The organism is Pseudomonas sp. GLN_2 (genome assembly GCF_043106005.1).
Lineage (GTDB): Bacteria > Pseudomonadota > Gammaproteobacteria > Pseudomonadales > Pseudomonadaceae > Aquipseudomonas > Aquipseudomonas alloputida.
Genome location: NZ_JBICMC010000025.1, coordinates 1 through 55,583, shown reverse-complemented (window position 1 = coordinate 55,583; position 55,583 = coordinate 1). Strand labels below are relative to the sequence as shown.

At 61.3% G+C, this 55,583-nt stretch carries 53 protein-coding genes (1 of these 53 running past the window's edge); 22 read left to right on the top strand and 31 right to left on the bottom strand.

All coding sequences use genetic code 11. The features are described from left to right. Nucleotides 1-697 carry the 3' portion of a heme o synthase gene (cyoE, locus tag ACF8Q6_RS06950; protein ID WP_014861529.1) on the top strand. The gene continues 197 nt to the left of window position 1, outside the view, so 697 of the gene's 894 nt are visible here — the last part of the coding sequence; its start codon lies beyond the left edge, outside the window; it ends in the stop codon at nt 695-697. After that, the gene (locus ACF8Q6_RS06945) at nt 694-1,326 is read left to right on the top strand and encodes an SCO family protein (RefSeq protein WP_011953145.1); all 633 of its coding nucleotides are present in this window, start codon (nt 694-696) and stop codon (nt 1,324-1,326) included. The genes cyoE and ACF8Q6_RS06945 overlap by 4 nt, the downstream gene beginning before the upstream one ends. Before the next feature lie 176 nt (nt 1,327-1,502). Here ACF8Q6_RS06945 and ACF8Q6_RS06940 read toward each other — a convergent pair whose 3' ends face one another. The 3 genes from ACF8Q6_RS06940 to ACF8Q6_RS06930 all read right to left on the bottom strand — a co-directional run bounded on the left by ACF8Q6_RS06940 (nt 1,503) and on the right by ACF8Q6_RS06930 (nt 4,016). Further along, nucleotides 1,503-2,273: a MetQ/NlpA family ABC transporter substrate-binding protein gene (locus tag ACF8Q6_RS06940; RefSeq protein WP_003253017.1), complete on the bottom strand. Its 771-nt coding sequence runs from the start codon at nt 2,271-2,273 to the stop codon at nt 1,503-1,505. A gap of 64 nt (nt 2,274-2,337) precedes the next feature. After that, nucleotides 2,338-3,009 carry a methionine ABC transporter permease gene (locus ACF8Q6_RS06935; protein ID WP_010951513.1) on the bottom strand — a complete coding sequence of 224 codons (672 nt, stop codon included), beginning with the start codon at nt 3,007-3,009 and terminating at the stop codon, nt 2,338-2,340. Continuing rightward, a complete protein-coding gene (locus tag ACF8Q6_RS06930) occupies nt 3,009-4,016 on the bottom strand; it encodes a methionine ABC transporter ATP-binding protein (protein WP_011953146.1) in 1,008 nt (335 codons plus the stop codon). Before ACF8Q6_RS06930 ends, ACF8Q6_RS06935 begins: the two co-directional genes overlap by 1 nt. Nucleotides 4,017-4,243: 227 nt before the next feature. On the opposite strand from ACF8Q6_RS06930, the gene katE reads away from it, so the two are divergent. Next, entirely contained in the window at nt 4,244-6,379 is a 2,136-nt protein-coding gene (katE, locus tag ACF8Q6_RS06925; protein WP_014861527.1) for a catalase HPII, read from the top strand. Nucleotides 6,380-6,439: 60 nt separating this feature from the next. Here the strand turns inward: katE and ACF8Q6_RS06920 are convergent, their stop codons facing one another. The 4 genes from ACF8Q6_RS06920 to zur all read right to left on the bottom strand — a co-directional run bounded on the left by ACF8Q6_RS06920 (nt 6,440) and on the right by zur (nt 9,304). Further along, complete coding sequence (locus ACF8Q6_RS06920; protein WP_003253010.1) at nt 6,440-7,147, bottom strand: PA5502 family lipoprotein; 708 nt, start codon at nt 7,145-7,147, stop codon at nt 6,440-6,442. Between the two features lie 126 nt (nt 7,148-7,273). Next, nucleotides 7,274-8,056, bottom strand: coding sequence for a zinc ABC transporter permease subunit ZnuB (gene znuB / locus ACF8Q6_RS06915; RefSeq protein ID WP_012269922.1), 783 nt, complete (start codon nt 8,054-8,056; stop codon nt 7,274-7,276). After that, nucleotides 8,049-8,822 carry a zinc ABC transporter ATP-binding protein ZnuC gene (gene znuC, locus ACF8Q6_RS06910; protein ID WP_392489455.1) on the bottom strand — a complete coding sequence of 258 codons (774 nt, stop codon included), beginning with the start codon at nt 8,820-8,822 and terminating at the stop codon, nt 8,049-8,051. The genes znuB and znuC overlap by 8 nt, the downstream gene beginning before the upstream one ends. Further along, nucleotides 8,819-9,304: a zinc uptake transcriptional repressor Zur gene (gene zur / locus ACF8Q6_RS06905; RefSeq protein WP_003253002.1), complete on the bottom strand. Its 486-nt coding sequence runs from the start codon at nt 9,302-9,304 to the stop codon at nt 8,819-8,821. The genes znuC and zur overlap by 4 nt, the downstream gene beginning before the upstream one ends. 66 nt (nt 9,305-9,370) lie before the next feature. On the opposite strand from zur, the gene ACF8Q6_RS06900 reads away from it, so the two are divergent. Beyond that, complete coding sequence (locus ACF8Q6_RS06900) at nt 9,371-10,279, top strand: zinc ABC transporter substrate-binding protein (RefSeq protein ID WP_274143727.1); 909 nt, start codon at nt 9,371-9,373, stop codon at nt 10,277-10,279. 111 nt (nt 10,280-10,390) lie between these two features. Here ACF8Q6_RS06900 and ACF8Q6_RS06895 read toward each other — a convergent pair whose 3' ends face one another. Next, nucleotides 10,391-11,341 carry a homoserine kinase gene (locus ACF8Q6_RS06895; protein ID WP_003252998.1) on the bottom strand — a complete coding sequence of 317 codons (951 nt, stop codon included), beginning with the start codon at nt 11,339-11,341 and terminating at the stop codon, nt 10,391-10,393. Between the two features lie 69 nt (nt 11,342-11,410). Continuing rightward, nucleotides 11,411-11,698 (bottom strand): DUF2782 domain-containing protein, encoded by a 288-nt coding sequence (locus tag ACF8Q6_RS06890; RefSeq protein WP_003252997.1) that lies wholly within the window; start codon nt 11,696-11,698, stop codon nt 11,411-11,413. 75 nt (nt 11,699-11,773) lie between these two features. Here ACF8Q6_RS06890 and polA point away from each other — a divergent pair, with 75 nt between their 5' ends. Then, a complete protein-coding gene (gene polA / locus ACF8Q6_RS06885) occupies nt 11,774-14,521 on the top strand; it encodes a DNA polymerase I (RefSeq protein WP_392489454.1) in 2,748 nt (915 codons plus the stop codon). A gap of 545 nt (nt 14,522-15,066) precedes the next feature. Here the strand turns inward: polA and yihA are convergent. Further along, nucleotides 15,067-15,699, bottom strand: coding sequence for a ribosome biogenesis GTP-binding protein YihA/YsxC (yihA, locus tag ACF8Q6_RS06880; RefSeq protein ID WP_003252993.1), 633 nt, complete (start codon nt 15,697-15,699; stop codon nt 15,067-15,069). Between the two features lie 201 nt (nt 15,700-15,900). Here yihA and ACF8Q6_RS06875 point away from each other — a divergent pair, with 201 nt between their 5' ends. The 7 genes from ACF8Q6_RS06875 (at nt 15,901) to ACF8Q6_RS06845 (ending at nt 23,133) form a co-directional block, all read left to right on the top strand. Beyond that, entirely contained in the window at nt 15,901-16,203 is a 303-nt protein-coding gene (locus tag ACF8Q6_RS06875; RefSeq protein ID WP_003252992.1) for a cytochrome c5 family protein, read from the top strand. A 31-nt stretch (nt 16,204-16,234) separates the two neighbouring features. Further along, nucleotides 16,235-16,852 carry a cytochrome c gene (locus ACF8Q6_RS06870; RefSeq protein WP_003252989.1) on the top strand — a complete coding sequence of 206 codons (618 nt, stop codon included), beginning with the start codon at nt 16,235-16,237 and terminating at the stop codon, nt 16,850-16,852. Between the two features lie 151 nt (nt 16,853-17,003). Next, nucleotides 17,004-17,636 carry a thiol:disulfide interchange protein DsbA gene (gene dsbA / locus ACF8Q6_RS06865; protein ID WP_003252987.1) on the top strand — a complete coding sequence of 211 codons (633 nt, stop codon included), beginning with the start codon at nt 17,004-17,006 and terminating at the stop codon, nt 17,634-17,636. 12 nt (nt 17,637-17,648) lie between these two features. Continuing rightward, a complete protein-coding gene (locus ACF8Q6_RS06860; protein ID WP_003252985.1) occupies nt 17,649-18,503 on the top strand; it encodes an endonuclease/exonuclease/phosphatase family protein in 855 nt (284 codons plus the stop codon). Nucleotides 18,504-18,530: 27 nt separating this feature from the next. Then, nucleotides 18,531-20,468: a diguanylate cyclase gene (locus ACF8Q6_RS06855; protein ID WP_392490490.1), complete on the top strand. Its 1,938-nt coding sequence runs from the start codon at nt 18,531-18,533 to the stop codon at nt 20,466-20,468. Nucleotides 20,469-20,541: 73 nt separating this feature from the next. Beyond that, nucleotides 20,542-21,330, top strand: a complete 789-nt coding sequence (locus ACF8Q6_RS06850) for an N-acetylmuramoyl-L-alanine amidase (RefSeq protein ID WP_011953154.1) — start codon at nt 20,542-20,544, stop codon at nt 21,328-21,330. Between the two features lie 204 nt (nt 21,331-21,534). Then, nucleotides 21,535-23,133 (top strand): EAL domain-containing protein, encoded by a 1,599-nt coding sequence (locus ACF8Q6_RS06845; protein WP_161774701.1) that lies wholly within the window; start codon nt 21,535-21,537, stop codon nt 23,131-23,133. Between the two features lie 14 nt (nt 23,134-23,147). Here ACF8Q6_RS06845 and ACF8Q6_RS06840 read toward each other — a convergent pair whose 3' ends face one another. Then, nucleotides 23,148-24,929, bottom strand: coding sequence for a KinB sensor domain-containing domain (locus ACF8Q6_RS06840; protein WP_011953156.1), 1,782 nt, complete (start codon nt 24,927-24,929; stop codon nt 23,148-23,150). Beyond that, nucleotides 24,926-26,272 carry a sigma-54-dependent response regulator transcription factor AlgB gene (gene algB / locus ACF8Q6_RS06835; RefSeq protein WP_003252973.1) on the bottom strand — a complete coding sequence of 449 codons (1,347 nt, stop codon included), beginning with the start codon at nt 26,270-26,272 and terminating at the stop codon, nt 24,926-24,928. The genes ACF8Q6_RS06840 and algB overlap by 4 nt, the downstream gene beginning before the upstream one ends. Nucleotides 26,273-26,482: 210 nt before the next feature. On the opposite strand from algB, the gene ACF8Q6_RS06830 reads away from it, so the two are divergent. The 6 genes from ACF8Q6_RS06830 (at nt 26,483) to ACF8Q6_RS06805 (ending at nt 31,894) form a co-directional block, all read left to right on the top strand. After that, nucleotides 26,483-27,304: a BON domain-containing protein gene (locus tag ACF8Q6_RS06830; protein ID WP_011953157.1), complete on the top strand. Its 822-nt coding sequence runs from the start codon at nt 26,483-26,485 to the stop codon at nt 27,302-27,304. Nucleotides 27,305-27,476: 172 nt separating this feature from the next. After that, the gene (locus ACF8Q6_RS06825; protein ID WP_392490491.1) at nt 27,477-27,767 is read left to right on the top strand and encodes a hypothetical protein; all 291 of its coding nucleotides are present in this window, start codon (nt 27,477-27,479) and stop codon (nt 27,765-27,767) included. A 43-nt stretch (nt 27,768-27,810) separates the two neighbouring features. Beyond that, entirely contained in the window at nt 27,811-27,972 is a 162-nt protein-coding gene (locus tag ACF8Q6_RS06820; protein WP_003252966.1) for a DUF1328 domain-containing protein, read from the top strand. A gap of 2 nt (nt 27,973-27,974) precedes the next feature. Further along, the gene (locus tag ACF8Q6_RS06815; protein WP_004575249.1) at nt 27,975-28,445 is read left to right on the top strand and encodes an inhibitor of vertebrate lysozyme family protein; all 471 of its coding nucleotides are present in this window, start codon (nt 27,975-27,977) and stop codon (nt 28,443-28,445) included. A gap of 743 nt (nt 28,446-29,188) precedes the next feature. Next, nucleotides 29,189-30,517, top strand: a complete 1,329-nt coding sequence (gene gltP / locus ACF8Q6_RS06810) for a glutamate/aspartate:proton symporter GltP (protein ID WP_011953158.1) — start codon at nt 29,189-29,191, stop codon at nt 30,515-30,517. Between the two features lie 147 nt (nt 30,518-30,664). Then, nucleotides 30,665-31,894: a nucleoside recognition domain-containing protein gene (locus ACF8Q6_RS06805; protein ID WP_392490492.1), complete on the top strand. Its 1,230-nt coding sequence runs from the start codon at nt 30,665-30,667 to the stop codon at nt 31,892-31,894. Here ACF8Q6_RS06805 and ACF8Q6_RS06800 read toward each other — a convergent pair. The 9 genes from ACF8Q6_RS06800 to ACF8Q6_RS06760 all read right to left on the bottom strand — a co-directional run bounded on the left by ACF8Q6_RS06800 (nt 31,876) and on the right by ACF8Q6_RS06760 (nt 42,216). Next, a complete protein-coding gene (locus ACF8Q6_RS06800; RefSeq protein WP_392490493.1) occupies nt 31,876-32,511 on the bottom strand; it encodes an ABC-type transport auxiliary lipoprotein family protein in 636 nt (211 codons plus the stop codon). The genes ACF8Q6_RS06805 and ACF8Q6_RS06800 overlap by 19 nt on opposite strands. Further along, nucleotides 32,508-33,446, bottom strand: coding sequence for an MlaD family protein (locus ACF8Q6_RS06795; protein WP_392490494.1), 939 nt, complete (start codon nt 33,444-33,446; stop codon nt 32,508-32,510). The genes ACF8Q6_RS06800 and ACF8Q6_RS06795 overlap by 4 nt, the downstream gene beginning before the upstream one ends. Nucleotides 33,447-33,449: 3 nt before the next feature. Then, complete coding sequence (locus ACF8Q6_RS06790) at nt 33,450-34,241, bottom strand: ABC transporter ATP-binding protein (RefSeq protein WP_011953162.1); 792 nt, start codon at nt 34,239-34,241, stop codon at nt 33,450-33,452. Further along, a complete protein-coding gene (locus ACF8Q6_RS06785) occupies nt 34,238-35,371 on the bottom strand; it encodes an ABC transporter permease (protein ID WP_392490495.1) in 1,134 nt (377 codons plus the stop codon). Before ACF8Q6_RS06785 ends, ACF8Q6_RS06790 begins: the two co-directional genes overlap by 4 nt. 201 nt (nt 35,372-35,572) lie before the next feature. Beyond that, nucleotides 35,573-36,598, bottom strand: coding sequence for a DUF5924 family protein (locus tag ACF8Q6_RS06780; protein ID WP_003252945.1), 1,026 nt, complete (start codon nt 36,596-36,598; stop codon nt 35,573-35,575). Nucleotides 36,599-36,691: 93 nt separating this feature from the next. Then, entirely contained in the window at nt 36,692-38,098 is a 1,407-nt protein-coding gene (locus ACF8Q6_RS06775; protein WP_392490497.1) for a M16 family metallopeptidase, read from the bottom strand. A 30-nt stretch (nt 38,099-38,128) separates the two neighbouring features. Beyond that, the gene (locus ACF8Q6_RS06770) at nt 38,129-39,787 is read right to left on the bottom strand and encodes a Na/Pi cotransporter family protein (RefSeq protein WP_392490503.1); all 1,659 of its coding nucleotides are present in this window, start codon (nt 39,785-39,787) and stop codon (nt 38,129-38,131) included. Between the two features lie 281 nt (nt 39,788-40,068). Further along, complete coding sequence (locus ACF8Q6_RS06765; RefSeq protein WP_392490498.1) at nt 40,069-40,839, bottom strand: TerC family protein; 771 nt, start codon at nt 40,837-40,839, stop codon at nt 40,069-40,071. Between the two features lie 69 nt (nt 40,840-40,908). Next, nucleotides 40,909-42,216, bottom strand: a complete 1,308-nt coding sequence (locus ACF8Q6_RS06760; RefSeq protein ID WP_010951541.1) for a CitMHS family transporter — start codon at nt 42,214-42,216, stop codon at nt 40,909-40,911. 267 nt (nt 42,217-42,483) lie between these two features. On the opposite strand from ACF8Q6_RS06760, the gene ACF8Q6_RS06755 reads away from it, so the two are divergent. Beyond that, nucleotides 42,484-42,885 (top strand): GFA family protein, encoded by a 402-nt coding sequence (locus ACF8Q6_RS06755; protein WP_011953166.1) that lies wholly within the window; start codon nt 42,484-42,486, stop codon nt 42,883-42,885. Between the two features lie 38 nt (nt 42,886-42,923). Here ACF8Q6_RS06755 and ACF8Q6_RS06750 read toward each other — a convergent pair whose 3' ends face one another. The 10 genes from ACF8Q6_RS06750 to ACF8Q6_RS06705 all read right to left on the bottom strand — a co-directional run bounded on the left by ACF8Q6_RS06750 (nt 42,924) and on the right by ACF8Q6_RS06705 (nt 52,798). After that, on the bottom strand, nt 42,924-44,879 hold the full coding sequence (locus tag ACF8Q6_RS06750) for a DUF4105 domain-containing protein (protein WP_392490499.1): 1,956 nt from the start codon (nt 44,877-44,879) through the stop codon (nt 42,924-42,926). After that, on the bottom strand, nt 44,876-45,196 hold the full coding sequence (locus ACF8Q6_RS06745) for a DUF2388 domain-containing protein (protein ID WP_003252932.1): 321 nt from the start codon (nt 45,194-45,196) through the stop codon (nt 44,876-44,878). The genes ACF8Q6_RS06750 and ACF8Q6_RS06745 overlap by 4 nt, the downstream gene beginning before the upstream one ends. Before the next feature lie 36 nt (nt 45,197-45,232). Beyond that, nucleotides 45,233-45,526 (bottom strand): DUF2388 domain-containing protein, encoded by a 294-nt coding sequence (locus ACF8Q6_RS06740; RefSeq protein WP_011953168.1) that lies wholly within the window; start codon nt 45,524-45,526, stop codon nt 45,233-45,235. An 89-nt stretch (nt 45,527-45,615) separates the two neighbouring features. Continuing rightward, nucleotides 45,616-45,933: a DUF2388 domain-containing protein gene (locus ACF8Q6_RS06735; protein ID WP_392490500.1), complete on the bottom strand. Its 318-nt coding sequence runs from the start codon at nt 45,931-45,933 to the stop codon at nt 45,616-45,618. A gap of 311 nt (nt 45,934-46,244) precedes the next feature. Next, complete coding sequence (locus ACF8Q6_RS06730) at nt 46,245-46,460, bottom strand: DUF1127 domain-containing protein (RefSeq protein ID WP_003252924.1); 216 nt, start codon at nt 46,458-46,460, stop codon at nt 46,245-46,247. 435 nt (nt 46,461-46,895) lie between these two features. Then, nucleotides 46,896-48,389: an acetyl-CoA hydrolase/transferase family protein gene (locus ACF8Q6_RS06725; protein ID WP_392490501.1), complete on the bottom strand. Its 1,494-nt coding sequence runs from the start codon at nt 48,387-48,389 to the stop codon at nt 46,896-46,898. 186 nt (nt 48,390-48,575) lie between these two features. After that, on the bottom strand, nt 48,576-50,012 hold the full coding sequence (locus ACF8Q6_RS06720; RefSeq protein ID WP_003252919.1) for an NAD(P)(+) transhydrogenase (Re/Si-specific) subunit beta: 1,437 nt from the start codon (nt 50,010-50,012) through the stop codon (nt 48,576-48,578). A gap of 2 nt (nt 50,013-50,014) precedes the next feature. Then, the gene (locus tag ACF8Q6_RS06715; protein ID WP_003252914.1) at nt 50,015-50,329 is read right to left on the bottom strand and encodes an NAD(P) transhydrogenase subunit alpha; all 315 of its coding nucleotides are present in this window, start codon (nt 50,327-50,329) and stop codon (nt 50,015-50,017) included. A gap of 11 nt (nt 50,330-50,340) precedes the next feature. Beyond that, nucleotides 50,341-51,462 carry a Re/Si-specific NAD(P)(+) transhydrogenase subunit alpha gene (locus ACF8Q6_RS06710; protein ID WP_003252911.1) on the bottom strand — a complete coding sequence of 374 codons (1,122 nt, stop codon included), beginning with the start codon at nt 51,460-51,462 and terminating at the stop codon, nt 50,341-50,343. 418 nt (nt 51,463-51,880) lie between these two features. Next, a complete protein-coding gene (locus ACF8Q6_RS06705; RefSeq protein ID WP_104960561.1) occupies nt 51,881-52,798 on the bottom strand; it encodes a LysR family transcriptional regulator in 918 nt (305 codons plus the stop codon). Nucleotides 52,799-52,958: 160 nt separating this feature from the next. On the opposite strand from ACF8Q6_RS06705, the gene ACF8Q6_RS06700 reads away from it, so the two are divergent. From ACF8Q6_RS06700 to ACF8Q6_RS06690, 3 genes are all read left to right on the top strand, one after another. Further along, a complete protein-coding gene (locus ACF8Q6_RS06700) occupies nt 52,959-54,140 on the top strand; it encodes an acyl-CoA dehydrogenase (RefSeq protein ID WP_003252907.1) in 1,182 nt (393 codons plus the stop codon). A 13-nt stretch (nt 54,141-54,153) separates the two neighbouring features. Next, complete coding sequence (locus ACF8Q6_RS06695; RefSeq protein ID WP_392490502.1) at nt 54,154-55,374, top strand: CaiB/BaiF CoA transferase family protein; 1,221 nt, start codon at nt 54,154-54,156, stop codon at nt 55,372-55,374. Further along, a partial coding sequence (locus ACF8Q6_RS06690) for a hypothetical protein (protein WP_392498532.1) occupies nt 55,375-55,583 on the top strand: 209 nt, incomplete at its 3' end. It lies immediately after the preceding gene.

Sequence of the window (55,583 nt, the reverse complement as noted above, 5' to 3'; positions counted from 1 at the left end):
TCATGTGGTGGATCGGCGCATCGATGCGCTGATGGCACGCACCCACAAACGGCCTTTGGCCCAAGGCCGAGTCGAGCCCCTGGCGGCGCTGTTGTTCGCCTTGGCCCTGGCGCTGCTGGGCATGGTCCTGCTGCTGGTATTCACCAACGCCCTCACCGCCTGGCTGACCCTGGCCTCATTACTCGGTTATGCGGTGCTCTACACCGGCTTTCTCAAGCGCGCCACGCCACAGAACATCGTCATCGGTGGCCTGGCCGGTGCCGCTCCGCCGTTGCTCGGCTGGGTGGCGGTAAGCGGCCATGTCAGTGCCGAACCCTTGCTGCTTGTGCTGATCATTTTCGCCTGGACCCCGCCGCATTTCTGGGCGCTGGCCATCCACCGCAAGGAGGAATACGCCAAGGCCGATATCCCGATGTTGCCGGTGACCCACGGCGAGCGCTACACCAAACTGCATATCCTGCTGTACACCCTGATCCTGCTGGCGGTGAGCCTGCTCCCGTATGCCATCCACATGAGTGGCCCGCTGTACCTGGCCTGTGCCCTGGGCTTGGGCCTGCGCTTCCTGCATTGGGCCTGGGTGTTGTACCGTAGCAGCCGGCCGCACGCGGCGATCGGCACCTTCAAGTACTCTATCGGCTACCTGTTCGCGCTGTTCATCGCATTGCTCCTTGACCACTACCTGTTGCTGAGCCTATGACCCGAACCCAGAAAACCGTCTTCATCCTCGTTGCCCTGGTCGCGTTGATCCTGGGCCTGACCGTCAACAAGGTGCTAAATGGTCGTGACCAGCCCAACCCTGCCGAGCTGATTGATGCGGGCATCATCCTGCTGCCGCAGAGCCGCGCCGTGGCTGATGTCACCATGACCAATCAGGACGGCCAGCCGGTGCAGATGGATGACCTCAAGGGCAAATGGTCGCTGCTGTTCTTTGGCTACACCTACTGCCCGGACATCTGCCCGACCACCCTGGCCCAGCTGCGCCAGGTGAAGAGCGAGCTGCCCAAGGATACCGTCGACCGGCTGCAGGTGGTGTTGGTGAGCGTGGACCCTAACCGCGACACGCCGAACCAGCTGAAGCAGTATCTGGGCTATTTCGACAAAGACTTTGTCGGTGTGGCGGGCTCGATCGAGGATACCCAGAAGCTGGCCAATGCCTTGAGCATTCCGTTCATTCCGGCGGATACCAGCAAGCCGGGGTATACCGTGGATCACAGCGGTAACCTGGCGATTGTCGGGCCGGATGGGCGACAGCGTGGGTTCATTCGGGCGCCGTTCAACAACCAGAAGCTGGGGGCGCAGTTGCCGGGGCTGGTCAAGCGGGATTGAAAGTGCTGGGCCTGCTGCGCAGGCCTTTCGCGACACAAGGCCGCTCCCACACGGATCGCGCCAGCTTTCAGAAATTGAGCAAGACAGTTGCTCCCACATGGATCGGCGTACGCCTTACTTTGTGGGAGCGGCCTTGCGTCGCGAAAGGGCCGCAAAGCGGCCCCGGGGATGTTGGCTCAGAACGCTGGAACCACAGCGCCTTTGTACTTCTCGATGATGAACTGCTTCACCTCAGGCGAGTGCAGTGCAGCCGCCAGTTTCTTCATGTCGTCCGAGTCCTTGTTGTCCGGGCGGGCAACCAGGATGTTCACGTAAGGCGAGTCGCTGCCCTCGATGGCCAGCGCGTCTTTTTCCGGGTTCAGCTTGGCTTCCAGCGCGTAGTTGGTGTTGATCAGGGCGGCATCTACCTGGGTCAGCACACGCGGGATGGTGGCGGCTTCCAGCTCGCGGAACTTCACGTTTTTCGGGTTCTCGGCAACATCCTTCACGGTCGACAGGATGTTCTTGTTGTCCTTGAGCTTGATCACGCCAGCCTTGTCCAGCAGCAGCAAGGCGCGGCCGCCGTTGGTGGCGTCGTTGGGGATGACCACGGTGGCGCCGGAGGACAGCTCGTCCAGTTTCTTGATCTTGGACGAATACACGCCCAGTGGCTCGATGTGCACGCCTGCCACGCTCACCAGCTGGGTACCCTTGGCCTTGTTGAACTCATCCAGGTAAGGCTGGTGCTGGAAGAAGTTGGCGTCCAGGCGCTTTTCGGCCACCTGCACGTTCGGCTGGATGTAGTCGGTGAATTCCTTGACCTTCAGCTCTACGCCTTCTTTGGCCAGTTGTGGTTTGACGAAGTTGAGGATCTCGGCGTGCGGCACCGGGGTGGCGGCGACGGTAAGGGTATCGGCCTGGGCCGAGAAGGCCGCGACAGCGGCAGCGACAGCAAGCAGCTTCTTCATTGATCACTCCTTGTGAGGGCCGCGACGGCCCCCGAACGGGTCGGCCAGGCCGACCCCATTGGGGTTACTTACGGGAAAAATGCACGACCAGTTTGTCGCCCACGCTCTGCAGGACTTGAACCAGTACCAGCAGCAGTACCACGGTCACTACCATCACATCGGTCTGGAAACGCTGGTAACCGAAGCGGATAGCCAGGTCACCAAGGCCACCGGCACCCACCACACCGGCCATGGCAGTGTAAGAAACCAGGGTGATGGCGGTTACCGTTATGGCCGCGAAGATGCCCGGACGGGCTTCCGGCAGCAGCGCACTGGTGATGATCTGGCGAGTGGTGGCGCCCATCGACTGGGTGGCTTCGATGATGCCGCGGTCCACTTCACGCAAGGCGGTTTCAACCAGGCGCGCAAAGAACGGCGTGGCACCCACCACCAGCGGCGGGATGGCGCCTGCAACGCCCAGCGAGGTACCGGTGATCAGCACGGTGAACGGGATCATCACGATCAGCAAGATGATGAATGGCAGCGAGCGCAGGATGTTGACCACCAGCGACAGCAGCGCATAGACGCCCTTCTGTTCGAACATCTGCTTTGGCCCGCAGAGGAACAGCAGCACGCCCAGTGGCAGGCCCAGCAGCACGGTGAAGAACAGCGAGCCGAACAGCATGATCATGGTATCGACGGTGGCCAGCCAGATTTCGGCCCAATCGACGTTGGCAAAGAAATTCAGGGCGTCCATCAACGCAGTACCTCCATATGTACGTCAGCTGCCTTGAAGCGGGCGAACGCCGCTTCCATGTCTCCGCCGATCAGGGCGAGAGTGAGCTGGCCATAGGGGACATCCTTGATGCGGTCGATACGCCCGGCGAGGATGCTGTAGTCCACACCGGTTTCGCGGGCCACGGTGCCCAGCAGCGGTGCGTAGGTGGCGTCGCCCTGGAAGGTCAGGCGTACGATGCGGCCTGGCACGTGGGCAAAGTCGTCGCGCTGCTCGCCTTCGTCGACCTGCTCGTCTTCCTGGACGAAGCGCTTGGTGGTGGGGTGCTGTGGGTGCAGAAACACCTCGGCCACCGAGCCTTGCTCGACGATCTGACCGGCGTCCATCACGGCCACGCGGTCGCAGACACGGCGGATCACGTCCATCTCGTGGGTAATCAGCACGATGGTCAGCTTCAGTTCACGGTTGATCTCGGCCAGCAGTTGCAGGACCGAGGCCGTGGTTTGCGGGTCGAGGGCACTGGTGGCCTCGTCGCATAGCAGAATCTTCGGGTTGGTGGACAGGGCGCGGGCGATGCCGACGCGCTGCTTCTGGCCGCCGGACAGCTGCGCCGGGTACTTTTTGGCGTGGTCCGACAGGCCAACGCGAGCCAGTAGCTCGGTGACGCGCTTGTCGATTTCGCTGCGCGACAGCTCACCGGCCAGGGTCAGTGGCAGGGCGACGTTGTCGGCGACGGTCTTGGAAGCCAGCAGGTTGAAGTGCTGGAAAATCATCCCGACCTGCTGGCGGAAGCCGCGCAACTGGCTGGCGTTGAACGCGGTGACGTCTTCGCCGTCGACGATGATTGTGCCGCCGGAGGGCTCCTCCAGGCGGTTGATCAGGCGCAGCATGGTGCTTTTGCCAGCGCCGGAATGGCCGATCAGGCCGAACACCTGGCCATCTTCGATGGTCAGGCTGGTCGGATTCAGTGCGGGGATTTCCCTACCGGCAACGCGGTAGGTTTTATGTACCTGTTGGAACTCGATCACGTAGCGAACCTTGTGGGGCGCATTGAAATTTGGGTCAGCGGTTAGCTGGGGTCGCGCATTTTAGCCTTTTCCTATAGCTGTTCTTAGCATTTATTTCGTCATGCACCAATCCATCGGGCATATCGCGACAACCGGTAATCCTGATTGAACGCTCGGCAACGCCCTCCAGTCACTACTTGGACAAGCCCTGAACGGGCACGCCTTAAGACTGATGAGGAGAGCCGATCATGCCCAGCAAGAAAACGGATGCGCCCAAGCACAGCGAGGCCGCCGGTACCCAGACCCCTGACAGGGCCAACACCAATGCCAAGCTGCAGAGCCTGGAGGCCGACCGTAGCGATGCGACCGGGCATGCGCTGCGAACCAACCAAGGCGTGCGCATTGCTGACAACCAGAACTCCCTCAAGGCGGGTGATCGCGGGCCTTCGCTGCTTGAAGACTTCATCATGCGCGAGAAAATCACCCACTTCGACCATGAGCGTATCCCCGAACGCATCGTGCACGCACGCGGTACCGGGGCACACGGGTTTTTCCAGAGCTATGGCAACCACGCCGAGCTGACCAAGGCCGGCTTCCTGCAAGATCCGGAAAAGATCACCCCGGTTTTTGTCCGCTTTTCGACGGTTCAGGGCCCACGCGGTTCTGGCGACACGGTTCGAGATGTACGGGGCTTTGCCGTCAAGTTCTATACAGATGAAGGCAATTTCGACTTGGTCGGCAACAATATGCCGGTCTTTTTCATCCAAGATGCCATCAAGTTCCCCGATTTTGTCCACGCGGTGAAGCCAGAGCCACACAACGAGATACCGACCGGCGGTTCGGCTCATGACACCTTCTGGGATTTCGTCTCGCTGGTGCCGGAGTCGGCTCATATGGTCATGTGGGCCATGTCTGACCGCGCCATCCCGCGCAGCCTTCGAATGATGGAAGGCTTTGGCGTTCATACCTTCCGCCTGATCAATGCCGAGGGCGTGGCGAGCTTCGTCAAGTTTCATTGGAAACCACGCCAGGGCGTGCATTCCCTGCTGTGGGACGAAGCCCAGAAACTGGCGGGCAAGGACACCGACTTCCAGCGCCGTGATCTATGGGAAGCCATCGAAACCGGTGACTACCCGGAGTGGGAGCTGGGCGTGCAGATTGTGCCTGAGGCTGACGAACACAAATTCGACTTCGACCTGTTGGACCCGACCAAGATCATCCCGGAGGAACTGGTACCCGTCACGCCGCTGGGCAAGATGGTGCTCAACCGCAACCCGGACAATTTCTTTGCCGAGGTCGAACAGGTGGCGTTCTGCCCAGGCCATATCGTGCCAGGTATCGACTTTACCAACGACCCGCTGCTGCAGGGCCGGCTGTTCTCGTACACCGATACCCAGATCAGCCGCCTGGGTGGGCCGAACTTCCATCAGATCCCGATCAACCGGCCGGTAGCGCCGAACCACAACAACCAGCGTGATGCGCTGCACCAGCACGTCGTGCACAAGGGCCGGGCGTCCTACGAGCCCAACTCGATTGATGGCGGCTGGCCGAAGGAAACCCCGCCTGCGGCGCAAGACGGCGGCTTCGAGAGCTATCAGGAGCGTATCGATGCGCACAAGATTCGCCAGCGCAGTGAGTCGTTCGGCGATCACTTCTCGCAGGCTCGGCTGTTCTTCCAGAGCATGAGCCCGACCGAGCAACAGCACATCATCAAGGCTTACAGCTTCGAGTTGGGCAAAGTGGAGCGTGAACATATCCGCGCCCGGGAAGTGAATGAAATTCTGGCCAACATCGACCTGAAGCTGGCGGCGGCGGTTGCGGCCAACCTGGGCCTCCCTGCGCCGAAAGCGGGTACGGTGCAGGTGAAGGGTAGCCAGCTGGCGCAATCGCCTGCGCTGAGCCAGATGAACCACCCAGGTTCGGTGGGTATCAAGGGGCGCAAAATTGCCGTGCTGGTTGCCGATGGCGTGGACGCTGCCAGCGTGGACAAACTGGTCAAGGCCCTGGAAGCGCACAGTGCCCGGCCGATGCTGCTGGGGCCGACCTCGGCGCCGGTGAAGGCGGCGGATGGCAAGCAACTGCCAGTAGCGGCGTCGATGGAGGGGATGCCTTCGATCATGTTCGACGGGATTGTCGTGCCTGCGGGCAAGGCCTCTACGGATGCGCTGGCGGCTAGCGGATTGGCCAAGCACTTCGTGCTGGAGGGCTACAAGCACCTGAAGGCGCTGGTGCTGACCAAGGAATTGGCGAAAGCGTTGGGGCTCAAGGAGGACAAGGGGCTGTTGCTCGGGGATGAGCAGAAGGCAGTGGATGCCTTTGTCAAAGCGGTTGAAGGCCACCGGGTGTGGGAGCGGGAGGCGGCAGCTGAAGCTGTTCCTGCCTGATAAGGCCTTTTTGCGGGTAAACCCGCTCCTGATGTAGGAGCGTGTTTACCCGCGAAGCGTTTACTGCTGATGGGGGACCAGCACCACCTGTGCCGGCAGCGAGCGCTGAATCTCATGCTTCTGCTTCAGCTCGAACCCACTGTCAATCTTGCGCACACGCTTTTCCAGCAAGGTCTTCAGCCAAGGTGCATCCTCGGTGCGTGGTACCTGGAATACCACTTCACACTGGTAACTCACCACATCGGCGGCAATGTCGTCCAGTTGGCGGCGCAGCGCGCGGCTGTCAGTGGTCTTCAAGGCCACCACGGTACTTGGCGCTGTCGGGTCGATGATGCGTGCCTTGGGCTTGGCTTCGGCGGCTTTCAGCGCAGCCTCAGCCTTTTCCAGCTCGGCCTTGCGGGCCTGTGTCACGGCATCCCCGCCGGTCACCGCTGGTGCCTGCGGCATCAGTGCCCGGGCACGGGCGAGCGCGGTAGCTGCCGCGTTCACATCGCCCTTCTGCAGGACGATCTGGCTACGTTGCAGGTAAGCTTCGGCCAGTTGGCGCTGGTATTGCTCCAGGCGTGCATCATCCGGCGACTGAGCCTGCAGTGCTGCCAGCTGGTCTTCGGCGGTAGCCAGCTCGTTGCTGGCGATGTTCTGTTGCAACTGCTGCCAGGCATCTGCTTGAGCAGGTGCGGTGGCCTGTTCGACCGGCGCATTGGAACAGGCAGCCAGGATCAGGGAAAACGCGGCAACAAGCAGATAACGGGAGGCGAACGGCTTCATTCCTGCGACTCTCTATTTGCGCAAAAAGCGAGCAAGTCTACACCCAGGTGCGCACGCTCGAAAATAGGCCTTACAGACCCTTTACCGGGCAAAGGTTGCAAGGCGTGCCTGCACACGCCCTGCGTTTCAGCGTTTTGGCAGGGCCAGGCTCAGCAAGAATAGCACCGCGGCGCAGACCACGATCGAGGGCCCGGCGGGGGTGTCCTTGAACCAGGACATGGCCAGGCCGCCGCAGACTGCGGTGACACCCAGCAGGCTGGCACCCAGGGCCATCTGCTCTGGTGAGCGGGCGTGACGCTGTGCCGCAGCCGCGGGAATGATCAGTAGCGAGGTGATCAGCAACACGCCAACAATTTTCATGGCAACCGCAATAACCACTGCGATCAGCAGCATCAGCGCCAAGCGCAGGCCGGCCACGGGCAGGCCTTCTACCATGGCCAGTTCTTCGTGCACGGTAACCGCCAGCAGCGGCCGCCACAGCACAGCGAGCAGCAGCAGGACCAGTGCACTGCCGCCGAGGATCCAGGCCAGGTCGGTGGTGCTGATGGCCAGCAGATCGCCGAACAGGTAAGCCATCAGGTCAATGCGCACATCGTGCATGAAGCTCAGCACCACCAGGCCCAGCGACAAGGTGCTGGGGGCCAGGATACCCAGGAGGGTGTCGGAGGCCAGCGGCTGGCGTTGCTGCAATGTCACCAGCAGAATCGCCAGCAATAGGCAGCCCACGGTTACTGCCAGTGCCGGGCTGACATCCAGGGCAAAGCCCAGGGCCACACCGAGCAGCGCGGCGTGAGACAGGGTGTCGCCAAAATAGGCCATGCGCCGCCATACCACGAAGGAGCCCAGTGGGCCGGCAACCAGTGCCAGGGACAAGCCGGCAAGCAAGGCGTAGAGAAGAAAATCAGCCATGCTTGCAGTGCTCTCCGTGAACATGGGTGCCAGGGGCGACCACCGAGCCATGCAGGTCGTGGCTGTGGTCGTGATGGTGGTGGTAGATGGCCAGGCTCGATGCGGTCTTGCCGAACAGCTCGACGAACGCCGGATCACCGCTGACTTGCTCAGGGTGACCCGAGCAACACACGTGGCGGTTCAGGCACACCACCTGGTCGGTAGCGCTCATGACCAGGTGCAGGTCGTGGGACACCATCAGTACGCCGCAGCCGTGGCGGTCGCGCAGGCGGGTGATGAGGTTGTAAAGCTCGGTCTGGCCGACCACGTCCACACCTTGTACCGGTTCGTCTAGCACCAGCAACTGGGGTTCGCGCAGCAAGGCGCGGGCCAGCAGCACGCGTTGCATTTCGCCGCCGGAAATAGTCTGGATCGGGCTGTCGATGACCTGCTCGGCGCCCACTTCCTGCAGCGCCGACAAGGCTGCCGCGCGGTCTACGCCGGGCACCAGGCGCAAGAAGCGCAGCACCGACAGCGGCAGCGTGGCATCAACCTGAATCTTCTGCGGCATGTAGCCAATGCGCAGCTTGGGTTTGCGCCATACCTTGCCGCGATGTGGCTTGAGCAGGCCAAGTACGGCGCGCACCAGGGTCGTCTTGCCCGCCCCGTTGGGGCCAATCAGGGTGACGATCTGGCCTGGGGCGACCGACAGGTCGATGCTGTCGAGCACCGCCTCACCGCCAAAGGTGACGCCGACCTGCTCCAGGCGAATCAGGGCGTCGCTCATGCCGCGCTCCGGCAGTTACCGCACAGGCCGACCACTTCCACGGTCTGGGTCTCGACCGTGAAACCCACGCCTTTGGCGCTGTTGATGATGGCCTCGCTGATGCTGCTTTGCTCGAGCTCGATGGCCACATGGCAGGCCCGACAGATCAGGAACTGGCCTTGGTGCACGTGCTCGGGGTGGCTGCAGCCGATGAAGGCGTTGAGCGATGCGATGCGATGTACCAGGCCGTTTTCCAGCAGGAAGTCCAGCGCACGGTACACCGTGGGCGGCGCGGCGCGGCGGCCGTCCTGCTCACTGAGCACAGCGAGGATGTCGTAGGCGCCCAGTGGCTTGTGGCTCTGCCACACCAGCTCCAGCACACGGCGGCGCAGGGCTGTCAGGCGCAGGCCCTGGCGGGTGCACAAGGCGTCGGCTTCAGCCAGTGCGCTGTGTACGCAATGGGAGTGGTCGTGAGGACGGTTGGCCAGCGGTGTGATGGACATGGGCAGCGACGGTTCTGGACAGAGACGTTATTATGTTACCTGTTTCTGAAGATTCGAGTATCCACCGTGTCCCGATTCCTGGCTCTGTTTGTCGCTTTCATCGCATTATCCGCGCAGGCCGACGTGCGTGTGCTCACCAGTATCAAGCCCCTGCAGCAGATTGCCGCTGCCGTGCAGGAGGGTGTTGGCAGCCCTGACGTGCTGCTGCCGCCCGGCGCTTCACCCCACCACTATGCGCTGCGCCCCTCCGACGTGCGGCGGGTAGGCGATGCCGACCTGCTGTACTGGATCGGCCCTGACATGGAGAACTTCCTTGCGCGTGTACTGGGAAGCCGCAGCAAGGCCACAGTGGCTGTGCAGTCGTTGCCGGGCATGAAGCTGCGCCACTTTGGCGAGGACAGCCATTCCCATGAGGAAGCAGACCACGACGATCATGACCACGATCACCGCCCAGGTAGCCTGGATGCGCATTTGTGGCTATCGTCGGTGAATGCGCGAGTGATCGCGGCAAAAATGGCAGCTGACCTGGCCCAGGTCGACCCGGCCAATGCGGCTCGCTATCAGAGCAACCTGAAGGCCTTCGATGAACGCCTGGATGCGTTGGATGGGCGTATCAAGGCGCGCGTGGCCGGTATTGCCGGCAAGCCGTACTTCGTCTTCCACGAAGCCTTCGACTATTTTGAAGCTGAATATGGCTTGAAGCACGCGGGCGTGTTCAGCGTGGCATCCGAGGTACAGCCTGGGGCGCAACATGTGGCGGCCATGCGCAAGCGTCTTCAGGAAGTGGGCAAGACCTGCGTGTTCAGCGAGCCGCCACTGCGGCCGCGATTGGCCGAGACCCTGACTGCCGGGTTGCCGGTACGCCTTGCCGAGCTGGATGCCTTGGGTGGCACCGATCCGGTGGATGGTAAAGGGTATGAGCGCTTGCTGGAGAAGTTGGGCGGTGACCTGGCAGGCTGCCTGGAACAGCTGTAAGCCTGTACCGGCCCCTTCGCGGGTGAATCCGTGCCCACAGGTACTGCGCAGGCCTCAAGGCCGTCGCTATCCCTGTGGGAGCGGGTTCACCCGCGAAGAAGCAGACGCGGTCTACAGCGCGAACGGCAGGTGCAAAGCCACCTGCTGGCGCTGCGCCAGACGTACTTCAAACTCGCTCGGATCGTGGATCATCACATCCATCCCGGCAAACGATTCGGCGGCAATCAGGCGCGACAGCCAGAAACGTACGCAGCCTACCCTCAACATTTCCGGCCACAGCTCGGCTTCGGCTGCAGTGAACGGCCGCAGCGCCGCATAGGCTGCCAGCAGTGCCTGGGCGCGTGGTACATCCACCGCTCCCTGCTCATCCAGGCACCAGTCGTTCACGGTGATGGCAATGTCATACAGCATCGGCCCGGAGCAGGCATTGTAGAAGTCGATCACACCGGTCAAATGGGTGCCTTCGAACATCACGTTGTCGCGGAACAGGTCGGCATGCAGGTTGGCCCGCGGCAAGGCCAGGATCTGCGCCTTATGTGCGCTGATTTCGTCCAGCGCCGGCTGCAGCAATGCGGCTTGCTCCGCAGTCAGGCGTGGCAGTAGCTCGGCACCCGAGGCCAGCATCCAGTCCAGGCCGCGGTCGGTGCGGCGCTCGATGATGTGCTCTCGGGTGGCCAGGTGAATGTGTGCCAGTAGCTCGCCGACCTGGGCGCAGTGCTGGTTGTTGGGTGCCTTGATGTGTTTGCCCGACAGCCTGGGCTGCAGCAATGCCGGCTTGCCGCACAGCTCGCGCAGGCCGTTGCCGTCGCGATCACGAATGGCATAGGGCACCGGCATGTCGGCACCGTGCAGGGTATCGAGCAGCTCGATGAAGAACGGCATGTCCTCGCTGGGCCCACGCTCGATCAGCGTCAGGACGAACTCCCCCTGTTCGAGGCTGACGAAGAAATTGCTGTTCTCGGTACCGGCGGCAATGCCCTGGAAGTCGAGCAGACGGCCCAGCTCGTACGGCGCCAGAAAGGTTTCCAGCTCAGGCCGGGTCACGGGGGTGAAGACTGACATGATGAAAAATTGCCCATACGGGCACTTCCGCCGGGAAGTGCCGGGTTGATGTGAACGGTGCGCGTCAGCTTACCACTCGAAGATCTTCCAGGACGGAATCAGCATGTCCGGCTGGTCGGATCGAATGAAATTGGCATCAGTGCCATCAGCGCGTACCAGAAAGTAAGGCTTGCCGTTTTTCGGCGTGATCTTGATCGCATACAGGAAGCCGTTTTGCCGGTATTCCTGGATGGTTTTATCGCCTTCCGTGCGAATGGTCACCTCGGGATCGGCCGAGGGGGCGTCGTCCGCCGCCAGGGTGACGACAGGCGTGGTTGCCAACAGGCCGAGCAGTAACAGGCGATTGAGTGTGCGCATGATAACCTAGTCCCTTTGTCGTCAATGATTCTGGCTATTCTAGCGCCGGACCCGTCGAAAAGGTTGATTCTGCTCATGAGCCAAGCGCCCCTCGTCCTGGTGGACGGTTCCTCCTACCTTTATCGCGCCTTCCACGCGCTGCCACCGCTGACCACGTCCAAGGGCATGCCGACCGGTGCGGTGAAGGGTGTGCTGAACATGCTCAAGAGCCTGCGCAAGCAATATCCCGACAGCCTGTTCGCCGTGGTGTTCGACGCCAAGGGCGGCACTTTCCGCGATGCCATGTTCGCTGAGTACAAGGCCAACCGCCCCAGCATGCCGGATGACCTGCGGGTACAGATCGAGCCGCTGCACGCCAGCGTCAAGGCGCTGGGCTACCCGCTGCTGTGCGTGGAGGGTGTCGAGGCTGACGACGTGATCGGCACCCTGGCGCGCAGCAGTGCCGCCCTGGGTCGCCCGGTGATCATCTCGACCGGTGACAAGGACATGGCGCAGCTGGTGGACGGGCACATTACCTTGGTCAACACCATGACCGGAAGCGTGCTGGACGTGGCTGGCGTGCACGAGAAGTTCGGCGTCGGCCCGGAACACATCATCGACTTCCTGGCCCTGATGGGTGACAAGGTCGACAACATCCCGGGCGTGCCGGGCGTGGGCGAAAAAACGGCGGTGGGGCTGCTGACCGGCATCGGCGGCGGTCTCAGCGACCTTTACGCCAACCTGGACAAGGTGCCAACGCTGGCCATTCGCGGCGCCAAGACCTTGCCGGCCAAGCTGGAGGAGCACCGCGACGCGGCATTCTTGTCTTACGAGCTGGCCACCATCAAGGTTGACGTGCCGCTGGATGTGGAGGTCGAGGCGCTGGTGTGCGGTGAACCTGACCGCGAGGCGTTGCTGGCGTTGTACACCGAGATGGAGTTCAAGAGCTGGGTCGCCGAAGTGCAGCGCGATGCGGCCAAGGCTGGTGATGATGTCGCCCCGGCTGTGGAGCCTGCGGCCAAGGTCGAGCCCAAATACGAAACCATCCTCGACCAGGCCCGTTTCGACGCCTGGCTGGAAAAGTTGCGCCAGGCACCGCTGTTCGCCCTCGACACCGAGACCACCGGCCTGGACGCCCAGCAGGCGCAGTTGGTCGGCCTGTCCTTCGCTGTCGAGCCGCATGAAGCGGCCTATGTGCCGCTGGCCCACGATTATGAAGGCGCGCCGGCCCAGCTGGACCGCGAGGCCGTGCTGTTGGCGCTGAAGCCCTTGCTGGAGGACCCGGCCAAGGCCAAGGTCGGGCAGAACGCCAAGTACGACATCAACATCCTCGCCAATGGCTCCCCCGCCATCGAGATGCGCGGCGTGGCCTATGACACCATGCTCGAGTCGTACGTGCTGAACTCCACGGCCACCCGTCATGACATGGACAGCCTGGCGCAGAAGTACCTCGACCACACCACGATCGCCTTCGAGGACATCGCCGGCAAGGGTGCCAAGCAGCTTACCTTCAACCAGATCACCCTGGACAAGGCCGGCCCCTACGCCGCCGAAGACGCCGACATCACGCTGCGCCTGCACCATGCATTGCAGGCCCGCCTGGCACAGACGCCGAGCGTGCAACCGGTGCTGACGGATATCGAGATGCCGCTGGTGCCGGTGCTGGCCAGAATCGAGCGCCAGGGTGCGCTGGTCGATGCCGAGCTGTTGAAAGTACAGAGCGGTGAGCTGGGCGTGAAGATGGCTGAGCTTGAGCTGCGTGCCTACGAGCTCGCCGGTGAGACGTTCAACCTCGGCTCGCCCAAGCAGCTGGGCACGATTCTTTACGACAAGCTGGGCATGCCGGTGCTGAGCAAGACCGCCAAGGGCCAGCCATCCACCGCCGAAGCAGTGCTCGACGAACTGGCCGAACAGGGCTACCCGCTGCCAGAGGTGCTGATGCAGTACCGCAGCCTGAGTAAGCTCAAGAGCACCTACACCGACAAGTTACCGGGGCAGATCAACCCGCGCACCGGGCGCATCCACACGTCCTACCAGCAGGCGGTGGCGGCCACCGGCCGGTTGTCGTCGAGCGACCCGAACCTGCAGAACATTCCGATCCGCACCGCTGAAGGGCGGCGTATTCGCCAGGCGTTCGTCGCCAGTGCGGGTTACAAGCTTCTGGCGGCGGACTATTCACAGATCGAGCTGCGCATCATGGCCCACCTGGCCAAGGACGAAGGCTTGCTGCATGCCTTCCGCAATGACCTGGACGTGCACCGCGCCACGGCAGCCGAAGTGTTTGGTGTGGCTCTGGAAGACGTGACCACCGACCAGCGCCGCAGCGCCAAGGCCATCAACTTCGGCCTGATTTACGGCATGAGCGCCTTTGGCCTGGCCAAGCAGATCGGCGTCGACCGCAAGCAGTCACAGGACTACATCGACCGTTATTTTGCCCGCTACCCGGGCGTGCTGGCCTATATGGAGCGCACCCGCGCCCAGGCGGCCGAGCAAGGCTTTGTCGAAACCCTGTTTGGCCGCCGGCTGTACTTGCCAGACATCAATGCCAAGAACCCTGCCCTGCGCAAGGGCGCCGAGCGCACGGCGATCAACGCCCCGATGCAGGGTACTGCTGCCGACATCATCAAGCGGGCCATGGTCAAAGTAGATAACTGGTTGAGCGAGAGCGGGCTGGATGCCCGGGTGATCCTTCAGGTGCACGACGAACTGGTGCTTGAGGTACGCGAGGACCTGGTGGAGCAGGTGAAAGATGAAATTCGCCAGCACATGAGCCAGGCCGCGCAGCTGGATGTGCCGCTGCTTGTCGAAGCAGGCGTTGGTGCGAATTGGGACGAAGCTCACTGATTGAGCAGGTAAAACTGTGTAGGATCTGCGGCGTAGTGACGCGGATCCGAGCACCGCTCAGTGCTGTGGGTGCTTAAGTTTCATGAAACTATCGCAAATAGTTTTGTGGGCTTCGGAACTAAACCGGTGAAGCGGAACTCAGAGTAACTGAATGGCTGGTGAAGCCCTTCGATGCTCCTATGTTGTGTTAAGTGTTGGCAGATATCTGGACCCCGCCCTAGCGGTCCGGACTTGGACCCCGAACTTCCCCCTCCCCATACGAAGTCCGGGGTTTTTTTTGCCCGGAATTTGCCGGATGGCTTGTACTGAGCCCCCGTAGGAGCGGGTTTACCCGCGAATGCGATGTCGAATTCACCGCTGCATTCGCGGGTAAACCCGCGCCTACAATCGCCTGCGCCCAATCACCAAAGCGTGTCCAACCCCGATCAGGTGTAGGAGCGGGTTTACCCGCGAATACGGTAGTGGCGGCAACGGTGAACGGCGGGTGGAGAGCAGGCCCGGCCCCTTTGCGGGCAAACCCGATCCTACGGGTCAGGCGCAAAGCATTAAATGACCGGCTTGTCTTCCAGTTCCATCCAGTCTGCCAGCACTCGGTAGGCGTCTTCCACGCCCAGGCGCTTGGGTGCCGAGAACAGCTGGATGGTCACGCCATCCCCCCAGCCCTTGCGGATTTCCGACTGTACTTTCAGCAGTGTGTTCTTGCCCGCGCCGTGGGTCAGCTTGTCGGCCTTGGTCAGCAGGATGTGCATCGGCATGCTGCTGGCCTTGGCCCAGTCGAGCATCATCTTGTCGAAGTCGGTCATCGGGTGACGCACGTCCATCATCAGGATCACGCCACGCAGGCACTCACGGCTGCCCAGGTAGGCTTCCAGGTGTTTCTGCCAGTGCTGCTTGAGCGGAATCGGGACTTTTGCATAACCATAGCCCGGCAGGTCGACCAAACGCCGTTCATCGTCCAGACTGAAGAAATTCAACAGCTGGGTGCGTCCGGGCGTTTTCGAGGTACGCGCCAGGCTGGCATGAGTCAGGGTATTGAGGGCGCTGGATTTGCCGGCGTTGGAACGGCCGGCAAAAGCCACCTCGTAGCCCTGGTCGTCCGGGCATTGTTCGACCTTGGCTGCGCTGAGGGCGAATTTGGCTTTCTGGCAGAGGCCGAGGATGGGGTTCTTGACTTGCATGGGATATCCGATGTGGGTGTTGCCTGACTTTGTAGAGCCAAGCCTGGCAAGCGGTGTCGTTTCCGTTTGGATGGCGGAAGTATATAATGCCCCAGTTTTTGTGTGCTCATTCTCCCAGCGAAGGAGAACGGGCATGGGGTGTCGAACAATAGCTCGCGCAACAGAACGCAGCGCGGCCCCCAACCCTGAAGGTCGTTCCGCATGGCGAAATGGCTGCTTGCTGTCGGTATGTTCCTGCCGTTTTTCAGCGCACAGGCTACACAGGATCCCGAGGTGTTGTACAACCGCACGTGTGCGGCCTGCCACACCGGGCAGTTGCCACAGGCACCCAGACGGGGTGACCGGGCAGCATGGGAGCCAAGGCTGGCGCAAGGCATGGATGTACTGGTGAAGCACGTGACCCAGGGTTTCAAGGCTATGCCGCCGCGTGGATTGTGCATGGACTGCAGTGCCGAGGACTACCGTTTGGTCATCCTTTGGATGAGCGGCAGTCCCGATACATAACATTTCACCCTTAGCCGTGTTGGATTAGCTGATGAACAAACTAGTCGTGAGTCTGCTGTTGACCCTGGGTGTCGCTGGTGCGGCCACTGCTGCGCAACCTATCAAAGGCGATGCCGCCGCTGGCCAGGCCAAGACCGCCGTCTGTGGCGCCTGCCACAATCCTGACGGCAACAGCCTGGCACCGAACTTCCCGAAACTGGCCGGCCAAGGCCAGCGCTATCTCGAAAAACAACTGCACGATATCAAGTCGGGCAAGCGTACCGTGCTGGAAATGACCGGCATGCTGGCCGCATTCAGCGACCAGGATCTGGCCGATATCGCCGCCTACTTCTCCAGCCAGAAAGGCAGCGTGGGTGCCGCCGATCCCAAGCTGGTCGAGCGCGGCCGTGCGCTGTTCAATGGTGGCGACCTGGAAAAGGGCATGCCGGCCTGCACGGGCTGCCACTCGCCTAACGGCGCGGGCATCGCCCTGGCCGGCTTCCCGCACCTGGGCGGGCAGCACTCGCAGTACGTGGCCAAGCAGCTCACTGATTTCCGCGAAGGCAACCGCACCAACGATGGCGATGCCATGACCATGCGCACCATCGCTGGCAAGCTGAGCAACCATGACATCGAAGCGTTGGCCAGCTACATCCAGGGCCTGCATTAACTTTCGGTTAATGTTGTAGGTCAATGATGAAAGGGTGGCCGGGCTGCCCTTTTTTCTGTCCGCAGCCGTTACACTACAGAACTCGAGCCCTTCCCGGCCTGTCTCAGTGCAGGTCGCGTCGTGGCGACCCATGACTGCTCAGGAGTAAAGCATGCGTAAACTGATTCTCAGCGCTGCGCTGGTCGCCGCCAGCGTATTCGGTATGACTGCCGTTCAGGCCGCCGAGCCTGTCGCCGGCAAGGAATACATCGAGCTGAGCAACCCTGTTCCGGTTTCCGTGCCTGGCAAGATCGAAGTCGTCGAGCTGTTCTGGTACGGCTGCCCACATTGCTACCACTTCGAGCCGACCATCAACCCTTGGGCTGAAAAGCTGCCCAAGGACGTCAACTTCAAGCGCGTACCGGCCATGTTCGGTGGCCCGTGGGATGCACACGGCCAGATGTTCCTGACCCTCGAAGCCATGGGCGTCGAGCACAAGGTGCACGCGGCGGTGTTCGATGCCATTCAGAACCAGCACAAGCGCCTGACCGACAAGAACGACATGGCCGACTTCCTCGCCACTCAAGGTGTGGACAAGGACAAGTTCCTCGCCACCTTCGACTCGTTCGCCATCAAGGGCCAGGTCAAACAGGCCAAGGAATTGGCGAAGAAGTATGAAATCACCGGCGTACCGAGCATGGTCGTCAACGGCAAGTACCGCTTCGACCTGGGGACTGCCGGCGGACCGGAAGGCGTGCTGAATGTCGCCGACCAGCTGATCGACAAGGAGCGCGCTGCCAAGTAGGCGGCGTCACCCATGCCCCGCTTCAGAGCTACGCGTGGCATTGGCCTGCACGAGCCGCAGGTCAACGAGCATCACCTGCAGGCCCCGGGCCTGCCCGAGGATGGTCGTCTGCGGCTGCTCAGTTTCAACATCCAGGTGGGCATCAGCACCGAGCGCTACCGCCATTACCTGACGCGTAGCTGGCAGCACCTGCTGCCGCATAACGGCCGTGCCGGTAACCTGCAGAAGATCGGCAGGTTGCTGGGCGACTTCGACCTGGTGGCCCTGCAGGAAGCCGATGGTGGCAGCCTGCGCTCGGGCTACGTCAACCAGGTTGAACACCTGGCCCACTTGGGGGCCTTCCCCTATTGGTACCAGCAGCTCAACCGCAACCTTGGGCGTTTTGCCCAGCACAGCAACGGTGTGCTCAGCCGCCTAAAGCCGCAACTGCTCGAAGACCATCCGTTGCCTGGCCCGGCCGGGCGAGGTGCGATTCTGGTGCGGTTTGGCGAAGGCGAAGATGCGCTGATAGTGGTGATGATGCACCTGGCATTGGGGGCCAAGACCCGCGCCCTGCAGCTGGGTTATATCCGCGAGCTGATAGGCGGCTACCGTCACCAGGTGCTGATGGGTGACATGAACACCCATGCCACCGACCTGCTGGAGCATTCGCCACTGCGCGACCTGGGCCTGGTCGCCCCGCAAGTCGAGGCCACCTTCCCCAGTTGGCGACCGCAGCGTTGCCTTGATCATATTTTGCTCAGTTCAAGCCTCACGCTGGAGCGTGTCGAGGTGCTGGCGCAGCCAATTTCGGACCACCTTCCCGTTGCTGTCGAGATTCGATTGCCTGATGCATTGACTGTGGATACGCTGCCGGTTTTGAGCTAATTGCCATCACCGTTTGCGGACCCGGGCATGACTGAAGACGCTGAGCGCTGGAAAGAAAAATACCTTAAAAGCATCGAGCAGCAAGAAAAGCTCGAACGCCGTTGGGATGCCCGTCTTGACCTGCTGCGTCGAGGCCTGGTGCGCAGCACCCTGGCTGCTGAAGGCAGTGACAAGGTGGTAGACGAGTGCATGAAGGAAATGCGCGATGTCATTCGCAGCGACAACATGGACGCCGGCCTCGCCGGCTTGATTCCGCGCCTTGAGAAAGCGGTACTGGATTCCGAACAGCGTCGCGAAACCCGCATGAACCAAGTCAGCGATGCGCTGACCGCACTGGTTGGCCAACTGCAAGGCCTGCCCCTGCCCAGTGATATCTCGCGGCCATTGAAAAAACTGGCGAAGAAGCTCGACGGCGGGGTTGCCCAGTCACGCGAGCTGCCGCCGCTGTTGGGCGAGTTGAGCGGCTTGCAGGGGCGCGCGCTGTCGGCCCTTGGCAAGCCGGGTGAAGAAGCCCGACCCGGTTTTCTGCAGCGGTTGTTCGGAAGCCGCGAGGAAGATGCACAGGCAGGAGCAGAGCTTGCGCCGGTGGCGTTGCCTGCTGCCGAGCTTGTGCCCCAGGCAGCCGGCAGTGCCGAGCCCTCGCGGCCCGATGACGTCGATGCGCTACAACCGTTGCCGGCCCCTGCTGCTCCGACTGCCGAGGTGGCCGAAGCGCCCGAGCTTGAGCTGGAGGCATTTGGCCCGGCGCTGATCGAAACGGCCGAAATGGCGCCAGCCCCGTTGCCAAAGGACAAGGCGCCTTTGCCGGAAGCTGCAGTTTCCGCCAGCGAGCCGTTGGCTGAGGCAGAACCCTTACACGCTCTTGAAGAAACCTTTGGTGAAGACGGCCCCTATGCCCTGCCCTACGCAGTGGAGCCGCCTTACAGCCAGGTTGCCGCGCACATCGAGCAGACCCTGATCGGTCTGCTCGATGACCTTAGCCTGCCCGAGCGCCACAAGGCTCAGGCGTTGGAAATGCGCGAGCGGGTTGCGCGCGGCTTGAACTGGTATGAGCTGATCCCGGTGCTGGATGACTTGGCAGTCCTCATGCTGGCGATCACCGACAGCGGCCAGCACGAATTCGAAACCTACCTGCAGCAGCTCAATGAACGCCTGGAAGGTTTCCAAAGCCACCTGCACGAGGCCAGCGCCGGTCACGCGGACAACAGCACCGCTGCCCGCGAGCTGGATAGCCAACTGCGTGAGCACGTCGACGGCCTGCAAAGCAGCGTGCAAGGTGCCGCCGATGTAGACAGCCTCAAGCACATTCTGGAAAACCGCCTGGAAGGCTTGCTGCTGACCATGGACGAGCACAAGCACGAGCGTGATCGCCGCGAGCAGGAACTGGCCGGTCGCCTGCAAGGCTTGTCGGAGCGGGTGGCGAGCATGGAGCATGAGGCGCTTGGCTATCGCGAGCACCTGGAAGAACAGCGCCAGAAAGCGCTGCTGGACCCGCTCACCGGCCTGCCCAACCGTGCGGCCTGGAGCGAGCAAGTCGAACGCGAAATGCTTGACTGGCAGGAAAACGGCGGTCATCTGGCGATGGCGATTCTTGACCTGGACCATTTCAAACGCATCAACGACAACTATGGTCATCTGGCTGGGGACAAGGTCCTCAAGATCGTGGCCGACCAGTTGCGCAAGCGCCTGCGGGGCCGGGATTTCATCGCCCGTTTTGGCGGCGAGGAATTCGTCTTGCTGTTGCCGCAGACTACGCCCGCAGTCGCTGCGCAAATGGCCGAGGTGTTGCGCGCCACAGTCGAAGCCTGCCCATTCCACTTCAAGGGTGAACGGGTAGTGATCACCACCTCCATCGGCCTGGGTGCATTCCGGTCTGGCGAACGCAGCGACCAGGTGCTCAAACGAGCCGATGCAGCGCTGTACCGGGCAAAGGAGCAGGGGCGTAATCGCGTCGAGCATGGTTAGCCAGCCGCTGTCCGGCAGGCACAGCGCAGGTGAGCACGTTATACTGTAGCGCTCATACGCTGAGGCCACTGACGTGCTTTCCACGCTTAAAAAAACCCTGATTTCCTTTTTGCTGTTGTCTGTCGCCGGTTGCTCGACGGGCCTGCGCATCGACCGCAGTCACCCTTCGGCCAATCAGGACAACCGCATCCAGTTCGTTGTCCTGCATTACACCAATGCTTCGCTGGAGCGCTCCCTGGCGCTGCTTACCCAGGGTGAAGTCAGCAGCCATTACCTGATTGGCGATGGCCCGGCAACGGTGTATCAGCTGGTGGATGAAAACCGTCGTGCCTGGCATGCCGGTGATAGCCAGTGGCAGGGGCGCACCTGGCTGAACTCCTCGTCCATTGGTATCGAGATCGTCAACCCGGGCTTTACCGACACCCCGAACGGCCGGGTCTGGCACCCTTACAGCGAGGCGCAGATCCAGTCGCTGATCGCGCTGCTCAAGGACATTGTCAAACGCAACAACATCGAACCACGCCATATCATCGGCCACAGTGACATCGCCCCGCTGCGCAAGCTGGACCCGGGGCCATTGTTCCCGTGGAAGCGCCTGGCCGATGCCGGGCTGGGTATCTGGCCGGATGCTAACGCCGTGGCACGCCAGCAAGCCTACTTCAGCGTCAACCCGCCAAGCGTTGGCTGGTACCAGCAGGAGCTGGCACGGTTTGGCTATCAGATCGAGCAGACCGGCGTGCTGGATGTCGCCACACGTCATGTGATCGCCGCCTTCCAGATGCGCTTCCGCCCGCAGCGCTTCGACGGCATGCCGGATGCGCAGACAGCAGCGATGCTGCAGGTACTTAACCGCATGCGTTGAGTCACGGCGGGCGGGATCCTTGTTGCAAGCCTTGCGCTGCGAAGAGGCGAGTAGGGTCGGCGCAGTTGTATCGACTTTAACGGTCTCATCGCATCCACAAGGCTGCTTCTACAAAGCGCGTGGGTGGATTGCAGCGAAGCGCCAAACGGTGAGGGTGATTATTGATTCCGTTGCTATACCTTGGTTATCAACCGGATGCCTTCGATGTCAGCCCTCATTGCCTTGCTGCGCCAAATTTTTTACCGTCCCTGGATGCTGGCCACTTTGGCAGCGCTGGCCAGCGCCGCGGTGTTGCTCTCTGCCAGCATTGGCATTGCCCTGCAACAAATGAAGCAAAGCGAAAGCGAACAGATGAATGCCCAGGGCGAGCGTTTTCTGGACCGGCTCGAACAGGTGTTCGGCCAGTTGCGCGAAGGGGTCGACCTGCTGCAGGCCCAACCTTTGCGCGGCTGCAGCCCGGCGATGCTGGCAGCCCTGCAACAGGTTGGCCTGAACTCGCGGTTCATCTATGAAGCGGCTTATGTAGATGGCAATGTTGCCTGCTCCAACCGCGGTGATGAGCGAGCGTTCGTTCCCTTGCGGGCGCCAGATATCCAGGGGCCGACGTACAGCTACTGGCTTAACACAACCACCGAGCCGAACGAGAACCTGGCAGCACTGATGCTGGGCCGGGGCAAGTTTCTGGTGTCCACCTCCCGTGGGCATTTGACCGATGTGGTGGACCTGCCCCCGGGCGGCAGCCTGGTCGTGGTGCTGGACAACGGCGCCCGGGCCATTCCGGTGCTCGGCCCGCCACAGGTATGGCCTCCGCCCTCGGCCTGGTCGACCAGCCACAAGTCGCTGCTGGAACTCAGTGATCGGCTGATCTACCGAATGCCGACCAAGTCGCCGGATTACCAGCTGGTACTGATTGCCCCGAGGGCCAGTCTGCCGCTGAGGATGAACGGCATGCTCTGGTTGCTGTTCCCCGGCAGCGTGCTGGCGGCCTGCTGTATCGGTTGGTTGGTACTGCAGTTGATTCTGCAACGGCGGTCGATGAGCTCAGAGTTGCAAAATGCCTTGCGTCGAGGAGAGCTGCAGGTGCTCTACCAACCCATCATCGAGCTCGACAGCCGGCGCTGTGTGGGCGCCGAGGCCTTGGTGCGCTGGCGCCGCCCGGACGGCACTCTGACCAGCCCGGACCTGTTCATTCCGCTGGCGGAGAATACCGGGCAGATTCGCCAGATCACCGACTTTGTCCTGCAGCGTGTGCTTGAACAGCTTGGCCAGCTATTGCGCTCGCACCCCAAGCTATACATATCGATAAACCTGGCGGCCTGCGATGTGATGGTGCCACGTATTGGCCGGGTGGCGGCGCGTTTGTTGGCCTTGCATCGAGTGGCGCCCAGCCAGATTGCCTTCGAGGTGACCGAGCGCGGCCTGATCGACGTGGTGGTCGCCCGTGACAATTTGCAGGCGCTACGCGCCGTGGGGCACCAGGTGCTGATCGACGACTTTGGTACCGGTTATTGCAGCCTGGCCTACCTGCAAACCCTGCCCGTGGACTGCCTGAAGATCGACAAGGCATTCATCGACGCTCTGGGCCACGATGCCGCCAGTAGCGGCGTGGCCCCGCATATCATCCGCATGGCCCATGACTTGCACTTGCGGGTAATTGCCGAAGGTATCGAGTTCGAGGACCAGGCAGTGCTGCTGAACAGCGAGGGGGTCAATTATGGCCAGGGCTGGTTGTTCGCCCGCCCGCTGAACGCCCGGCAGTTTGCCGAGTTGGTGACTCGCGGGCACCTGCCGCGGCGGGTGTAGGCGCGTTTAAGCAATCAGACCGGCAACGCCATGTAGAACTGGGTCCCCTGCCCCGGCCGAGAAAACACGCCCATACGCCCTCCGTGCAGCTGCACAATCTCCTTGCACAGCGCGAGCCCCAGCCCAGCACCGCCTTTCTTGCGACCTACCTGCACGAAAGGCTCGAAGATGCGCGCTTGCTGCCCATAGGAAATGCCCTCTCCATTGTCCTCGACGCTGATGATCACCCGTTCCGCATGCCGTCGGGCATGCAGGCGAATGCGCCCGCCGTTGGCGGTATGGCGGATGGCGTTGTGCAGCAGGTTGTCCAGCACTCGATCCAACTGGGCGACGTCGGCCTGGATGCGCGGTAGCGGCGGGTCCAGTTCCTTGATCAACTCGATCTGCTTGTGCGCAGCGTGTTCGGCAAAGCGCAATTGCGCATGCTCCAGCAGGTCGTCGATGGCACAGGGGGCCAGCTCGAGCTTTTGCAAACCGCTCTGATAACGGGAGAAGTTGAGCAGGTCGTTGATCAGTTGGGTCAGACGCTGCATTTCTTCGCCGATGGTTTCCAGCAGGTCGTTCTCGCGGGCTTCGGGCGGGAACTTGACCCGCTCGCGCAGCAGGCCGAAGGCCATGTGCATGCCGGTCACCGGGGTGCGCAGTTCGTGGGAGGCGCGCAGCACGAATTCGCTGCGCACTCGCTCGAAGGCTCTTTGCTCGGTCACATCGTGCAGCACCATGACTGCGCCGAGGATTGGCCCCTGCGGGTGGCTGACCGGGGTCAGGCTGTAGGTGAGCAGGCGTGATTCGTCATCGACCTCCATGTTCAGGTCGTCCGGTGGGCGGTCGAGGCTGCCCCCGCGCAGAACCTGGCGCAGTTGTTGCTCAAGCTCGGGTCGCTGCAGGGCTTCGACCAAGCTGCTGCCCACGCGGCTATCGTTCCAGCCCAGCTGGCGCTGCGCTACCGGGTTGAGGTGCTCGAGGCGGCCCTGGCGGTCGATGATCAGCAGGCCGTCGTCAATGCTGTCGAGTACGGCCTGTAAACGCTGCTGGCCGGCCAGCAGCTCGTCAACGTTGGTGGCCTGGTGCTTGCGCAAGGCATCGGCCATCAGACCAAAACGGCGGGTCAGCTGGTTAAGCTCGGCGGCCTGGGTAACCGGCAACGTAACGTCGAAATTGCCCTTGCCTAGCTGGTCGGCCGCCTTGGCCAAGGCTTCGATCGGCTGGCCGAAACGCCGGGCGATATTGTGAGCGGTGATAAACCCCAGTACCAACACCACCAACCCCATCAGGCCGAGTACACCACTGACCAGCAAGGCGCGGTCACGGGTGCGCTCCTCGCTACGGGTAATCAGGTCCAATGCCTGCTTGTGGGAATCGATCAGGTCGGTGCGCACCTGATTGAACGCGGCCCCAAGCGGCTGATCGGCACCCATGCTGCGAGCGGGTGTGGCGCTGTCGCGATAGGTCTGGAGGAAGGCCTGGTAGTTGCTGCTGGCCTTGCTGAAACCGGTGCGCTCACCGCCTTGCTCCAGCCCTTGGTTGAGCAGGTCCTGGAAGTTTTCCTGCAGCAGCCGCAGGCTTTCCGGGGCGGTATCTTCATCGAGAATCAGCATCAGCTGTTCGCCCAGGTTCTGGCGCAACTTCAGCCCCACTTCCAAAACATGGGTGGTATCGCGCACCAGTTGCTGTTGCACTGTAGCCATCTGCAGCATGCTGACCAGACCCAGCAGCAGCCCCAGCAACGCCACCGTGACGAGCGTCGATATGCTGAGGAAAAGCCGCGTCCGCAGCTTCATGGGCGGCCATTTCATAGGTTGTACTGCTTGCGCTTGCGGTACAGGGTAGAAGCATCGATGCCCAAGGTCTTGGCGGCTTGATCGAGGGTATCGCTGGCGGCCAGTACGGCACCGATATGGGCACGTTCCAACTCATCTAGGCTAAGCGCGGCACCTACGCGTGGTGCATTGCCGGCGGGTTGTTCACCCATGCCCAGGTGGCTGATTTCCACGCGTTCCTGCGGACAGATGATGCTGGCCCGTTCCACTACGTTGCGCAGTTCGCGAATGTTGCCAGGCCAGCGGTAATTGAGCAGGGCGGTGCGCGCCTCGTCACTGAAACCGCGGGCGGGCCGGGAGTATTCCTTGACGAAACGGGCGAGGAAGCGGTCGGCCAGGATGAGGATGTCTTCACTGCGCTCGCGCAGCGGGGGCAGGTGCAGGGTAATCACGTTCAAGCGGTACAGCAGGTCTTCGCGAAAGCGGCTTTCGCGCACCATCTCTTCGAGATTTAGGTTGGTGGCAGCCAGGATGCGTACATCGGCACGCCGGGTAACCGGGTCGCCGACGCGTTCATATTCCTTGTCCTGGATGAAACGCAGCAGTTTGGGCTGCAAGGTCAGCGGGAAATCGCCGATCTCGTCGAGGAACAATGTGCCCCCGTCAGCCTGGCTGACCCGCCCCAGGGTGCTTTCGCTGGCGCCGGTGAAGGCGCCGCGGGTGTGGCCGAATAGCTCGCTTTCCATCAGCTCGGCGTTAAGCGACGGGCAGTTGATGGTCACGCAGGCTTTGCGTGCACGCTTGCTCCAGCCATGGATGGCCCGTGCCAGTTCGCCCTTGCCGGTACCAGATTCGCCAAGGATGAGGATGTTGGCGTCCGTGATGGCGACTTGGCGGGCGGTTTCCAGCACCGCCATCATGGCCGGGCTATGGGAATCGAGGCCGTCCTTGGGTTTGCGTACTTCACCTTCCAGGGCTTCCAGGCGCGCAGAAAGCTGGCGCACCTCCAGTTGCTTGGCAGTGGCCAGGCGCAACTGGTCGGGGCTGCACGGCTTGACCAGGTAGTCGGCAGCGCCGGCCTGGATGGCATCCACTGCGGTGTCGATCGCTGAGTGCGCGGTGACGATCACCACCCGCATCCACGGGGCCTGGATACGCATCTGTGCCAGCACGTCGAGGCCGTTGTCTTCACCCAGGCGCAAATCGAGGAAGCATAGGTCGAACACCTGGCGCTGCAGTAGGGTTTCTGCCTGAGCGGCGCTGTTGGCCGTGGCCACGCTGTAGCCCTCGTCTTCCAGGCAGTAGCGGAACGTGCGCAGGATCGCGGACTCGTCATCCACCAGTAGAATGCGGCCTTGGTTGTCCTGGGCTGATTCCATTTCCTGTGCTCCTTAGGGAAAGATCTTTATTTAGTGTGGGAAAAATCGGGCAAGTTGCATGGTCAATTCTGAAGGATTCTGTCCTTTGCATGCTAGCCAGTGGCCGAACGATGTCTACAAGCCGTGATTCTTCAATGATTTGCTTAGAGACACGCGCTGGCACATTGGTTGCGATGTTTTTCAGATTTTGCCCACGAAGGAGGCACTGCCATGCCCTTTTCCCTGCGTACCGCCGTTTTGGCCGCCACCCTGCTACCCATGTTTACCCCGGCATTCGCCGACCCTGTGCAGGACGCGCGCCTGGAAGGTGCCCTGCAAACCGCTTTATCACTGAACCGCATGCTTGATTCATTTCGTATCAAGGTTGAAGTGGACGGCAAGCAGGCGCGGCTTTCCGGTGAGGTGGAGAACGAGGTCGAGCGGCAGCTGGCCGAGGACGTGGCCCGCGCTACCCGGGGCATCGAACAGGTGGAGAACCTGCTGCAGGTCAATACCCAACTGGTGGAGCGTCCACTGGAGTTGCGTGCCTACGCCCAGCGCCTGGAGGATGTGACCCTGGCGGCGGTGATCCGTGCTCGGCTGTTGTGGAGCCGTACCACCGAAAAGGCCCCTATAGAAGTACAAAGCAGTGAAGGTGTGGTGACGTTGCGTGGCAAGGTCGACAGTGCCGAAGCCAAGGAGTTGGCGGGCGTGGTAGCGCGTACCACCGACGGCGTGTACTTGGTCAACAACCTGGTCAGCCTCGATACCGCTGCCATGGCCAAAGCGCGGGAAACACCAGCGGGTGCGCCAACCGGGCCGCAGCCAAGCGACAGCTGGATCGTCGACAAGATCCAGAGCAGCTATCGCTTCAGTCGCAACCTCGATGGCCTGAACCTGAAGGTGGCCAGCGAGGCAGGCATGGTGCGGCTCTCGGGCGAAGTGGTTAGCGCGGAGCAGAAAACCATCGCCGTGGAGATCGCCCGGCAGATCATCGGCGTACGGGGCGTGGACGCTGACCTGCTGAAGGTGGCGACCAAGGTTGAAGGCTGATCGTGCAATTCGCACGACCGTACAGGCGCCATCGTGCAGGATACGTCCTCACGATGCATTCGTGTATTAGTTAAGTCATTGATTTATAAGGATTTTATTTAAATCAAAAGGCTGGCATGCAGGCTGCAATTACCTGTTCAGGTTGAACAAAAATTACAGCAGGAGAGCCAGCATGAACCGCCAATCCGTCAACCGCTCGCAGAGCGCCGCACTGCCTTTGCGCCAGATGCTGACACTCGGCATGGCGATGCTGCTGACCTTGGCCGCTGGCCTCTTCTATTACAGCGTGCAGACGGCGCGTCTGGCTGAGCAAGTGGCAGCTCAGACTGCCCTGTTGACGCAGATTCAGGCAACCCGTGCCAACACCATGGTCAAGGCTGCTGACTGGCAGCCAGCTGGCCAGGCCATTGCCTCACCGGCCACTGTGGAAAAAGTTGTTCCCCAGGAACGCTGGGTTTTCTGACCAGGCGGCCGGATCGATTCCGCAAAAAGAAAGGAGAACTACCATGCTGAGTTGGGCTATCACTTTCCTCATCATCGCCATTGTCGCCGCCGTATTGGGCTTCGGTGGTATCGCGGGCGCTGCTACAGGTATCGCCAAGATCCTGTTCATTGTCTTCCTGGTATTGTTTGTAGCCTCCTTCTTCTTTGGACGCGGACGAGGTTGAAGATGAGCAGGAAGCTTCGTTCAGCCGTGGTCGCCGCCCTGTTGCTGGGCGGCAGCGCGGCGGCCATGGCGGCCAATGACGGTCAAGTTCGGGTCGACCAGCTGCTCGGGTCGGACCCGGAGTACCGGGAAACCTGGCAGGACACCCTCGAAGGCGAGGAACGCCTGCCCGATTGGGTGGTCAATCTGACCGGCAGTGCCCAGGAGCAGATGTCTGCCGTTACGGAAGACGGCGACAAATACTTGGTCGGCCCGCTGTGCGAAAAACAGGACAACTGTACCTACAAGCGGCTGATCGTGGCGTTCAGTTGGGACAAGGATGATGCCTACGGAATGCTCGTGGAGGTGCCCGAAGGTTTGCCGAGCGACAAGTCGCCCACCCGTCATGCGCAGTACCGCTGGCTGGGCAAACCTGACGACGGCATGAAGGCAATGCTGCAGGAGCAGCTCAAACGTGACCCGAACTGGTACTGAGCATTATTGCCGGCACGGATGAAAGGTCACTCACTGTCACGTAATAGAAGCTGAAGCTTTCTATAGTTCAGCCTTCTATGATGCGCCACCCCGAGGAGGGGTAGCACATGACCAAGGGGTCGGGCTGTTCTGATTGTTTCAGGATCGGAGTGGCCTAGGGGTACAGGGAGTGCCTCCAGTAATGGGCCGGGTCAGGAAAGGCGGAATCGGAAGCCTCAGGTCGGCGGTGTCACAGGGACGCCTTGCCAGACCTGACTTCCGAGGAGCCATGTAGGAAACGTCGCTTCCCTTGCGCGTTTTTTCCCCTGGGACACATTTTGTCTCGACCGTACATCAAATTTTTTTCGACCTTCTTGGTGCTGCTACAAGTGGCATTTACGCCATTCGGATTGTCGAACAGGCCATCTTTCATGTCCTACCTGTCCCGCCAAATCTGCCGAAATATGGCGGTTTGGTCTTGTTCGGGATTCCGAATGTTATAAATCAAGCACTTGCGAAGCTGCCGGCTAGGTCGAAAACAGTATGCATAAACGGCATGGGCTATGCGTTTCAGGCATTAGCTTTCGCCCCTTGCCGTCGCAATAGTTGCCGCCTTTTTCGCTGGCCAGAGCGCCCGGTCGCTCGCCTGCGGTGTCCTTACATGACGTCGCCTGACGGAACCGTTACTGCCCGTGACCTTGCCTATGGCGCTGTTACGCGTGTTTCCGCCAGGTGCCATGACCACTAAAACAAAGGGTAAAGACATGAAGAAGGCAAAACTGAGCCTCGCCTGGCAGATCGTCATCGGTCTGGTCCTGGGTGTTGCAATCGGCGCGCTACTGAATCATTTCAGTGCAGAAAAGGCATGGTGGATCAGCAACGTCCTTCAGCCCGCTGGTGACATCTTCATCCGCCTGATCAAGATGATCGTCGTCCCGATCGTGATTTCGTCGCTGATCGTGGGTATCGCCGGTGTTGGCGACGCGAAGAAACTGGGCAGCATCGGCCTGAAGACCATCATCTACTTCGAAGTGGTGACCACGATCGCCATCGTCGTAGGCCTGGTGCTGGCCAACCTGTTCCATCCAGGTGCCGGCATCGACATGAGCACCCTGGGCACGGTGGACATCTCCAAGTACCAGGCGACAGCGGCCGAAGTGCAGCATGAGCACGCATTTATCGAAACCCTGCTCAACCTGATTCCGTCGAACATCTTCGCAGCGCTGATGCGTGGCGAAATGCTGCCGATCATCTTCTTCTCGGTGATGTTCGGCCTGGGTCTGTCGAGCCTGCAGGCAGAGCTGCGTGACCCGCTGGTGCGTACCTTCCAGGCTGTTTCGGAAACCATGTTCAAGGTCACTCACATGATCATGAACTATGCCCCGATCGGCGTGTTCGCCCTGATTGCCGTGACCGTGGCCAACTTCGGTTTCAGCTCGCTGCTGCCGCTGGCCAAGCTGGTGCTGCTGGTGTACTTCGCCATCGCCTTCTTCGCCTTCATGGTACTGGGCCTGGTTGCCCGCCTGTTCGGCTTCTCGGTGATCAAGATCATGCGCATCATGAAAGATGAGCTGATCCTGGCCTACTCCACCTCCAGCTCGGAAACCGTGCTGCCGCGGGTGATCGAGAAGATGGAGAAGTACGGTGCGCCAAAGTCGATCTGCTCGTTCGTGGTACCGACCGGCTACTCGTTCAACCTCGACGGTTCGACCCTGTATCAGAGCATCGCGGCGATCTTCATTGCCCAGTTGTACGGTATCGACCTGTCGTGGAGCCAGCAGCTGCTGCTGGTACTGACCCTGATGGTCACTTCCAAAGGTATCGCGGGTGTGCCGGGCGTATCGTTCGTGGTACTGCTGGCCACCTTGGGCAGCGTGGGCATTCCGCTGGAAGGCCTGGCCTTCATCGCTGGCGTGGACCGCATCATGGACATGGCCCGAACTGCGCTGAACGTTGTGGGCAACGCCTTGGCTGCATTGGTCATTGCTCGCTGGGAAGGCATGTACGACGCGGTCAAGGGCGAGCAGTACTACGCCTCGCTGCTGGCCGAGAAGCAGGAAGCTGCAGTGGTTGGCGAAACCGCCAAGCGCTGAGCCTGATGGCTGTTTGACCAAGAGCCCCGACTTGTCGGGGCTTTTTGTTATCTGCGAGATCTTGAGCCGCGCCTACAAAGGCTCGCGATCGCCAGTCACAGGCTGCGATACGCTATTATTCGGGCACTTTTCAGGGGGAACATACGGATGCTCAACGGCCTTTGGCTCGGCTTTTTCCTGGTGGCGGCGGTGTCCGCCATGGCCCAATGGCTGGTGGGTGGCAACGCAGGCATCTTCGCGGCAATGGTCGAAAGCATCTTCGCCATGGCCAAGCTGTCGGTCGAGGTGATGGTGCTGCTGTTCGGCACACTGACCCTGTGGCTGGGCTTTCTGAAGATCGCCGAGAAGGCCGGTATCGTCGAGTGGCTGGCCAAGGTGCTAGGCCCGCTGTTCGCCCGCCTGATGCCGGAGGTGCCGCCCGGCCACCCGGCCCTGGGCCTGATTACCATGAACTTCGCCGCCAACGGCCTGGGACTTGACAACGCCGCTACGCCGATTGGCCTGAAGGCCATGCGCGCGCTGCAGGAGCTGAACCCTGGCAGCACAACCGCGAGCAACGCGCAGATTCTGTTCCTGGTGCTCAACGCCTCGTCGCTGACCCTGCTGCCGGTAACCGTCTTCATGTACCGGGCGCAGCAAGGCGCACCAGACCCGACCATGGTGTTTCTGCCAATCCTGCTAGCGACCAGCGTCTCGACCCTGGTAGGTCTGCTGTCGGTGGCAGTGATGCAGCGTTTGCGTCTGTGGGATCCGGTGGTGCTTGCCTACTTCATCCCCGGCGCTTTGCTGCTGGGAGGCTTCATGGCTTTTCTTGGCACCCTGTCGGCCGCCGCGCTGGCCAGCCTGTCGTCGCTCATGGGCAACCTCACGCTGTTTGGCGTGATCATGCTGTTCCTGGTGGTGGGCGCCCTGAAACGGGTGAAGGTGTATGAAGCCTTTGTCGAAGGCGCCACGGAAGGCTTCGATGTGGCCAAGAGCCTGCTGCCCTACCTGGTCGCGATGCTGGTGGCGGTGGGTGTGCTGCGCGCCTCTGGTGCCCTGGAGCTGGCCCTGGACGGTATTCGCCATGCGGTGAACTGGATGGGCCTGGACACGCGCTTTGTCGAGGGCTTGCCCACCGCGCTGGTCAAGCCGTTCTCTGGCAGCGCAGCGCGGGCAATGCTGATCGAGACCATGCAGACCCAAGGCGTGGACAGTTTCCCTGCCTTGGTGGCGGCGACGATTCAGGGCAGCACCGAAACCACCTTCTACGTACTGGCCGTGTACTTTGGTGCCGTGGGCATCCAGCGCGTGCGCCATGCGGTCGGTTGCGCACTGCTGGCCGAGTTTTCAGGGGTGGTCGCGGCGATCTTCGTCTGCTACTGGTTCTTCACCTGAACCTTCAGCTGTGCCTGGTTGGCCTGGGCAATGGTCCAGCTCACCACCTGCCCCACCAGCTGGTCGCTGGCCTGACCAAAGCCGGCGACTACCGCTGACACTTGCTTGTCGGCAAGCGGCTGGCGAATCTCGAAGCGCTTGCTGGCCTGGATGCGCTGGTCGCGCGCATTGACCAGACGCGCATCGTAGCGGATCACCACCTCCACCGCCCCGCCCGGGCGGTACTCACTCTGAAACGCCTGCAGCTCGCCAGCCAGCTCGTAGTCGGCTTGCAGGTTGCTGTCGTCAGCGCTCAGGCGCTGCACCTGGCCGTCACGCTGGAATCCATCAAGCAGGCGGTTGCGCAGCAGCACCGGAGCCGCATCGCTCCAGCGTGCGCCCTTGTAACTGCTTATCACATCGCCTTGTGGAATGACGGCAATGCGCGGCCCGGCCAACACTTCACTGGCCAGCGGCTTGTTCAGGCGCAATGACCACTCCAGCGGCGGGGCTGTGCGGCTGGGCTGGTTCACCGGCAGGCGATAAAGGTCCACAGGTTCGCTCTTCGGCAGGATCGAGCAGGCACTGACCAGGCTCAGCGAGGCCGCCAGGGTCAGCAGGCGCAGCGACAGATTCATGGCTGGAACTCCTTGTTGTTGTCGCGGCCAAGCAGGTAGCCGCTCGGGTCGGCCTCCAGTTGCCGGGAAATGCCTTTGAGCGCGTTAAGGGTTTCGCGCAGTTCACGAATGGCCGGGGCGAGCTGGTTCAGGCTCTGGGCGCCGTCACCGATAGCCTCGCTGTTGTTCTGGAGCAGGTTATTGATGGTTGCCGTGCTTTGGGCCAGTGACTGCATGGCCTGTTCGGCGCTACCGATCGCCTGTTTGCCTTCGCTACCCAGCAGGCCGTTGGCATTGCGCATCAGCGCCTGGGTTTCGGCCAGGGTGGCGCTGGCCTGATTACCCACCTTTACCAGCTGTTCGATGGCCTCGGCGATGCTGCCGTGCTGGCCGGCAAAGGCGCCGGTGGTCTTGTCGAGGTTGGCCAGCGTGTTGCTGAGGTGGCCTATGTTGTCCTCAGAGAACATCTGGTTGGCGTTATGGAGCAGCATGTTGATGTTGGTCACCAGGTCGCTGCTGTCGTTGAGCAGGCGCGAGATTGGCGATGGCGAAGCGATGATCACCGGCAGCTTGCCATCCTTGCCTTTAAGCTCGGGGCTTTGCGGGGTGCCGCCACTGAGCTGGATGAATGAGTTGCCGGTGACGCCGGCCAGGGTCAGCTTGGCCTGGGTGTCTTCCTTCACCGGGGTATCGGCGCTCAGGCGCACCCGTGCCAATACCCGGCGCGGGTCTTTCGGGTCCAGACGCAGGGTCGAGACGTCGCCCACCTTGATGCCGTTGTACTGCACCGTGCTGCCTCGGGAAAGGCCAGACACGGCTTCGTTGAACACTACTTCGTAATCCTTGAAGGCGTTGTCGACACTGGACTTGGCCAGCCACAGGCCGAACAGCATGGCCCCGGCCACCACCAGAACGGTGACCAGGCCGATGAGGACGTGATGGGCTCGGGTTTCCATTGCTCAGCGCTCCTGCCCGGCACGGGTGGCAGCCTGTTCGGCGGCGCGCCCGCGTGGGCCGTGAAAGTATTCTTGGATCCAGGTGTCGTTGGTCTTCTCGACCTCGGCCAGCGGGCCGGCCACCAGGACTTTCTTTTGCGACAGCACCGCGATGCGGTCGGTGATGGTGTACAGGGTGTCGAGGTCGTGGGTGATCAGGAACACCGACAGCCCCAGAGCATCGCGCAGGGTAAGGATCAACTGGTCAAATGCCGCGGCACCGATCGGGTCCAGGCCAGCCGTGGGTTCGTCGAGGAACAGGATGTCCGGGTCCAGGGCCAGGGCGCGGGCCAGTGCTGCGCGCTTGATCATGCCCCCCGACAACGAGGCCGGGTACTTGTCGGCAGCCGAGATCGGCAACCCGGCAAGGGCCAGTTTCACCCCGGCCAGGTGCTCGGCATCGCTACGGGACAGCCCGGCGTGCTCGATCAGCGGCAAGGCCACGTTTTCGGTCACCGTCAGCGAAGAGAACAGCGCACCCTTCTGGAACAGCACGCCAAAGCGCCGCTCGACCAGTGAACGCTGTTCTTCGCGCAGGCCGGTCAGGTCCTGGCCGAGCACCTTGATCTGCCCTTCATTGGGCCGGCGCAGGCCAATGATGCTGCGCAGAAGCACCGACTTGCCGCTGCCTGAGCCGCCTACCACGGCGAGGATTTCGCCGCGGTACAGGTCAAGGTCTAGGTTTTCATGTACCACCTGGCGGCCGAAGCGGTTGCAGATGCCGCGGGCTTCGATTACGCAATCCTGGCCACTCACCAGCCCATCTCCATGAAGAACAGCGCTGCCACCGCATCCAGCACGATGACCACAAAAATCGACTGCACCACTGCCGAGGTGGTGTGTGCCCCCACCGACTCGGCGCTGCCGCTGACCTTGAAGCCTTCCAGGCAGCCGATGGCGGCGATCAGGAAGGCGAAGAACGGTGCCTTGGCCAGGCCTACCAGGAAGTGCTGCACGCCAATGTCGCTTTGCAGCAGCGACAGGAACATGGCCGGCGAAATATCCAGCGTCAGGGCGCATACCACCGCACCGCCAACGATGCCGCAGATCATCGCGACAAAGGTGAGCAACGGTAGCGAAATCAGCAGGGCCAGTACCCGCGGCACCACCAGCAGTTCCATGGGGTTGAGGCCCAGCGTGCGGATGGCGTCAATTTCTTCGTTGGCCTTCATCGAGCCGATCTGCGCGGTGAACGCGCTGGCAGTGCGGCCGGCCATGAGAATGGCGGTCAGCAGCACGGCGAATTCGCGCAGGAATGAGAACGCAACCAGGTCGACGGTGAAAATGGTCGCGCCGAAGTCGGCCAGCACCGTGGCGCCGAGAAAAGCGACTACAGCGCCCACCAGAAAGGTCAGCAACGCAACGATGGGTGCGGCATCCAGCCCGGTCTGTTCAATGTGTGCCACCACAGGAGTGAAGCGCCAGCGATGTGGCTGGAAGGCGCGGCGCAGTAGGGTTTCTAGAATCACACCAACGAAACCAAGCAGTTGCATGCTGTCCTGCCACAGCGTGCCGACGGCGCAGCCGATGCGCTCCAGCAGCAACAACAGCACATTGCGCTCGGGCTCCTTGACCGGGATGCAGTAATCCTGGACCGAACAGTAGACATTCTTCAGCAGCGCCTGGCTGGCTTCAGGCAGCGCGTGGGTACAGCGCGACAGGCGCTCGGAGCCTAGCAGTTCGGCCAGTAGCGAAGCGCCGGCGGTGTCCAGGCGGCCCAGCTGGCTGAGGTCGGCGACGGTGTTGGCAGCGCACTGCGTGCGCAGGCGCTCGCTCTCGCGCTTGAGGTTGGCGTAGTGTGCCAGGGTCCAGTCACCGGTAATACGCAGGCAGGCGGGTTGGCAGCTGGTGTCCAGGGTGGCGCTGGGGGTGGTCATAGGCTCCATGCAATTGACTCGGCGCTAAGGCTTAGGGGCTGATCATAGCGCAGGGGGCATGGGCTGTTTGGTGATTATGTGCTGTGTGTGCGCTTGGCAGCAGTGCCTTGGCGCAGGCTTGTGCTGCGAAGAGCTCGTAAGCGCCCACGGAAGTGGTGTGCTGTACCGGCCCTTTCGCAGCACAAGGCTGTTCATGCGCAAGGCAGGGGGTCAACTACCCGCGGGTGCATCATTGACCACCTTGAAGCGCAGCACGCCAATCACTTGCCCATCCTCGGTCAGCACCCTCACCTGCCACTTGCCTACCGGATTGGGTGGGAAGTTCTGCTTGTGGGTCCAGGCCCGATAGCCTTCCTTGCGCCCGCCGTGGATGTCCAGGGCAATGCGGTCGACCTCTTGGCCGTCCTTCTGCCACACGTGGTAGATCCGCTCGTTCAGGCCGCGTGGCGCGTTGATGGCGGTGTAGGCATACAGGCCACTGCTGCGAATGCGGCTGGCGGCAATTTCGTCCAGCGAGTCGCCTGGTTGGCGGTTCATGACTTCGGTACTCACCGCCACCTCGGTCATCCACAGGGTTGCCGGCGGTACCCAGGAGCGCAGCAGCCAGCCACCGGCACCGACCGACAGGGTAACCAGAACCAGTGCCACGGCGCGGCGCCAGTTGTTGATCGGGAAGCTGCTGGCCAGGCTGGGGAAGGACAGGGCCATGGCTGCGATCAGGGCCAGCTTGAAGCTTTGTGCGGTGGTCAGGTGCAGGATGATCGGTAGCGCGGTCAGCAGAGCGGCAAACAACGTCAGGGTATGCAGCGCCAGGAACAGCCAGCGCCGTGGTGCCAGCCACTTGTAGTACAGCGGGTCAGTGATCGAAACCAGGCCGGCGGCGCCGAGCAAGCCGGTGAACACCAGCTGACCGCTGTTCCAGGTGGTGGTGATGAAAAAGAACGGCAGCACGAAGAACAGCGTTTCCTGGTGGATCATCTGCGTTGCATAGCGCAGCAGCGGCTGAGGGATCTCGCGGTTGAACGTGCGCGCGAACAGCCCGGTGAGGGTGTTCTCCAGCATCAGCCAGACCCAGCTGACCAGCATGAGCACGGCGACCCAGCTGGCCAGGCCAGCCTGGCGGTCGACCAGGATGAAGCTGCCGATACCGGAGAGGAAACCGCCGAGCGCAATGATGCCGGGGTAGCGCTTGAGGAGTTCGATGACGCGCTGGACGATATGGGGGATTTGGGGCATTGGGGGCTACAACAGAAAAGTGAGGTGGCTGTGCCAGCCTCTTCGCGGGCAAGCCTGCGAAAGGGTCGGTACTGGCAAAAGGATACCGCCGATTTACCGCTGCCGTGTAGCACCACTGGGCCGTTCAGGCCCATGCCGCCGCCAGCGCAACAGCCCTGCCGCCAGGCACAGCCCCACAAGCAAGGCCATCAGCCCGTAAAGCTCGTCATAGCCTAGCAACGGCTTTTCGATGCGCACATAGCCATCTTCCTTGAGCAGATCCTTCAGTGCCTCGTTGGCCTGTTCCAGGCTGACCTGGCGCAGCTTGCGCACCGGGCTGGCAAAGCGCCCGTCGGTATAGTCGTTCAGCGCCCCCCAGTAGTAGTCTGCCAAGGCGCTGTTGCCTTGTGTGCTCCAGCTTTCCTTGGCGATGCTGGCTTCCTTGATGCGGGCGAAGGTGTCCGGGTCCAGGCCTTCCTTGCGCAGGTGGTCGAACAGGGCCTGCATCACCTTGACAGCCTTGTCGATGTCATCGCGCTCAAGGTCCGCATTGAGGCTGAGCAGGCCGGTGTCGCCAAAGCTCTCACGTTCCACGGAGGGGCCGTAGGACAGGCCGTTGCGCAGACGCAGCTGGTCGTACAGCGCCCAGTCCAGGTAGCGCGAAAGCAGGTCGAGGGTGGCTTGATGGTCGTTGTCCAGCACCGGCTCGATGAACAGCCAGTGCAATTTGACACTATCACCCAGCCAGCCGCGGGTCAGGTTGCGACGCTGTTCGGCCTGTTGGCTGATGCTTTCAAGGTTGCGGCGCTCTTCGGGTTCAGTGGCGGGCAGTTCGCCGAACGACCGCTCCAGATAGGCCGGAAGCAGGCGATCGAGGCCACCGACCATGATCAGGGTCATGTTGTTGGCCGCGTACCAGCGGTCACGCAACGCCTGAACTTGCTCCAAGGTCATGTCGTCGAGGTTGGAGCGCTCCGGGCATTTCAGACCCAGCTCGGTGGCCAGCTGGTCGTTGGCCGGATGGCCGATATCCTGGCGGTCGAGCCAGCGCTGCAGGTGGCCATAGTGGCCGCCATCCTCGCGCTCTATGATGCGCTTGGCGGTGGTCAAGGCCTTGGCGTCGATGGTGGTATCGCGGATGACTGCCAACAGCAGGTCGAGGACCTTGCGCTGGTTGCGCGCCGGGGCCTCGATGACAAAGGTGGTGTCGGCACTGCTGGTATAGGCGTTCCACTCGCCGCCGAGCGCTTGCAGGCGCTCTTCCAGCCCGCCTTCGCCTGTTTCGTCGATGCCACTGAAAAGCAGGTGCTCAAGCAGGTGTGGCAGCTCTTTCTGCTCGCAGTCGAAATCATCCAGGCCCACGCCGACCACTAGACGAATCGCCACATGGTCCCGTTCGTAGCCGTTTTTCAGGATGACCTGCAGACCATTAGGCAACAGGTAGCCTTCAACCCGCGAGCGGTCGAGGGCGAACGAGGGCAGGCTGCAGATCAGCAGGCAAACGAACATCAGGCAACGCATGGGCGAGCGAGGGTCCTCAGCTAGGAGAAATCACGGCTGGCGGGCTTCATCGGGCACACTGTCGAGCATCAGCCCTCCGGTGTCCGAGCCGCCCAGTACCACATAGGCACTGCTACAGAACAAAGAGTTCAACCGCTTCATGTCGGCGATCAGCTCCAAGTGTAGCGAACTGGTCTCGATACTCTGCACGACCTTGCGCTGCAGGCGGCTGACATGGGCGTGTGCGAGGCGCCGTTCCTGGGCACGGAACCGGCGTTTTTCCCGCAGCAGCAAACGGGCGCTTTCCGGGTCGGCACTGAGGAACACCGACAGGCCCAGGCGCAGATTGGCCAGCAATTGCTCCTGCAGGCCGGTCAGCTCTTCCAGGCCTACCTGGGAAAATTCCCGACGCTGGCTGGTTTTCTGCTGCTGGACCTTGCGCAGCATGCGTTCGATCAGGTCACAGGCGAGTTTGAGGTTAATTGCCAGCTCGATGATTTCGGCCCAGCGGCGGTTGTCCTGTTCGCTGAGGTCTTCCCGTGACATCTGCGCCAAGTACAGCTTGATTGCGCTGTACAGGGCTTCGGCGTCTTCGCCCAAGGCGCGAACTTGCTGCGGCAAGGCGGTCTGGGTGCCACGCAGGGCTCCAAGCATGGCTTCGAGCAGGCTGTCGACGATGTCCCCCAGGCGCAGCGTTTCGCGGGCGGCGTTGGCTAGCGCCAGGCTGGGCGTTTCCAGGGCCGAGGCATCAAGGTGGCGGGGGCGGACCTGACCATTGCCGGTTTCCCGTTCAGGCAGCAGGACGTTGCACAGCCGACCCATCGGCTTGACCGTGGGCAGCATGATCAGACAGCGCAGCGTGTTGTAGAGCAGGTGAAAGCCGATGACCAGCTCCTGCGGGCTGAAACTCAGCGAGTCCATCCATGCCACCAGCGGGTGCAGCACAGGGATGATCAGCACCAGGCCGATCAGCTTGTACAGCAGGCTGCCCAAGGCCACCCGCCGCCCGGCGGCGTTTTGCATGCTGGTACTGATGAAGGCCAGCAGCCCGCTGCCGATGTTGGCGCCGACCACCAGCCCGATGGCTACCGGCAAGCTGATCAGTTCGGCGCCGGCCAGTGTTGCTGTGAGCAGAACGGCGGCCAGGCTGGAATAGGAAATCATGGCGAACATTGCCCCGACCAGAGCGTCGAGCATGATGTCGCCGGTCAGTGAGGCAAACAGCACTTTCACGCCCTGGGCATGGGTGATCGGCGCAGCTGCCTGCACGATAAGTTCAAGTGCCAGGATGATCAGGCCAAGCCCGATGCCCACCCGACCCAGTTGGCCGGCCCGTGTCTGCTTGCGCGAAAGGAAGAAGATCACGCCAAGGAAGATCAGCAGCGGCGACAGCCAGGACAGATCGAAGGTCAGTACCCGGGCCATCAGTGCGGTACCCACGTCGGCACCCAGCATGATCGCCAAGGCCGGGGTCATGGCCATCAGGCCTTGGCCGACGAAAGAGGTGACCAGCATGGCCGTGGCGTTACTGCTTTGAACCATGGCCGTGACCAGAATACCGGCGATGAATGCCAGCGGGCGCTTGTCCATGTTCTGGCTGATGATGCGTCGCAGGTTCGAACCGAATACCCGGAGGATGCCGGTACGCACAATGTGGGTACCCCAGACCAGAAGCGTCACGGCCGAGAGCAGGTTGAGCAGGGTCAGCATGGCGAAGGCCCCCTGTTGCATAGGCCCATCGGGCCAAGAAAAGAAACGTGAGCGTTTGAAGAATTTTCGGTGCTCACTCAAAGCTTTAGCTGTTTTGCCAAGCTGTCGCCAGCTTCGCATGGCAGACATTTATTTGAAACAGATCTTGAAACGAATGACTGCCTGTCGGGGCTGCTTCGCGGGCAAGCCACCACAGTGACAACGCGCAGGAAAAAACGCACAGAAAAAGGCATTAAAAAGGGCCCTGCGAAGGGCCCTTGTTGTGCTGCACTTCCTTGGTCTTATTGACCCGGAATGTCCTTGCGCAGTTTCACCGGTTCATGTTCCTTGCCATCCTTGCGGGCCATGGCGGTACGCATGCGGATGTTGATGGCTTCCACCGCCAGCGAGAAGGCCATGGCGAAGTAGACATAGCCCTTCGGCACATGCACTTCGAACGCTTCAGCGATCAGTACAGTACCGACCACGATCAGGAACGACAGCGCGAGCATCTTCAGCGACGGGTGCTTGTCGATGAAATTGCTGATGGCGCCGGCGCACAGCATCATCACCAGCACGGCCACGACGATGGCGGCGATCATCACCGGTACGTGGGAAACCATGCCCACAGCGGTGATCACCGAGTCCAGCGAGAACACGATGTCGATGATGGCGATCTGGATGATGGTGTAGAAGAACTTGCCACCTGCGCCTTTGGGCTCCTCTGCGTTCTCGTCCTCGCCTTCCAGGCCGTGGTAGATCTCTTGCGAGCTCTTCCACAGCAGGAACAGGCCACCGAAGAACAGGATCAGGTCACGCCCGGAGATGCCTTGGCCAAAGACCACGAACAGGTCGGCGGTAAGGCGCATCACCCAGGTAATCGACAGCAGCAGCATGATACGGGTGACCATGGCCAGGGCCAGGCCGAAGATCCGGGTACGTGGCTGCATGTGCTTGGGCATGCGGCTGACCAGAATCGAGATCATGATGATGTTGTCGATACCGAGGACGATCTCAAGCGCGGTAAGGGTGAAAAAGGCAACCCAGATTTCCGGGCTGGTCAGCCATTCCATGTATTTTCCTTCGAGCGGTAATGGCAACGCGCCCCGGTCAGGGCGCGTCGCGTACGTTATACGGATGTATTAAAGACTACTGAACAGCGGGAAAATCCCCATCAGCAGTGCGCCGAGCATTATGCACAGGCATACCAGCACTGCCCACTTGAGCGTGAAGCGCTGATGATCGCCGAACTCGATACCGGCCAGGGCCACCAGCAGGTAGGTGGAGGGTACCAGCGGGCTGAGCAGGTGTACCGGCTGCCCGACGATCGACGCACGGGCCATTTCCACCGGGGTGATGCCATAGTGGCTAGCGGCCTCGGCCAGCACCGGCAGCACGCCGTAGTAGAACGCGTCGTTGGACATGAAGAAGGTGAACGGCATGCTCACGATCGCGGTGATTACGGCCAAGTATGGGCCCAGTGCCTCGGGGATGACCGCCAGCAGGCTCTTGGACATGGCGTCGACCATGCCGGTGCCGGACAGGATGCCGGTGAAGATGCCGGCGGCGAAGATCAGCCCGGTCACGGCCAGTACGCTGCCGGCGTGGGCGGCGATGCGGTCCTTCTGCTGTTGCAGGCACGGGTAGTTGACGATCATGGCGATACTGAAGGCAATCATGAACAGCACTGGCAGCGGCAGCAGGCCGGCGATCAGCGCGACCATCAGGGCGGCGGTCAGGGCACCGTTGAAGTACAGCAGCTTGGGCCGGCGTGCGTCCGGGTACTGCGAGACGGTGATTTCGCTGTGGTCGATGTCGTCGGTAGGCAGATGCAGTTCGCCCAGGCGGGCGCGTTCACGCTTGCCATACATGTAGGCAATGGCCAGGATCGCCAGCACACCGAACAGCATGGCCGGGATCATCGGCACGAAGATGTCTGACGGGTCTACGTGCAGGGCGCTGGCAGCACGCGCGGTCGGCCCACCCCAGGGGGTCATGTTCATCACGCCGCCGGCGAGGATGATCAGGCCGGCCATGATCCGCGGGCTCATGCCCAGGCGGCTGTACATCGGCAGCATGGCGGCGCAGCAGATCATGTAGGTGGTGGCACCGTCACCGTCGAGTGAGACCACCAGGGCCAGTACAGCAGTGCCGACCGAGACTTTCAGCGGATCGCCCTTGACCAGCTTGAGGATCTTGCGAACGGCCGGGTCGAACAGGCCGGAATCGATCATCAGGGCGAAATAGAGGATGGCGAACATCAGCATCACGCCGGTAGGTGCGAGCTTGCTGATGCCCTCTAGCATCATGGGGCCGATCTTGGCGGAAAAACCACCGAACAGGGCGAACAGGATCGGTACCAGAATCAGCGCGATCAAGGCCGAAAGGCGCTTGGTCATGATCAGGTACATGAACGTGATGACCATGGCAAAGCCGAGGAAGGTCAGCATGGCAATACTCCAGGCGTGGCGCGGCGAAAGAACAGTCGATTCGGGCGTATCAGCGCGTAGGGCGCTGTGCGGGGAGCATGCGGAGGGGGACTACGAAAAGGCGGGCACAGGAATACATCAGAATCACCATTGTTGTTGTTGATTGGGCCGGGCGCGGTATTGACCGGGTGCCCTGGCTGACCGGTCTTGTGCCGGTAGTGGGCGCTATCCTAAAAGGGCAAGCTTTCAGCCAGCTTTCGCTGAAGCAAAGGTGACGAGAGGTAGGTGATGCAGGATGTAACCGAAGGTGGCTGCCATTGTGGAGCCCTGCGTTATCGACTGGAGGGCAACCTGACGGACATTGCCCACTGTCATTGTTCGATCTGCAGGCGGGTCAGCGGTGGACTGGTGGTCACCTGGCTTACCCTGCCCCGTTCTGGGTTCCAGTGGTTGACGGGCGAGCCGAACTGCTATGTGGCGCCTGCCAGTTGCAGCCGCTACTTCTGTGGGCAGTGTGGGGCGCATGTGGCGCTGGTGACCACGCATAGCCCGCAGACGATCGATGTGACGGTGGCCACGCTGGATCACCCTGAGCGGGTACGAGCCAACCGGCATATCTGGGTGGGCAGCCGGTTGCCCTGGTTGCATCTGGATGAGGATTTGCCCTCGGAAGATGAGGAGCGCCTGTAGGGGTGGGCTTGCCCGCGAAAGGGCCAGCCCGTCATCCATCACAACTGCAGGCCACCAGCAGCCTTGTGCAACGCCCGCAAGTGCTCGCCGATCTGCTTCACGTTGGTCTCGACCGCTGCAATTTCCTTGGCTCGCGACGGCTCCAGCAGCGCCCTCACCTCTTTGTCCAGGCTGGTGCTCAAGCGCAACAGCTGTGCCTGGCGCTCTCTGCTCACCTGTTCCAGGCGCTTGCGCTCTTCTGGCTGCGGCAGCCCGTAGCCTTTGGAATCGAGCAACTCTGCCGGGCGGCTGAGAAAACCGCTGTTGGCAAGCATTTGCTTGAGCGTGGCATCGGCTTTGTTGATGCTGCCATCCTTCAAGGCTGCGGCATTCAGGTAACGCTGCTTGACCTCGTCCTGGGCCAGCAGAAGCTGCCGGCGCAGGCTGGCCTGCTCAAGCAGAAGCAGTGCCGCGCTGGTGCGCAGGTCAGCCTTGGCGAACCAGCTACGACGCTGCTCGGCATTGAGGGCCAGCCAGTCTTCAACCAGAGCTTGCTTGATTGGCAATTGCTTTCTCAGCACCTCGAACATGGCCTGGTACCGGTCGCGGTAAGAATCGAAGCGGTAGCCCAGGCGTAACGCTTCGCGCGGGTTATCAAGCACGCTGGTGTCTGCCAGCCCCCTGCCCTTGAGGACGGCCAGCAAACCGTTGGGCATGATGCTGTCCAGGTCGTTGAGGCGTGGATTGGCGGTGCCGCTGCGCAGCAGCTTCAACGACTCCACTGCACAGTTGTTGGACAGGAACCAGTAGTTGCCGTCATAGCTCCAGTGCATCTCGGCGGCCTGGCGCACCAGGTTCTCGATTTCGTCGCGGTTGAGCTTCAAGGGCACCGAGGCCAGGCTGCGCAGCTCGGTCTTGGTGTATTCGTCGATCACCTGGCCCAGCGGAAGCACGAATAGCCGCGACGGGTAGTTGCCGACCAGGCCGTCCCAGCTGGAGAGTTGCACGTCGTTGACGAAGGCGCGGTACGAAAGCACCAGGCTTTGATCAAGGTCCAGGCGGCAGTCTGGACCGCGTGGTCGGCCCGGCTTGCAGATCACCAGGCGCAGCATGCTGTGCCCCCAGCGGCTGACCAGGTTCTGATTGGCTTCAGCCAACAGATAGTCCACTTCGTAGACCCGCTCTGGGTCGATTTCACCCAGCGGTTGGCGGGCGAAGTCGCTGCCGGCATTGATGAATGGCAGGCCCTTGGCACAGGTGTCCTGTTGGGGTGCCCAGCCGAAGTGTTCGCGGAGGTACTGATACAGCGCCGGGCGACGGCAGCTGTAGCTCGGGTCAAGGAGGAAATACTCCATGTTGACCGCGATGTATTCCTTGGGGCTGCTCAACTCATAGCTGTCGGGGCTGCGCACGAATTGGCCATTGTGCTGTTCGCGCTCGCCGCGTCGGCCCACGTACTGCTGCCACCCGGCTAGGTCGAGCAGGCGTGGGTCGTCGCTCAGGGTGAAGCGGCGCTCGGCCTGCCCGCGGCATTCTTCCGGCAGGCCGACCTTGCCCAGCGTGCCTTGCTGGCGCTTGCAGCGTGCAATCAGCGAATTTTCGGCGCTGGGCCACAGGCGGGCACGGTCGTAGAGATGGGTGAGCTCGTGTAGCACGGTGGCCAGCAGCTCATCACGCACCGTGCCATGTGGGCGGTCGGTGCGCTCAGTGGCGGCGCTGCCATCGGTGAGGCTGGGCAGCAAGCGGCGGTTGAGCTCGAGGGTGGATATCAGGGAAGCCTGCCCATAGGCGTCGGCAGGCATGTTGTCGCTCCAGCTGACCCGCACGCGTCGGTCCAGCTGCTGCTTGAAGCGCGGTGGCAGCTTACCCATGGCCTCGTTGAGCAAGGCTTGGGAAGCTTGTGCTTGTTGCGGGTCCAGGCCGGACGACTGCAGCTCAAGCTGCAGGTCGGCCAAGGCGGGCGTGCCGAGCAGCGTCAGGGCGCAGCCGAGCAGCCAGGCGCGCACGCGCGTCACAGTGCGAGTATGGCTTCAGCCAGCACCTGATCGCTGGCGCCTCGCGCTTCCGGTACGCGCTCGCGCAGGGTATTGAAGGCTGCCTCGAGTTGGACGCCGCGGATGTCACCGTTGCTGGCGACAAAGCTTGCAGCGTCGTCGTGGGCTTCACGCACCACTTTGGAGTCGCGGATCGAGGTGGTGGTGTCTGAGGTGAAGTCGATCGAACGGCCAAAGGCACGCACGATGATGTTGCTGGTGGCCACCAGGGTCTGTGCCTGGGCCAGGTCGGCCAGCAGCAGCATGCCGAGGGAAGCGGCAATCAGCGGTTTACGCATGGAGCATCTCCGAAAAATACAGGGAGTCAGATGTAGTTATTGGACGAGAATTGCCTGCGCCAGTTCCAGATCGCCGACGGCATGCCGTGCGCAATTGTGGCGTAATGATTCAAGGGCGGCTTCCAGGCGTGCACCACGGATCAGGCCGTCGCTGGCAACGAATGCGGCGGCATCGTCGCGGGCCTGTCTGACCAGTTTGCGGTCGAATGGTGCGGCTGTGACCTGGCTGGTGACATAGCCGGTGATGACCAGGCTTTGTGTGGTCGTATCCATGGCATGGGCGCTGGCCATGCCTGCGGCGGCGAACAGCAACGGCAACAGATAACGCATGAGCTTTCTTGAAGGCTGGAAAAATGAACGGCGAAGCCTACCTCAGGTGCGAGGGCCGAAGCCAACGCACCTGTCTCGCATGGGGTGTATCAGAGTGCCAGGATGGCCTGGGCCAGCTGTGCATCGCTGGCTTGCAGGGCAGGCATGTTCGAACGGATGTGTACAAAGGCGCTTTCCAGTCGGGCGCCGCGGATAGCGCCCTGGGTACCGACGAAGCTGGCTGCGTCATCGCGGGCTGCCTGGACGATCTTGTCGTCGCGGAACGAAGAACTCACGTCGGATGTGGCGTCGGTGGAGGCAGCAACGGCGCCCACTACCGCGTCGGTGGTGACAACGAAACTGGTGGCATTGGCAGTGCCAGCCAGGCCAAGCAGCAGGGCGGTGCCAAGCAGGTGTTTACGGGACATGATCGTGGACTCCTGGGGTAGGGTCAGGTTGGTTCTGCTTTATCGGACGTTTGCAGGGATCGTCACGGTACGTTTCAACAACGGGTTCCAGCAGACGGTTATGCCAAGCGTATCACGCAGTGCTGCGTAGGGATGATAACGAGTGCTACGCCAGGCAACTGTTAAGGCATTTTTTTGTATTTGCAAAACTGTACTGGTCGTGATCTGAAGTGCTCTACAGCGTATCTCTCGGGCAATAAAAAACCCGCTGCAGTTACCTGCAACGGGTTTGGGGAATTCACGGTGCCGGCCGAAGCCGGCAAGCCGGGAGCTTAGCGCCAGAAAGGCTTGCTCAGCTCTTCGTAGCGCTGCGACTCGCTGATACCGGCGTCTGCCAGCAGGCGGGAGTCCAGGCGAGCCAGTTGACGACGGCTGGTCATACGGCGCTGCCACAGCAGCAGGGTCGACAATGCGCGCAGCGGCAGCGAGGTGTTGGATTGCTGGGCGTTGCTTTCAAAAACCAGACCGGAACTGAGGGTACGTTCCATGATGCTTCATCCTTCCGCTTATGGCGGCATTAGGTAGTGATTTAACTGATGCCAATGATCCTCCTCTGTCGTCCATAACAGTAGATACAGTTCAGTTGAAAGACGATGGCTCAGTTAACTGTGTAACCCTACTGTTGCACTCGAAATAGGCGAAACTGTACTGGTCTGCACTTCTTTGGTGCGCTTTGATTCGAGAAAGGGGATTTATCAGTCGGGTAGGTCTGAAAACACCAGTACAGTAGTACAGATTGTGCGGCTGATAGCGGAAAGGTGCATTGATAGAAGGGGTTGACTGTTATGGCCCATTCGCGAGCTTGCCCGCTCCCACAGGGAAAGTGCTGCCCTTGAGGGTTGCACATCACGTGTGGGAGCGGGCAAGCCCCCGAAGAGGCCGGAACAGCGGAGGCAGGGCCGCCGTTCCGTACCACATCTGGATTAGCTAGCCAGCATGCGCCCGGTTTCTTCCAGGTTTTCGTGCCAGCTCAGGGCTTCACGCAGGATGTGCGGGGTATGGCCGCCACGCTGGCAGGCGCGGTCGAAGTAGTCGTTCAGCGCAGCGCGATAGTCTGGGTGCACGCAGTTGTCGATGATCGCTCGCGCCCGCTCGCGCGGCGCCAGGCCACGCAGGTCCGCCAGGCCCTGCTCGGTGACCAGGATGTCCACGTCGTGCTCGGTGTGGTCGACATGGCTGACCATTGGCACCACGCTGGAAATCGCCCCGCCTTTGGCAATCGACTTGGTGACGAACACCGCCAGGTGGGCGTTACGGGCGAAGTCGCCGGAGCCACCAATGCCGTTCATCATCCTTGTGCCACAGACGTGGGTGGAGTTGACGTTGCCGTAGATATCGAACTCCAGTGCGGTGTTGATACCGATGATGCCCAGGCGACGTACCACTTCCGGGTGGTTGGAAATTTCCTGCGGGCGTAGCACCAACTTGTCCTTGTAACGCTCCAGGTTGCCGAACACATCGGCATTGCGGCGCGTTGACAGGGTGATCGAGCTGCCCGATGCGAAGCTAAGCTTGCCGGCGTCGATCAGGTCGAAGGTGGAGTCCTGCAGCACTTCGGAGTACATGGTCAGGTCTTCGAACGGAGACTCGATCAGGCCGCACATCACCGCATTGGCAATGCTGCCAATGCCAGCTTGCAGCGGGCCGAGCTTGTTGGTCATACGGCCTGCATCCACTTCCTTCTTGAGGAAGTTGATCAGGTGGTCGGCGATGCACTGTGTTTCATCATCTGGCGGCAGCACAGTGGACGGCGAGTCTGGCTGGTCGCTGATGACGATACCGACGATCTTGGCCGGGTCGATCGGGATCGCGTTGCTGCCGATACGGTCGTCTACCTTGACCAGCGGGATTGGCGTGCGAGTCGGACGGTAGGTTGGGATATAGATGTCGTGCAGGCCTTCGAGGTTGGTGTTGTGCGAGAGGTTGATCTCCACAATCACCTGCTTGGCGAAGATCGCGAAGCTGGCCGAGTTGCCCACCGAGGTGGTTGGCACGATGTGGCCTTGCTCGGTGATGGCCACAGCTTCGATGACCGCGATGTCCGGCAGCTTCAGCTGCTGGTTGCGCAGTTGCTCGACGGTTTCCGACAGGTGCTGGTCAATGAACATCACCTGGCCGTCATTGATGGCTTTGCGCAGGGTGCTGTCGACCTGGAACGGCATGCGGCGGGCCAACACACCGGCCTCGGTCAGTTGTTTGTCCAGGTCATTGCCCAGGCTGGCGCCGGTCATCAGGCTGATTTTCAGTGGCGATTGCTTGGCACGTTCGGCCAGTGCATGCGGTACGGCCTTGGCTTCGCCGGCGCGGGTGAAGCCGCTCATGCCGACAGTCATGCCGTCCTCGATCAGACCAGCGGCATCAGCCGCACTCATTACCTTGCTGTGCAGGGAGGACAAGCGGATACGATCACGGTACATGGATTGTTATCTCGGGCTACTGAAACTACTGCAGCGCAGTCTAGAGATTTCGCCCATTGCCGTCCCACGACCATGGTCGTATGAGAAGCCTTGTATTTGAGCCGTTGATCCGGATCAATAAAAGAAAAGCCCCGGCAGATTCTGACCGGGGCCTCCTTTATATCAGCTGGTTTGCAGCGGCTGGTGTCACTCCACTGCCTTGACCATGTCCTCGATGACCTTCTTGGCGTCACCGAACACCATCATGGTCTTGTCCAGATAGAACAGTTCGTTGTCCAGGCCGGCATAGCCGCTGGCCATCGAGCGTTTGTTGACGATGATGGTCTTGGCTTTGAACGCTTCGAGGATCGGCATGCCGGCGATTGGCGACTTGGGATCGTTCTTCGCCGCCGGGTTGACCACGTCGTTGGCGCCCAGCACCAGCACCACGTCGGCCTGGCCGAACTCGGCGTTGATGTCTTCCATCTCGAATACCTGATCGTACGGCACTTCAGCCTCGGCCAGCAGTACGTTCATGTGCCCGGGCATACGGCCCGCCACCGGGTGAATTGCATACTTCACGGTCACGCCGTTGTGGGTCAGCTTCTCGGTCAGCTCTTTCAGCGCGTGTTGTGCGCGGGCCACCGCCAGGCCGTAGCCCGGAACGATGATCACGCTGTCGGCGTTGCTGAGCAGGAAGGTGGCATCGTCAGCCGAACCGGACTTCACCGGCCGCTGTTCTTGCGAACCTTGCGCCGCGCCAGTGTCGGTATCGCCACCGAAGCCGCCAAGGATGACGTTGAAGAACGAGCGGTTCATCGCCTTGCACATGATGTACGAGAGGATGGCACCGGACGAACCTACCAGGGAACCCGCGATGATCAGCATCGAGTTGTTCAGCGAGAAGCCGATGCCGGCCGCTGCCCACCCCGAGTAGCTGTTGAGCATCGACACCACCACTGGCATGTCGGCGCCGCCGATCGGAATAATGATCAACACACCCATGATGAAGGCCAGGACCAGCATCAGGGTGAAGGCACTGTAGTGGCCAGTGAAAGTGAAAAGCAGGCCAAGGGCGATGGTGGTCAGGCCAAGGATCAGGTTCAGTTTGTGCTGGCCAGCGAACTGTACCGGTGCGCCTTGGAAAAGGCGGAACTTGTACTTGCCCGACAACTTGCCAAAGGCGATCACCGAACCGGAGAAGGTAATGGCACCGATGGCAGCACCGAGGAACAGTTCCAGGCGGTTGCCGGTGGGGATCGGATCGCTGATGGCAGCCACAATGCCCATCGACTGTGGCTCCAGCACGGCGGCGATGGCAATGAACACCGCGGCCAGGCCGATCATGCTGTGCATGAAAGCGACCAGCTCGGGCATTTTGGTCATTTCGACGCGCTTGGCCATGATCGAACCGGCGGTGCCGCCGACCAGCAGGCCGACGATGACATAGCCGATACCGGCTGTGGCAAGTTCAGCCCCAAGCTTATAAATGAGGCCGACCGTCGTGAGGATGGCGAGCCCCATGCCGATCATGCCGAACAGATTGCCGCGCCGCGAGGTAGTCGGGTGCGACAGGCCCTTGAGCGCCTGGATGAAGCACACCGAGGCGACGAGGTAGAGGAGCGTTACCAGATTCATGCTCATGCTTACTTCTTCGCCTCGTTCTTGGTTTTCTTCTTGAACATTTCAAGCATGCGGCGGGTGACCAGGAAGCCACCGAACACGTTGACTGCGGCAAGGGCCACGGCCAGGGTGCCCATCAGCTTGCCGGCCGGGGTCACGGTCAGGGCCGCGGCCAGCATGGCGCCGACGATGACGATTGCCGAGATGGCATTGGTGACCGCCATCAGTGGGGTGTGCAGCGCCGGGGTGACGTTCCACACCACGTGGTAGCCCACATAGATGGCCAGCACGAAAATGATCAGGTTGTAGATGCCGTGGGAAATCAGCATGTCTTCCATTGTCGTGCTCCTTAGCCGTTCTTGCGGACGATCTGACCATCACGGCACATCAGGCAGGCCGCGACGATGTCGTCTTCGAGGTTGATGATCAGCGCGCCATCCTTGTCGAACAGCAGCTTCATGAAGTCCAGCAGGTTGCGTGCATACAGTGCCGAGGCATCGGCACTCACCTGGGCCGGCAGGTTGGTCGGGCCGACGATGGTCACGCCGTTCTCCTGCACCACCTGGTCTGCGACGGTCAGCGGGCAGTTGCCGCCTTGGGCTGCAGCCAGGTCGATGACCACCGAGCCAGGCTTCATCTGCGCCACGGTTTCGGCGCTTAGCAGGGTCGGCGCCTTGCGCCCGGGGATCAGCGCGGTGGTGATGACGATATCCGCCTGCTTGGCGCGCTCGTGCACGGCCTGCGCCTGGCGCTGCATCCAACTGGCCGGCATTGGTCGGGCATAGCCGCCAACACCTTCGGCGCATTCTCGCTCCTCATCGGTCTCGTATGGCACGTCGATGAATTTTGCACCCAGTGATTCGATCTGCTCTTTCACCGCAGGGCGAACGTCGGATGCTTCGATCACCGCACCCAGGCGCTTGGCTGTGGCGATGGCCTGCAAGCCGGCAACGCCGGCGCCCAGTACCAGCACGCGTGCGGCCTTAACGGTACCGGCAGCGGTCATCAGCATTGGCATGAAGCGTGGGTAGTGATGGGCTGCCAGCAATACGGCCTTGTAGCCGGCGATGTTGGCCTGCGACGACAGCACGTCCAGGCTCTGCGCCCGCGAGGTTCGCGGCGCGGCTTCCAGGGCGAAGGCGGTAATGCCGCGTTCGGCCATCTTGCCGATCAGTTCACCGTTGAAGGGGTTGAGCATGCCCACCAGAAGGCTGCCGCTGTTGATCAGGGCCAGTTCCTGGTCGTTGGGGGCGACCACTTTGAGTACCAATTGGGCGCCGTAGGCATCGGCGGCGCTCCCAAGGGAAGCACCCACGGCTTCATAGGCACTGTCCGGAATGGCGGCGTTGAGCCCTGCCCCCCGTTGAACGGTGACCTGATGGCCCTGGCCAATCAGTTTCTTGATGGTTTCGGGGGTCGCAGCGACCCTTGTCTCACCGGTCTGCGTCTCGAGAGGAACACCAATGTGCACGACTATTTCTCCTGCGGTGACCTTTTGTCTTTGTAGAAGCCAGCACACTTCGGATGGTGCGCTGGGGCGGCTGTGGAGCGCCAACCCGCCGGATCCCGGGCGGGGCGAAGCATTTTGCAGACGAACCCGAAGGCCTTCAACCGGTTCTGGAGCGAAACTAAGTCAAAACTACAAGTCACCCTGTGACCGCTTGTCGCAGCTATAGGGCTGCAGCCCGTCAAACATGCGCCATTGGCAGATTAGGAGAAAAAATCAAAAAAAAGCGGCCAATTCGCTTACGACTAGTTGGATGTCGCAAAATAACCCGCAAAGCCGCGTACTGAGCACGGTTAAAGGGTATTTTTGTGCTTGCGTTACAGTTTTCGAATATGCGACATATACATATATCTGTAGGTGTTTAAAATAATTGACTACAGGGTCAATTTGTCGCGTTTGTCCCTGAGCTATTTATATAGGCCTGAGCCTGACTTACCAGCCAGTCGCGAAAGGCGCGTAGCGACGCCGACTCCACCTTGCGCTCTGGAATCATCAGATAGTAGGCCTTGTCGCTACTCAGGGCATGCCTGTTAGCGACCACCAGCCTTCCCTCCTCCAACTCCCGCTGGATCAGGAACGGTGGTATCAGGGCAATGCCCATATCGTGCATGGCCGCCTGGGCGAGCATCGAGAATAGTTCATAGCGCGGGCCTGTCATGTCGCGCTCCACATTCATGCCCACACTGCCGAACCATTGCCGCCAGGCATACGGGCGCGTGCTCTGCTGCAGCAGTGGTAGCTGCGCGATGTGGCGTGCCTCGAGCATGCCTTGGCCGTTCAGCAGTGCCGGGCTGCACACGGGTACTGGGTTTTCACCCATCAGTTGGTGTGACTGGGTGCCTGACCAGTCCGCATCACCAAAATAGATGGCGGCATCGAAGGTAGTGTCGGCAAACAGGAATGGTCGGGTGCGGTTGGTGAGGTTGACTGTGACCTCCGGGTGGCGCTGTTGGAAGTCCTTGAGCCGTGGTAGGAGCCATTGAGTGCCAAAAGTCGGCACTACCGCCAGCTCGATCACATTGGCGCCTTGCTGGCGCATGACCGACAAGGTATCGCGCTCCACGGCGTCCAGTTGGGCCGCCACCTGGCGACTGTAGGACAGGCCGGCTTCGGTCAGCCTTACGCCGCGGCGCGAGCGACGGAACAGTTCCACATTAAGGAAGGCTTCCAGGCCACCGATCTGCCGACAGACGGCACCTTGGGTCAGGGCGAGTTCCTGGGCAGCCTTGGTAAAGCTCTCGTTACGGGCTGCCGCCTCGAAGCAAATCAGGGCGGCGGTACTGGGGATCTTACGGCGCATGTACGTCAACCTCACTTGTAAGGCTGTCAATAAGGCGTTTTGACGATTTACGGAGTGACAAAATATCACTAATTGGTGCGCAATCCTCGTTTGTTCCGGCGGCCGATCAGGCCTAGGCTCAAAGGCACAAGAAACTGACCCCTATTTCGAGGATTCGCTCATGGCCGGTAAAGCAAGCTTCAACTGGATCGACCCGTTGCTGCTGGATCAGCAGCTCACTGAAGAAGAGCGCATGGTGCGTGACAGCGCTTATCAGTTCGCCCAGGACAAGCTGGCCCCGCGTGTGCTTGAGGCCTTCCGCCATGAGCAGACCGATCCGGCGATCTTCCGCGAGATGGGTGAAGTCGGCCTGTTGGGTGCAACCATTCCCGAGCAATACGGTGGCAGCGGCCTGAATTATGTGTGCTATGGCCTTATTGCTCGCGAAGTGGAACGTATCGACTCAGGTTACCGCTCGATGATGAGTGTGCAGTCGTCGCTGGTGATGGTGCCGATCAACGAATTTGGCACCGAAGCTCAAAAGCAGAAGTACCTCCCCAAGTTGGCCAGTGGCGAGTGGATCGGTTGCTTCGGTCTGACCGAGCCTAACCATGGCTCCGATCCTGGTTCGATGATTACGCGCGCGAGGAAGGTCGACGGTGGCTACCGGCTGACCGGCAGTAAAATGTGGATCACCAACAGTCCCATCGCCGATGTGTTCGTGGTGTGGGCCAAGGATGATGCGGGCGATATTCGTGGCTTCGTACTGGAAAAAGGCTGGCAAGGCCTCAGTGCCCCGGCAATCCATGGCAAGGTTGGCCTGCGCGCGTCGATCACTGGTGAAATCGTCATGGACAATGTGTTCGTGCCAGAAGAGAACATCTTCCCGGACGTGCGTGGCCTCAAGGGCCCGTTCACCTGCCTGAACTCGGCTCGCTATGGTATCTCTTGGGGGGCGCTGGGTGCCGCTGAAGCCTGCTGGCACACCGCTCGCCAGTACACCTTGGACCGTCAGCAGTTTGGTCGTCCACTGGCCGCCAACCAGTTGATTCAGAAGAAGCTTGCCGACATGCAGACAGAAATCACCCTGGCGCTGCAGGGCTGCCTGCGTCTGGGTCGCATGAAGGATGAAGGGACCGCTGCGGTGGAAATCACCTCCATCATGAAGCGCAATTCCTGCGGCAAGGCGCTGGATATCGCCCGGATGGCGCGTGACATGCTGGGCGGCAACGGCATCTCCGACGAGTTTGGTGTGGCCCGCCATCTGGTTAACCTGGAGGTGGTCAACACCTATGAAGGTACCCATGATGTGCATGCACTTATCCTGGGGCGTGCGCAGACTGGTATCCAGGCGTTCTATTAATAAGGAGCAAGCCATGGGCGCGCTATCACATCTGCGGGTGCTAGACCTTTCGCGCGTGTTGGCCGGCCCGTGGTCTGGTCAGATTCTGGCTGACCTTGGTGCCGACGTTATCAAGGTCGAGCGCCCAGGCAGTGGCGACGATACCCGCTCATGGGGGCCGCCTTTTCTCAAGGATGTCGAAGGTGAGGACACCAGTGAGGCGGCTTACTACCTGTCGGCCAACCGCAACAAGCGCTCAGTGACCATCGACTTTACCCAGCCGGAGGGGCAGCGGCTGGTGCGGGAGCTGGCGGCGAAGTGCGATATCGTCATAGAGAACTTCAAGGTGGGTGGGCTGGCTGCCTATGGCCTGGACTACCAGAGCCTCAAGGCGGTAAACCCGCAGCTCATCTATTGCTCCATTACCGGCTTCGGTCAGACCGGGCCCTATGCCAAGCGCGCTGGCTATGACTTCATGATCCAGGGATTGGGTGGGCTGATGAGCCTGACCGGTCGTCCGGAGGGTGAAGAAGGCGCAGGGCCGGTCAAGGTGGGGGTGGCGCTTACCGATATTCTGACCGGGTTGTATTCCACGGTCGCCATGCTGGCTGCCCTCGCCCACCGGGATCAGACAGGGGTCGGACAGCATGTCGACATGGCATTGCTCGATGTGCAGGTGGCCTGCCTGGCGAACCAGGCAATGAACTACCTGACCACGGGCACCCCTCCTCGTCGGCTGGGTAATGCGCATCCTAATATAGTCCCTTACCAGGACTTTCCGACGGCAGATGGCGATTTCATTCTTACCGTCGGTAATGACAGCCAGTTCCGTAAATTCGCTGAGGTGGCCGGGCAGCCGCAATGGGCGGAGGACCCTCGGTTCGTTACCAATAAGCTGCGGGTGGCCAACCGGGCTGAGCTGATACCACTCATTCGCCAGGCTACGGTGTTCAAGACCACAGCTGAGTGGGTGGCCCAGTTGGAGGCTGCAGGAGTGCCGTGTGGGCCTATCAATAACCTGGCGCAGATGTTCCAGGACCCCCAGGTTCTGGCGCGCGGGTTGGCGTTGAATATTCCGCATCCATTGGCGGGTAATGTGCCGCAAGTTGCGAGCCCGATACGGTTGTCGGAGACGCCAGTGGAGTATCGGCGGGCGCCACCACTGCTGGGCGAGCATACCGAAGTGGTGCTGGGGGAAGTGTTGGGGCTGGATGCCGGCGAGCTGCAGCGTCTGCGTGGTGCTGGTGTGCTCTAGATGGAAAGCGGGGAGGCCGGCAGGCCTCCCCGCTTTGTTTTTCAGCGCTATCAAAGTTTATTGAAATTAAAGGTTGACGCCCTCTCGAATCCCCTTATAATGCGCCCCACTTCCAGCGGCATCGGAACGAAAAACTCCTTGAAATTCAATGAGTTAAGTAGTGAAGGCAGAAGCTGGAAGGGCTACGATCGAATGATCGAAAGCGGTTG

Excerpts from the sequence above, each read along its gene's own strand:
- ACF8Q6_RS06945 (WP_011953145.1), top strand. The coding sequence starts at position 694 with ATGACCCGAACCCAGAAAACCGTCTTCATCCTCGTTGCCCTGGTCGCG.
- ACF8Q6_RS06940 (WP_003253017.1), bottom strand. The coding sequence starts at position 2,273 with ATGAAGAAGCTGCTTGCTGTCGCTGCCGCTGTCGCGGCCTTCTCGGCC.
- ACF8Q6_RS06935 (WP_010951513.1), bottom strand. The coding sequence starts at position 3,009 with ATGGACGCCCTGAATTTCTTTGCCAACGTCGATTGGGCCGAAATCTGG.
- katE (WP_014861527.1), top strand. The coding sequence starts at position 4,244 with ATGCCCAGCAAGAAAACGGATGCGCCCAAGCACAGCGAGGCCGCCGGT.
- ACF8Q6_RS06920 (WP_003253010.1), bottom strand. The coding sequence starts at position 7,147 with ATGAAGCCGTTCGCCTCCCGTTATCTGCTTGTTGCCGCGTTTTCCCTG.
- znuB (WP_012269922.1), bottom strand. The coding sequence starts at position 8,056 with ATGGCTGATTTTCTTCTCTACGCCTTGCTTGCCGGCTTGTCCCTGGCA.
- znuC (WP_392489455.1), bottom strand. The coding sequence starts at position 8,822 with ATGAGCGACGCCCTGATTCGCCTGGAGCAGGTCGGCGTCACCTTTGGC.
- zur (WP_003253002.1), bottom strand. The coding sequence starts at position 9,304 with ATGTCCATCACACCGCTGGCCAACCGTCCTCACGACCACTCCCATTGC.
- ACF8Q6_RS06895 (WP_003252998.1), bottom strand. The coding sequence starts at position 11,341 with ATGTCAGTCTTCACCCCCGTGACCCGGCCTGAGCTGGAAACCTTTCTG.
- ACF8Q6_RS06890 (WP_003252997.1), bottom strand. The coding sequence starts at position 11,698 with ATGCGCACACTCAATCGCCTGTTACTGCTCGGCCTGTTGGCAACCACG.
- polA (WP_392489454.1), top strand. The coding sequence starts at position 11,774 with ATGAGCCAAGCGCCCCTCGTCCTGGTGGACGGTTCCTCCTACCTTTAT.
- yihA (WP_003252993.1), bottom strand. The coding sequence starts at position 15,699 with ATGCAAGTCAAGAACCCCATCCTCGGCCTCTGCCAGAAAGCCAAATTC.
- ACF8Q6_RS06875 (WP_003252992.1), top strand. The coding sequence starts at position 15,901 with ATGGCGAAATGGCTGCTTGCTGTCGGTATGTTCCTGCCGTTTTTCAGC.
- ACF8Q6_RS06870 (WP_003252989.1), top strand. The coding sequence starts at position 16,235 with ATGAACAAACTAGTCGTGAGTCTGCTGTTGACCCTGGGTGTCGCTGGT.
- dsbA (WP_003252987.1), top strand. The coding sequence starts at position 17,004 with ATGCGTAAACTGATTCTCAGCGCTGCGCTGGTCGCCGCCAGCGTATTC.
- ACF8Q6_RS06860 (WP_003252985.1), top strand. The coding sequence starts at position 17,649 with ATGCCCCGCTTCAGAGCTACGCGTGGCATTGGCCTGCACGAGCCGCAG.
- ACF8Q6_RS06855 (WP_392490490.1), top strand. The coding sequence starts at position 18,531 with ATGACTGAAGACGCTGAGCGCTGGAAAGAAAAATACCTTAAAAGCATC.
- ACF8Q6_RS06845 (WP_161774701.1), top strand. The coding sequence starts at position 21,535 with ATGTCAGCCCTCATTGCCTTGCTGCGCCAAATTTTTTACCGTCCCTGG.
- ACF8Q6_RS06840 (WP_011953156.1), bottom strand. The coding sequence starts at position 24,929 with ATGAAATGGCCGCCCATGAAGCTGCGGACGCGGCTTTTCCTCAGCATA.
- algB (WP_003252973.1), bottom strand. The coding sequence starts at position 26,272 with ATGGAATCAGCCCAGGACAACCAAGGCCGCATTCTACTGGTGGATGAC.
- ACF8Q6_RS06830 (WP_011953157.1), top strand. The coding sequence starts at position 26,483 with ATGCCCTTTTCCCTGCGTACCGCCGTTTTGGCCGCCACCCTGCTACCC.
- ACF8Q6_RS06825 (WP_392490491.1), top strand. The coding sequence starts at position 27,477 with ATGAACCGCCAATCCGTCAACCGCTCGCAGAGCGCCGCACTGCCTTTG.
- ACF8Q6_RS06820 (WP_003252966.1), top strand. The coding sequence starts at position 27,811 with ATGCTGAGTTGGGCTATCACTTTCCTCATCATCGCCATTGTCGCCGCC.
- ACF8Q6_RS06815 (WP_004575249.1), top strand. The coding sequence starts at position 27,975 with ATGAGCAGGAAGCTTCGTTCAGCCGTGGTCGCCGCCCTGTTGCTGGGC.
- gltP (WP_011953158.1), top strand. The coding sequence starts at position 29,189 with ATGAAGAAGGCAAAACTGAGCCTCGCCTGGCAGATCGTCATCGGTCTG.
- ACF8Q6_RS06805 (WP_392490492.1), top strand. The coding sequence starts at position 30,665 with ATGCTCAACGGCCTTTGGCTCGGCTTTTTCCTGGTGGCGGCGGTGTCC.
- ACF8Q6_RS06800 (WP_392490493.1), bottom strand. The coding sequence starts at position 32,511 with ATGAATCTGTCGCTGCGCCTGCTGACCCTGGCGGCCTCGCTGAGCCTG.
- ACF8Q6_RS06795 (WP_392490494.1), bottom strand. The coding sequence starts at position 33,446 with ATGGAAACCCGAGCCCATCACGTCCTCATCGGCCTGGTCACCGTTCTG.
- ACF8Q6_RS06785 (WP_392490495.1), bottom strand. The coding sequence starts at position 35,371 with ATGGAGCCTATGACCACCCCCAGCGCCACCCTGGACACCAGCTGCCAA.
- ACF8Q6_RS06780 (WP_003252945.1), bottom strand. The coding sequence starts at position 36,598 with ATGCCCCAAATCCCCCATATCGTCCAGCGCGTCATCGAACTCCTCAAG.
- ACF8Q6_RS06775 (WP_392490497.1), bottom strand. The coding sequence starts at position 38,098 with ATGCGTTGCCTGATGTTCGTTTGCCTGCTGATCTGCAGCCTGCCCTCG.
- ACF8Q6_RS06770 (WP_392490503.1), bottom strand. The coding sequence starts at position 39,787 with ATGCTGACCCTGCTCAACCTGCTCTCGGCCGTGACGCTTCTGGTCTGG.
- ACF8Q6_RS06765 (WP_392490498.1), bottom strand. The coding sequence starts at position 40,839 with ATGGAATGGCTGACCAGCCCGGAAATCTGGGTTGCCTTTTTCACCCTT.
- ACF8Q6_RS06760 (WP_010951541.1), bottom strand. The coding sequence starts at position 42,216 with ATGCTGACCTTCCTCGGCTTTGCCATGGTCATCACGTTCATGTACCTG.
- ACF8Q6_RS06755 (WP_011953166.1), top strand. The coding sequence starts at position 42,484 with ATGCAGGATGTAACCGAAGGTGGCTGCCATTGTGGAGCCCTGCGTTAT.
- ACF8Q6_RS06745 (WP_003252932.1), bottom strand. The coding sequence starts at position 45,196 with ATGCGTAAACCGCTGATTGCCGCTTCCCTCGGCATGCTGCTGCTGGCC.
- ACF8Q6_RS06740 (WP_011953168.1), bottom strand. The coding sequence starts at position 45,526 with ATGCGTTATCTGTTGCCGTTGCTGTTCGCCGCCGCAGGCATGGCCAGC.
- ACF8Q6_RS06735 (WP_392490500.1), bottom strand. The coding sequence starts at position 45,933 with ATGTCCCGTAAACACCTGCTTGGCACCGCCCTGCTGCTTGGCCTGGCT.
- ACF8Q6_RS06730 (WP_003252924.1), bottom strand. The coding sequence starts at position 46,460 with ATGGAACGTACCCTCAGTTCCGGTCTGGTTTTTGAAAGCAACGCCCAG.
- ACF8Q6_RS06725 (WP_392490501.1), bottom strand. The coding sequence starts at position 48,389 with ATGTACCGTGATCGTATCCGCTTGTCCTCCCTGCACAGCAAGGTAATG.
- ACF8Q6_RS06720 (WP_003252919.1), bottom strand. The coding sequence starts at position 50,012 with ATGAGCATGAATCTGGTAACGCTCCTCTACCTCGTCGCCTCGGTGTGC.
- ACF8Q6_RS06715 (WP_003252914.1), bottom strand. The coding sequence starts at position 50,329 with ATGGAAGACATGCTGATTTCCCACGGCATCTACAACCTGATCATTTTC.
- ACF8Q6_RS06705 (WP_104960561.1), bottom strand. The coding sequence starts at position 52,798 with ATGCGCCGTAAGATCCCCAGTACCGCCGCCCTGATTTGCTTCGAGGCG.
- ACF8Q6_RS06700 (WP_003252907.1), top strand. The coding sequence starts at position 52,959 with ATGGCCGGTAAAGCAAGCTTCAACTGGATCGACCCGTTGCTGCTGGAT.
- ACF8Q6_RS06695 (WP_392490502.1), top strand. The coding sequence starts at position 54,154 with ATGGGCGCGCTATCACATCTGCGGGTGCTAGACCTTTCGCGCGTGTTG.